The organism is Pigmentiphaga sp. H8, assembly GCF_003854895.1.
In the GTDB taxonomy this organism is placed as follows: domain Bacteria; phylum Pseudomonadota; class Gammaproteobacteria; order Burkholderiales; family Burkholderiaceae_B; genus Pigmentiphaga.
This window is the reverse complement of record NZ_CP033966.1, coordinates 503,425-559,905: the sequence shown is the minus strand read 5'-3', so window position 1 is coordinate 559,905 and position 56,481 is coordinate 503,425. Positions and strand designations below refer to the sequence as shown.

Sequence of the window (56,481 nt, the reverse complement as noted above, 5' to 3'; positions counted from 1 at the left end):
GCGGCGTCGCCGCGCGCCTTTTCCTGCCACGCGAGCTTGCGGACGAAGTAGTTCCAGGAATGCTCGACGTGGACGGGCGTCATGATCTGTTCGCGCCGGCGCTGGCGCACGGGCGGCACCGGGAAGCTCGCTTCGGTGCGCATCTGCGAGCCCAGCACGTGGATGCGCGCGGCGCGTTCCAGGAAAACGCCCACGCAGACGGCATGGGCGATGGACGTGCCGCAGAAGGTCACGCCGTGGTTGGCCATCAGCACGGCGAAGTGCGGCCCCAGGGTTCGCGCCAGCGCAGCGCCCTCTTCCTCGGTCTTGAGCAAGGCGGCTTCGTCCCGGTGGCACGGCAGTTCGTCGAAATAATCGGCGTCCAGCGTGAAGGGCGCCAGCGCGGTGCCGAACGACGACAGGATGCTGGCGTGGAAGGGGTGGGTATGAGCGACGACGTTGACGTCGGGCCGCGCCTTCAGGATCTCGGAATGGATGGGCCATTCCGAGTGGCGGCCTCCTTCGCCTTCCAGCTTGGCACCGTCATGGCCGACCAGCACGAAATCGGCGGCGGACAGGATCTCGCCCAGGCCACGGGCGTTGCGTTTGAGCCAGAAGCCGCGTCCCTGCGGATCGCGCAGCGACAGGTGGCCCAGGGTCATGTCGCCATGGCCTTCCATTTCCAGGACGCGGCAGGCCGTCGCCAGTTGGTCCAGTTGTTCTTCGAGTGACATCGTGGGAGCCTCAATGGGAAGGACGGGAGTTCCGGGCGGCGCCATCGGGCTCCCAGAAGATGATCCTGCCGCGCAGCGCGACGAGCAGGCGGTCGAGGGTGAAGCCGATCAGCGCCACGGCGATCACGCCGGCATAGGACTCGGCATACATGAAAGAGGCCGACGCGTAGGCGATGTAGTAGCCCAGCCCGGTGCTGTCGCCGATCATCTCGGTAATGATCACGACCACCATGGACAGGGGCAGCGCGACCCGGATGCCCGACATGATGGCGGGCAGCGCCGCCGGCAGCAGCACGCGCAGGAAGATGCGCACGGGCCCCGCGCCCATGTTGCGGGCGCTCCAGACCAGGCGCGGCGCCACGGCGCGGATGCCGAAGTAGGTGTTGACGGCGATCGGAAAGGTGCATTCCAGGGCGATCAGCGCGATCTTCGACGGCGAGCCGAATCCCAGCAGCAGGATGAAGACGGGATACAGCGCGATCTTCGGGACCGGATAGCCGAACGAGAAGATGGGTTCGACCATCCATTCGAACCAGCGGCTGCGGGCCATGAACACGCCCAGCAGCACGCCGATGACGATGGCCAGGCCAAAGCCGCTCAGGGCGCGCGAGAACGAGATGGACGCGTGATAGACCAGGTCGCCGTTGGCCAGTCCCTCCACGAAGGCCCGCCCCACCTTCACGACGGAAGGCATCAGCCGCGGCGATACCCAACCCGACCGGGACAGCAGTTCCCAGACCACGGCCAGGACCGCCAGCGGGTACAGCGGCGCCATGGCTTGTCGGGCGAATGCGCGCAGGCGCTCAACCATGGCGGGCCTCCCCGGGATACTTGTCCGCCAGCAGGCGGCGCCGGATGGCCAGCAGGACGCGGTCGCTGACGAAGCCCATCAGGCCGATGGCCAGGATGGCGGTGTACATCCAGTCGTAGCGCATGGCTTCCTCGGCGCGCACGACCATGTCGCCCAGGCCGTCGTGCGATCCCACCATCTCGGCGGCGAACAGCACGATGAACGAGAGCGCCAGGCCCGAGCGCAGGCCGGTGAAGATCTGCGGCAGCGCGGCCGGGAAGATGACGCGCCGGAAGATGTAGGCAGGCCCCGCGCCCATGTTGCGCGCGGCCCAGATCAGGGACAGGGGCGTGGCGCGGGCGCCGTACAAGGTGTTGATGAAGGTGGGGAAGAACACGGCCAGCGTGATGAGGGCGATCTTCGAGACGTCGCCGAAGCCCAGCCAGGTAATGATGACGGGCAGCAATGCGACCTTGGGTACGGGGTACAGCGTGGAGACGAGCGGATCGAAGAAAGCGCGCGCCTGCCGCCACACCGCGCTCAGGAGACCGATGGCCACGCCCAGCGCGGCGCCCATGAAGAAGCCGCTGTAGGAGCGCACGCCGGATGCCATCGCGTCGCGGATGAGTTCGCCGCTGGCCAGCAGTTCCCAGGTCGTCGCGGCGATGTCGGTCGGCGCCACCACGTAGCGGGGCGCGCCCGGCTGGCCGGCCGCCAGCTGCATGGCGACCAGCAGCGCCACGGGCAAGGTCCAGCCCGCGATCCAGCGCAGCGGACGCTGCCAGGCGCCCGCCGCGGCGGCGCGAACGCCGCTCATGAGCCTTCCCGCGCGCGCAGGACCTCGTCGCGCAGCATGTCCCAGATCCGGGCGTGGTAGTCCATGAACTCGGGCGACTTGCGAACGGCCGCGCCGCGCGGACGGGGCAGGTCCACGCGCAGGTCGGCCTTGATGCGGCCCGGACGCGCCGTGAAGACGATGATCCGGTCGCTCAGGTAGATGGCCTCTTCGATGTCGTGCGTGACGAACAGCACCGTTCGGCGGTCCTGCTGCCAGATGTCGGTCAGCTCTTCCTGCATGAGTTCGCGCGTCTGCGCGTCCAGCGCGCCGAACGGCTCGTCCATCAGCAGCATCTTGGGCTCGTAGGCCAGCGTGCGCGCCAGCGCCACGCGCTGCCGCATGCCGCCCGACAGTTCGCCTGGGTAGGCGTTCTCGAACCTGGCCAGCCCGACCATGGTGATGTATTTGCGCGCGACCTCCAGGCGCCGCGCCTTGGGCAGCCCCTGCACTTCCAGCGACCAGGCCACGTTGCCCAGCACCGTGCGCCAGGGAAAGAGCGCGTAGTCCTGGAACAGCATGCCCCGGTCGGGACCCGGCTCCGAGACCGGGCGCCCGGCCAGGCTGATCGTGCCGCTGGTGCGCGGCTCGAACCCGCCCACCATGTGCAGGAAGGTGCTCTTGCCGCAGCCCGAGGGGCCGACGATGCTGACGAACTCGCCTTCGGCGATGGACAGATCGAAATCCTCCAGCGCGGTCACGGCCTGGCCGTTGCGCAGGAAGCGTTTGCCGACGCCCTGCGCCTTCAGGTAGTCGGGGGTGCTGGCGTTGGCGTTCATTTCGGCAGGTAGCTCATGTCCACGACCTTGGCGGGATCCAGGCTGTCCAGATAGCCGAAGTCCTTCAGTTCGGCCACCATCCTGCGCATGGAATCCATGTCGACCTTGCCGTCCATCGGATGCAGGTACTTGCGCATGCCCAACGACACATCCAGCGGGATGTTGACGAACTTCGCGTCGATCAACTGCTGGTGGCTTTCACGCGGATGGTTGACGTAGAAATCGGTGGCCTTGACCAGGTCGGCCAGGAAGGAGCGCAGCGCGGCGGGGTGCTTGGCGGCGAACTCTTCCTTGACCAGCAGCAGCATCAGGTCTTCCTGCTGCCCAATTCCTTCGGTCGACGTGAAGACCGTGCGCATGCCGCCACGCTTCTCCTCGAAGGCGGCGAAAGGCTGCGGGAAGGCGCCGATGTCCAGCTTGCCGGCGCGCACCGCCTCGCCCTGGCTGGGGAAGGGAACGGCCACCCATTTGACGTCGCGCTGCGGATTCAGCCCGTGCTTCTTGATCGCCAGCCGGGCCCAGATTTCCGCCGACGAGCGCGCCCCATTGATCCCCACAGTCTTGCCCTTCAGGTCGGCAATGCTTTTGATCGGCGAGCTGTCGAGCACCATGTACTGCGTGGCGAAGCCCTTGGGACCGCCTTCGCGCGACAGCGACGCGACGATCTTGAACTTGATGCCCTGGGCCGCGGCCATCATGACGCTGTGCGCGGAACCGGTGGCGATATCCAGTTCGCCGGCTTCAAATGCTTGAAAACGCTTATCGGTTCCCCGAAAAAGGGTGTACTCGAGCTTGTAGTCGCGATTCTGTCCCGGGGTGACGGCGGGCGACGCCTTCATCGTCCACAACGGTTCCTCGGCGGACGAGCCATGGCCCACCCGGATGGGAACGACCTGGGCTTGGCTGGCTGGAGAAGCCAGAAAAAACAAGGATAAGGCGGCACAGCAGAGCGTCTTCATCGCGGCTTTCATATTGCGGTCTCCCCTGGGGTTGTCACGACTGCGTCAAGCGCGATTGTAGGTTCTTGCCCCCGGGGAAACGACCAAGTTATTCTTGCTGAGCCAGCAATTTTTCTTATCGGACGTTTTTTAATGCAAGAACGTAACCACATGCGGCACCTGCGGGCGCTGATCGCCGTGGTGGAGGAAGGCAGCATCGCGCATGCGGCCGAACGCCTGCTGCGGACCCCTTCGGCGGTGGCCAGCTCCATCCGCCAGCTCGAAGCCAGCTTCGAGGCGCCGCTGTTCGAACGCCAGTCGTCGGGCATGACGCCCACGTCTTTCGGCGATGCGGCCTACCGCCGCGCGCTGCGCATCGATGCCGAGCTGCGCCAGGCCTGTGCCGAGCTGACGCCCTACCGGGTGTCGCCCGGCGCGCCGCTATTCGCCATGCTGGTGGGGGAACGCCAGTTGACGGCGCTGGTCCGCCTGCGCGAGATGGGACACATGCCCAGCGTGGCGGCGGTAATGGGCCTGACCCAGCCCGCCGTCAGCGCCCTGCTCAGGCAGGCGGAGGCGTCCCTGGAACTGCGCCTGTTCCGCCGCACCGCCAAGGGTATGGCCGTGACCGAGGCGGGCGAGCTGCTGCTGTTCCGCGTCAGGCGGGTGCTGGCCGAACTGCGCCACCTCGAGGCCGACATCGCGCAGCAGCGCGGCGAAATCACCGGCCGGGTCATGTTCGCGGCGCTGCCTTCCATGCGAACGCGGGTGTTGCCACAGGCCATCGCCACCCTGGTGGGCCAGCATCCCAACGTGCAGATTTCCATGGTGGATGGGCCGTTCGAGATCCTGTTCGCGGGCGTGCACTCGGGCGAGATCGACTTCATCCTGACCGGACTCAACGCCAACTACTCGCACCGCGACTTTCTGATACGCGTGATAGGCAGCGACCGCCTCGTGATCGTGGTCCGGGCCGGGCATCCGCTGTGCGCCCGGGAGCCGGTCGCGATCACGGATCTGGTCCGCTACCCCTGGATACTCAGGGATCGCGGCGCGCCCACACGCGAACTGCTCAATGGTCTGTTCCACGACATGGGCCTGGCTACGCCGCACGTCGCCGTGCAGGCGGGCGACCTGGGGCTGCTGCGCGGCCTGCTCAGCCACAGCGACATGATCTCGGCGGTGTCGCCGGAGTACCTGTCCTACGAGATCGCCTCGGGCGCCGTCAAGGTGCTCGAGGTCGAGTTGCCTCCCACCGGGCGGGACATCGGCTTCATCCTTAGGCGCGACGCCCAGCCTTCGCTGCTGTGCGAGACGCTGATGCAATACATCGAGACGGCCACGCGCGAAAAAAAAGCCTGAATCCGGCTACCCGGATCCAGGCTTTCGATACTTGCGGGCGAGGCCCCGAAGGCCCCCGCCGCGATACCGCTTACTCCTGGCTGCCGCCTTCGGCCGGCTCGTCGCCCGAAGGCTCCGAGGTCGTCACGCTTTCGGCCGGCGTATTGAAGATCTCGCTCTCGTCGAAGGTGTTGCCCACGTCGGCGAATACCACTTCGCGCTCGGCGGCCTCCTGGGCTTCCTTCTCCTTGCGGGCGCCATGGTAGGCCATGCCGGTACCCGCGGGGATCAGGCGACCCACGATGACGTTTTCCTTCAAGCCGCGCAGGTCGTCGCGCTTGCCCATGATGGCGGCTTCGGTCAGGACACGCGTGGTTTCCTGGAACGAAGCGGCCGAGATGAACGAGTCGGTCGACAGCGAAGCCTTCGTGATACCCAGCAGCACGTTCTCGTACGAGGCGGGGCGCTGGTTGTCGGCGTTGACGCGATCGTTCTCGTTCAGCATCTCGGCGCGTTCGACCTGCTCGCCCGGGATGAACGAGGTGTCGCCCGGATCGACGATGTTCACGCGGCGCAGCATCTGGCGCACGATCACTTCGATGTGCTTGTCGTTGATCTTCACGCCTTGCAGGCGGTAGACGTCCTGCACTTCGTCGACGATGTAGATCGCCAGCTTCTCGATGCCTTGCAGGCGCAGGATGTCGTGGGGATCGGCCGGGCCGTCCACGATCATTTCGCCCTTGTTCACCACCTGGCCGTCGTGCACCAGCACCTGCTTTTCCTTCGGAATCAGGAACTCGTGGCTGACGCCGTCCAGGTCGGTGATGACCAGGCGCTGCTTGCCCTTGGTGTCCTTGCCGAACGAGACCGTGCCGGTGACGTCGGCAAGCATGCCGGCATCCTTGGGCGAACGGGCTTCGAACAGCTCGGCCACGCGCGGCAGACCCCCGGTAATGTCGCGGGTCTTCTGCGATTCCTGCGGAATACGCGCCAGCACTTCGCCCACGCCGACCTGCTGGCCGTCGCGAACGGTGATCAGCGCGCCCACCGGGAAGGAGATGCTGACCGAGTGATCGGTACCGGCGATCTTGACTTCCTCGTTGGCGCTGTCGAGCAGCTTGACCTGCGGACGCACGGTCTGCTTGGCGCTGCCACGCGTCTTGGGCGTGATCGCGACCAGGGTCGACAGGCCGGTGACTTCGTCGAGCTGACGGGCCACCGTGACGCCTTCTTCCACGTTCTCGAACTTGATCGTGCCACCGTACTCGGTGATGATCGGACGGGTCAGCGGATCCCAGCTGGCCAGTTGCGCACCGGCCTTGACCGTCGCGCCGTCGCCATGCAGCAGGATCGCGCCGTACGGCACCTTGTGGCGCTCGCGCTCGCGGCCATTGTCGTCGACGATCAGGATTTCGCCCGACCGCGAGATGGCAACCTGCTCGCCCTTGCCGTTGGTCACGTAGCGCATGGCGCTGGTGAAGCGCACCGTGCCGTTGGACTTGGTTTCCACGCCCGAGGCCAGCGCCGCGCGCGAGGCCGCGCCACCGATGTGGAACGTACGCATCGTCAGCTGCGTGCCGGGTTCGCCGATGGACTGGGCGGCGATCACGCCGACCGCCTCGCCGACGTTGACCGGCGAGCCGCGGCCCAGGTCGCGGCCGTAGCACGCGGCGCACAGGCCATGGCGGGTTTCGCAGGTCAGGGCCGAGCGCACCTTCACTTCGTCGATGCCCAGGCGCTCGATGGTGTCGACCGCGTCTTCGTCCAGCAGCGTGCCGGCTTCGAACACGGTCTCCTGGGTGTCGGGGTTGACCACGTCGGCGACCACGGTGCGGCCGAGGATACGGTCGCGCAGCGGCTCGATGACTTCACCGCCTTCGACCAGCGCCTTCATGGCGAAGCCGAAGGTCGTGCCGCAATCGTCCTCGGTGATGACCAGGTCCTGCGTCACGTCCACCAGACGACGGGTCAGGTAACCCGAGTTCGCCGTCTTCAGCGCCGTATCGGCCAGGCCTTTACGCGCGCCGTGGGTCGAGATGAAGTACTGCAGTACGTTCAGGCCCTCGCGGAAGTTCGCGGTGATGGGCGTCTCGATGATGGAGCCGTCGGGCTTGGCCATCAGGCCCCGCATGCCGGCCAGCTGGCGGATCTGGGCCGCGGAACCGCGGGCGCCGGAGTCGGCCATCATGTAGATCGAGTTGAACGACTCCTGGCGGGTGGCGGTACCGTGGCGGTCGACGACGGGCTCGGTCGAGAGCTGTTCCATCATCGCCTTGCCCACGCGGTCGCCGGCCTTGCCCCAGATATCCACCACGTTGTTGTAGCGTTCCTGGGAGGTGACCAGACCCGACGAGTACTGCTTGTCGATTTCCTTGACCTCCTTGCTGGCCTCGGCAAGGATGCCTTCCTTGGCGGACGGGATCAGCATGTCGTCCATGCAGATCGAGATACCGCCGCGCGTGGCCAGGCGGAAGCCCGACTGCATCAGTTGGTCGGCGAAGATCACCGTGTCGCGCAGGCCGCAGCGGCGGAACGACTGATTGATCAGGCGCGAGATTTCCTTCTTCTTCAGGGGCTTGTTCAGCACAGAGAAGGGCAGCCCCTTGGGCAGGATCTCCGACAGGATGGCGCGGCCGACGGTGGTCTCGAAGCGGCGCAGCACCGGCTGGTACTCGCCGTTCTCGTCACGCTCGTACTCGTTCAGGCGCACGGTGATGCGCGACTGCAGCTCGACCGCCTTGTTCTCGTAGGCGCGCATGACTTCGGACACGTCCACGAAGTGCAGGCCTTCGCCGGCACCATTCACGCGCTCGCGGGTGGCGTAGTACAGGCCCAGCACGATGTCCTGCGAAGGAACGATCGAGGGTTCGCCGTTGGCCGGGAACAGCACGTTGTTGGAGGCCAGCATCAGCGTGCGGGCTTCCAGCTGGGCTTCCAGCGACAGCGGAACGTGGACGGCCATCTGGTCGCCGTCGAAGTCGGCGTTGAACGCCGCGCAGACCAGCGGGTGCAGCTGGATGGCCTTGCCTTCGATCAGGACCGGCTCGAACGCCTGGATGCCCAGGCGGTGCAGCGTCGGCGCGCGGTTCAGCATGATCGGGTGTTCGCGGATCACCTCTTCGAGGATGTCCCACACCACCGGTTCCTGCGTTTCCACCAGCTTCTTGGCCGCCTTGATGGTCGTGGCCAGCCCCATCATTTCCAGGCGGTTGAAGATGAAGGGCTTGAACAGTTCCAGCGCCATCAGCTTGGGCAGGCCGCACTGGTGCAGCTTGAGCTGCGGGCCCACCACGATGACCGAACGGCCCGAGTAGTCGACGCGCTTGCCCAGCAGGTTCTGGCGGAAGCGGCCGCTCTTGCCCTTGATCATGTCGGCCAGCGACTTGAGCGGACGCTTGTTGGCGCCGGTCATGGCCTTGCCGCGGCGGCCGTTGTCCAGCAGCGAGTCGACGGCTTCCTGCAGCATGCGCTTTTCGTTGCGCACGATGATTTCAGGAGCCTTCAGTTCGAGCAGGCGCTTCAGGCGGTTGTTGCGGTTGATGACCCGGCGATACAGGTCGTTCAGGTCGGACGTGGCGAAGCGGCCACCGTCCAGCGGCACCAGCGGACGCAGCTCGGGCGGCAGCACGGGCAGCACTTCCAGGATCATCCAGTCGGGCTTGATGCCGGACTTCTGGAAGCCTTCCAGCACCTTCAGGCGCTTGGAGATCTTCTTGATCTTGGCATCCGAGCTGGTGGCCTGGAGGTCGGCGCGCAGCGTCTCTATCTCGCGGTTGATGTCGATCGTGCGCAGCAGTTCGCGCACGGCCTCGGCACCCATCACCGCACGGAAATCGTCACCGTACTCTTCGGTCTTGGCCAGGAAGTCGTCTTCCGACATGATCTGGGCGCGCTTGAGCGGCGTCATGCCCGGATCGATGACGCAGTAGGCTTCGAAGTACAGCACGCGTTCGATGTCGCGCAGCGTCATGTCCAGGACCATGCCCAGACGCGACGGCAGCGACTTCAGGAACCAGATGTGAGCGACCGGGCTGGCCAGCTCGATATGGCCCATGCGCTCGCGGCGAACCTTGGCCAGCGTGACTTCCACGCCGCACTTCTCGCAGATCACGCCGCGGTGCTTCAGGCGCTTGTACTTGCCGCACAGGCACTCGTAGTCCTTGATCGGCCCGAAGATCTTGGCGCAGAACAGCCCGTCGCGTTCGGGCTTGAACGTGCGATAGTTGATCGTCTCCGGCTTCTTGACTTCGCCGAACGACCACGACCGGATCTTCTCCGGCGACGCGATGCCAATGCGAATGGCGTCGAACTGTTCTTCCTGCGTAACCTGCTTGAACAGATCCAATAGCGCTTTCATGGCGACTCCTATCAGTTACGCTCAAGATCCATGTCGATCCCGAGCGACCGGATTTCCTTGACCAGCACGTTGAACGACTCGGGCATGCCGGCGTCGATCACGTGGTCGCCCTTGACGATGTTCTCGTACACCTTGGTACGGCCGTTCACGTCGTCGGACTTCACGGTCAGCATTTCTTGCAGCACATACGAAGCGCCGTAGGCTTCCAGCGCCCACACTTCCATTTCCCCGAAGCGCTGGCCGCCGAACTGCGCCTTGCCGCCCAGCGGCTGCTGGGTCACCAGCGAGTACGGGCCGGTCGAGCGGGCGTGCATCTTGTCGTCGACCAGGTGGTGCAGCTTCAGCATGTGCATGTAGCCGACCGTGACCGGACGCTCGAACATCTCGCCGGTGCGGCCGTCGTACAGGTAGGCCTGGGTCTTGGAGTTGGTCAGCTTGAGGCTCTCGGCCAGTTCGTCCGGATAGGCCAGGTCGAGCATCGCGCGGATGTCGTTCTCCGAAGCGCCGTCGAACACCGGCGTCGCGAACGGCACGCCGTTGCGCAGGTTCTGCGCCAGCTCGATCACCGCGTCGTCGTCCAGTTCTTCCAGGCGGGCTGCCGTGCCGGTGGTGTTGTAGACCTTGCCGACGAACTCGCGCACCTTGGCCACTTCGACCTTGCGCGCTTCGGCCAGCATTTCGTTGAAGCGCTGGCCCAGGCCCTTGGCGGCCCAGCCCAGGTGCACTTCCAGAACCTGGCCCACGTTCATCCGCGAAGGCACGCCCAGCGGGTTCAGCACGATGTCGACGGGAGTGCCGTCGGCCATGTGCGGCATGTCTTCCACCGGGGTGATCTTCGAGACCACGCCCTTGTTGCCGTGGCGGCCGGCCATCTTGTCGCCGGGTTGCAGGCGGCGCTTGACGGCCAGGTAGACCTTGACCATCTTGAGCACGCCCGGGGGCAGCTCGTCGCCCTGGGTCAGCTTCTTGCGCTTCTCTTCGAAGGCGAGATCGAACTGGTGGCGCTTCTGCTCGATCGATTCCTTGGCCTGCTCGAGCGCGGTTGCCGCGCCTTCGTCGGCCAGGCGGATGTCGAACCACTGCCAGCGGTCCAGCTCGGCCAGGTAGGACTTGGCGATCGCCGCGCCCTTGGCCAGCTTGCGCGGGCCGCCGTTGACGACCTTGCCGACCAGCGACTTCTCGATACGGTCGAAGGTATCGTTTTCCACGATACGCAGCTGGTCGTTCAGGTCCTGGCGATAGCGCTTGAGTTCATCATCGATGATGGACTGGGCGCGCTTGTCGCGCACGATGCCTTCGCGCGTGAACACCTGCACGTCGATGACGGTGCCGACCATGCCCGAAGGCACACGCAGCGAGGTGTCCTTCACGTCGGAGGCTTTTTCGCCGAAGATCGCGCGCAGCAGCTTCTCTTCCGGGGTCAGCTGGGTCTCGCCCTTGGGCGTGACCTTGCCGACCAGCACGTCGCCGGCCTCGACTTCGGCGCCGATGTAGACGATGCCGGATTCGTCCAGGCGGTTCAGCTGGCCTTCGGACAGGTTGCTGATGTCGCGCGTGATTTCTTCCGAGCCCAGCTTGGTGTCGCGGGCGACGACCGTCAGTTCCTCGATGTGGATGGAGGTGTAGCGGTCATTGGCCACCACGCGCTCCGACATCAGGATCGAGTCCTCGAAGTTGTAGCCGTTCCAGGGCATGAACGCGACCAGCATGTTCTGGCCCAGGGCGAGTTCGCCCAGGTCGCTGGAGGCGCCATCGGCCAGCACGTCGCCCCGGGCGATCATGTCGCCGCGGCGCACGATCGGGCGCTGGTTGATGTTGGTGTTCTGGTTGGAACGGGTGTACTTGATCAGGTTGTAGATGTCGACGCCGACTTCACCGGCGGCGTTTTCATCGTCGTTGACCCGGATCACGACGCGTTCGGCGTCGACGTAGTCGACCAGGCCGCCGCGCAGCGCCTGCACGGTGGTGCCGGAGTCGACCGCCACCGTGCGTTCGATGCCGGTGCCGACCACGGGCTTCTCGGGACGCAGGCAGGGCACGGCCTGGCGCTGCATGTTCGAGCCCATCAGCGCGCGGTTCGCGTCGTCATGCTCCAGGAACGGGATCAGCGAAGCGGCCACGGACACGATCTGCGACGGCGCCACGTCCATGTAGTGGACGTTCTCGGCGGCGGTCAGCATCGTTTCACCGGCCTGGCGGCAGGCCACCAGGTCGTCCACGAAATGGCCTTCGGCGTCGAGCGTGGCGTTCGCCTGCGCGATCACGTAGCGGCTTTCCTCGATGGCCGACAGGTACTCGATCTGGTCGCTGACCTTGCTGTCCACGACCTTGCGGTACGGCGTCTCCAGGAAGCCGTACTCGTTCAGGCGGGCATACAGGGCCATCGAGTTGATCAGGCCGATGTTCGGACCTTCGGGCGTCTCGATCGGGCAGACGCGGCCGTAGTGGGTCGGGTGCACGTCGCGCACCTCGAAGCCGGCGCGCTCGCGGGTCAGGCCGCCAGGGCCCAGGGCCGAGACGCGGCGCTTGTGCGTGATCTCGGACAGCGGGTTGGTCTGGTCCATGAACTGCGACAGCTGGCTCGAACCGAAGAACTCCTTGATGGCGGCCGAGATCGGCTTGGAGTTGATCAGGTCGTGCGGCATCAGGTTCTCGGACTCGGCCTGGCCCAGGCGCTCCTTGACGGCGCGCTCGACGCGCACCAGTCCGGCGCGGAACTGGTTCTCCGCCAGTTCGCCCACGCAGCGCACGCGGCGATTGCCCAGGTGATCGATGTCGTCGATCTCGCCGCGGCCATTGCGCAGCTCGACCAGCACCTTGATCGTATCGAGGATGTCCTCGTTATTGAGGGTCATCGCGCCGGTGATGTCATTGCCGCGGCCCAGCCGGCTGTTGACCTTCATGCGGCCCACGCGCGACAGATCGTAGGTATCCTCGCTGAAGAACAGGCGCTGGAACAGCGCTTCGACGGCTTCCTCGGTGGGCGGCTCGCCGGGGCGCATCATGCGGTAGATCGCCACGCGCGCGGCGGTCTGGTCGGTGGTCTCGTCCACGCGCAGCGTTTGCGAGATGTACGGGCCCTGGTCCAGGTCGTTCGTGTAGAGCGTCTGGATCTCGCGCACGTTGTTCTCGCGCAGCTTGTTCAACAGCGACTCGGTCAGCTCTTCGTTGGCGTGCGCCACGATCTCGCCGGTTTCCGGATCGACCACGTTGCGGGCCAGCGCGCGGCCCAGCAGGAAGTCTTCGGGCACCGAGATACGCTTGGTCTCCGCGGCCACCAGGTCGCGGATGTGCTTGGCGTTGATGCGCTTGTCCTTGGCGACGATGACGTTGCCGGACTTGTCGTTGATGTCGAAGCGCGCGACCTCGCCCTTCCAGCGCTCGGGCACGAATTCCATCAGGCCACCCTCGCTCGCCAGCTCGAAGCTGTCGAACGCGAAGAAGTGCGCCAGGATGCTCTCGGGCGTCATGCCGATGGCCTTGAGCAGGATGGTCACGGGCATCTTGCGGCGGCGGTCGACACGGAAGAACAGGATGTCCTTGGGGTCGAACTCGAAGTCCAGCCACGAGCCGCGGTAGGGAATCACGCGAGCCGAGAACAGCAGCTTGCCGGAGCTGTGGGTCTTGCCGCGGTCGTGCTCGAAGAACACGCCGGGCGAACGGTGCAGCTGCGAGACGATGACCCGCTCGGTACCGTTGATGACGAACGATCCGGTGGAAGTCATGAGCGGAATCTCGCCCATGTAGACTTCCTGTTCCTTCACTTCCTTGACGGTGGGTTTGCTCGCCTCGCGATCGAGCAGGACCAGGCGCACCTTGGCGCGCAGGGGCGACGCGAAGGTCAGCCCACGCTGCTGGCATTCGCGCACGTCGAAGGCGGGTTCGCCCAGCACGTAGCTGACGAATTCCAGCCTGGCCATCTGGTTATGGCTGACGATGGGAAAAATCGAGGAGAATGCGGCTTGCAGCCCTTCTTCCTTGCGCTGCAGGGGTGCGGTATCCGACTGCAGGAAGGTACGATAGGACTCGAGCTGGGTTGCCAGCAGGAAAGGAACGGTTTGCACGTCCTCGCGCTTGGCGAAGCTCTTGCGGATGCGCTTCTTTTCGGTGAACGAGTAGGGCATGAGCACTCCGACTCAGGTTGCACGAACCACGGGTAATGGTCCTAAAATACGACTTCGAAATCTCAATGGGGCTACCCGCCGGCTGGGCCGGTGCCCCTCTTCCGGGCTCGCCCGGCACGGGTTTCGGGTCCGAAGGCGGCATCATCCCCACCTGCGCACCGGAAATCCGTCGGCCGATCCGTGCGCGCAAAGCCACGCGAACCAGCGGTACTGCCACGGAAAACAGGCTTTAAAAGCCCTTTTCCAAAAACGCAAAAACCCGGAGGCCGTTTTTTAGCGGCCACCGGGTACCGGCAAGGATCGAATTACTTGACTTCGACCTTGGCACCGGCTTCTTCAAGCTTCTTCTTGGCGGCTTCGGCATCAGCCTTGGCAACGCCTTCCTTCACGGGCTTCGGAGCGCCGTCGACCAGGTCCTTGGCTTCCTTCAGGCCCAGGCCGGTCAGCTCGCGCACGGCCTTGATGACGTTGACCTTGTTGGCGCCGACTTCGGCCAGGATCACGTTGAACTCGGTCTGCTCTTCAGCAGCGGCGGCAGCGCCACCAGCAGCGGCGGGAGCGGCGACAGCCACAGCGGCGGCAGCAGCCGACACGCCGAACTTGTCTTCCAGGTCCTTGATCAGTTCCGACAGTTCCAGGACGGTCAGGCCGGCGATGGCGTCGATGATTTCAGCTTTGCTAAGTGCCATTTTGTTTAAAACTCCAATGAATTTGATACCAGGTATTGGGTGTCGCTTCGTGTCACGAGATTCCGAGGGGAAACATCCCCCGGCCGCTTAGGCGGCCTGCTTGTCCCGCACGGCCGCGAGGCCACGCACGAACTTGGTCGGAACTTCGTTGAGCGTACGCACAAACTGTGCAACGGGTGCCTGCATGGTGCCCAGCAACTTCGCCAGCAACTCTTCGCGCGAGGGCAGCGAGGCCAGAGCCTTGACGCCTTCGACGGACATGACACCGTTCGGCAGGGCACCGCCCTTCAGAACGAGCTTGTCGTTGGTTTTGGCAAAATTGGACAGGACCTTGGCTGCCGCGACCGGATCAGCGCTGATGGCGTACATCAGCGGACCGGTCAGTTGCGACGACAGACCCTCGAAGGGGGTGCCGTTCACAGCGCGGCGGGCCAGCGTGTTCTTCAGAACACGCAGGTAAACGCCCGATTCACGTGCTTGCTTGCGCAGTACGGTGACGGAAGCGACGTCCAGACCACGATATTCGGCGATAACGATCGATTGAGCCTTGGCGACTTGAGCCGAGATCTCTTCGACGACCACCGTTTTCTCTTGACGATTGAGACTCACGGTTTGAACACTCCATCATAAGACGCTCGGGATACCACCCCTTGCGTCAACCGAATGCGGCGAACCTGGTCGACTTCTTTGGATAAAGAATTCTTCCTGGGAGCGCCGTCTGCGCTGGATCCGTGCTTGGGCGGACAGCATTCCATGCCTGCCCGCGAGTCGCGGTTTTAAGATCCTCCGGGCACCTGGCGGGCCAGGGACTCCGGTTTCACTCCAGCGGTCTTTGACAGCAGCACCGCGCGTCCGGCTTTCGCCCGCGCCCGGTACAGCCCAAAGTCTGTTGCCCTGCGATTACTGCTGGCTGGCCGTCAGAGAGGCCTGGTCCACGCGGACACCGCCACCCATGGTGGACGACACCGCCAGCTTGCGCAGGTAAATACCCTTGGCCGTCGTCGGACGGGCCTTGTTCAGCGCGTCGACCAGGGCCAGCAGGTTGCTCTGCAGCTGTTCGACGTTGAACGAGGCACGGCCGATGGTGGCGTGAATGATCCCGGCCTTGTCGGTACGGTACTGGACCTGACCAGCCTTGGCGTTCTTGACGGCGGTGGCGACGTCGGGCGTCACGGTGCCGACCTTGGGGTTCGGCATCAGGCCACGCGGACCCAGGATCTGGCCCAGCGCGCCGACGACACGCATCGTGTCGGGCGAGGCGATCACCACGTCGAAGTCGATCTGGCCAGCCTTGATGCGCTCGGCCAGGTCTTCCATGCCGACGATGTCGGCGCCGGCGGCCTTGGCGGCCTCGGCCTTCTCGCCCTGGGCGAACACGGCTACGCGCACCGACTTGCCGGTACCGGCGGGCAGCACCACCGAGCCACGGACCAGTTGGTCGGACTTCTTGGCGTCGATGCCCAGCTGCACGGCCAGGTCGATGGATTCATCGAACTTGGCGGTCGCGGTTTCCTTCACCAGCGCCAGCGCTTCGGCGACGGGATACAGCTTGCTGCGGTCGATCTTGGCGCGCAGCGCGGCTACACGTTTGGTCATGCGTGCCATGATTACAGGCCCTCCACCGTGATGCCCATGCTACGGGCGCTGCCAGCGATCGTGCGGACCGCGGCGTCCATGTCGGCAGCCGTCAGATCGGCTTGCTTGGTCTTGACGATTTCTTCGACCTGGGCGCGAGTCAGCGTGCCAACCTTGTCGGTATGGGGCTTGGGCGAACCCTTCTGGATGCCGGCAGCCTTCTTGATGAGGATGGTCGCCGGGGGCGACTTCATCACGAAGGTGAAGCTCTTGTCGGCAAAGGCGGTGATCACCACGGGAATCGGCAGACCGGGCTCCAGGCCCTGGGTCTTGGCGTTGAACGCCTTGCAGAATTCCATGATGTTCAGGCCGCGCTGACCCAGCGCCGGACCGATCGGGGGAGAGGGATTGGCTTTACCAGCTGGCACTTGCAGCTTGATGAAGCCGACGATTTTCTTCGCCATGCTTGACTCCTTGCGGGTACGTACGCAGGCCGATCAGGCCTGCTCCCCGGGGTTGACGGTCGGGTTGGTTCGCGGCGCGGACGCCGCGAGCCGGATGGCGCTGACCGTAGCGCCCCATCCGGCCGTATGTTTGGTCAGGACTTCTCGACCTGACTGAAATCGAGTTCCACCGGGGTCGATCGGCCGAAAATCGTGACCGACACGCGCAGCTTGCTCTTTTCGTAGTTCACGTCTTCCACGTTGCCGTTGAAGTCGGTGAACGGGCCTTCCTTGATGCGGACCATTTCGCCCACTTCAAAGAGGATCTTGGGACGCGGCTTCTCCACGCCCTCTTCCATCTGCGACAGGATGTCGTCGACCTCGCGCTGGGGGATGGGCGTGGGGCGGTTGCCCGATCCACCCACGAACCCCGTCACCTTGTTGGTGTTCTTCACCAGGTGCCAGGTCTCGTCGGTCAGGTCCATCTCGACCAGCACGTAGCCGGGAAAGAAGCGGCGCTCGGTGATGGACTTCTGGCCACCCTTGACCTCGATGACCTCTTCCGTGGGCACCAGGATGCGACCGAAGGAGGTCTGCAGCGCGGCCCGCTCGATGCGTTCCGTCAGCGCCTTCTGGACGCTTTTTTCCATGCCGGAATAGACATGGACAACGTACCAACGTTTGCTCATCGTCTTGTTTCCGCCGTGTTATTTCCAACCAAGAATGAGGTCGTACAACACCCATTCAATGGTTTTGTCTGTAACCCACAGGAACAGCGCCATGACCACCACGAAAGCGAACACCGCGACGGTGGTCTGGATGGTTTCCTTGCGGGAAGGCCACACGACCTTGCGCGTTTCCTGGGCCGAATCCTGGCCGAATGCGACCAGGCGCCTCCCGGGCTCGCTGAACCAGCCGATCACCAGGGCAAGGACCACACCGGCCACGATGACGCCCACCCGGGCGATCGTGGGGCTGTCCGCCAAGGCGTAGAACCCCACCAGCCCAGCGACGAACGCCGCGATGGCCAGGCCCAGCTTGATGCGGTCGGCAGTGCTAGTTACGGTTTCTACGTTTGGATTCGACATCTTTTCGTCCGGGCAGCGCCAGACATTGCTGGCGGCGACGGTGCTTGCAAAACACCCGGGGCAGAAGCCGCGCCGGGCTTTTTGTCGGAAGCCGCGGCTAGACCCCGCGGGCTCCGGGAGAGGTGGCAGGGGAAGAGGGAATCGAACCCACAACCTTCGGTTTTGGAGACCGACGCTCTGCCAATTGAGCTATTCCCCTATGGATGAAGCCCCCCCGGATTCTTTAGGGAGGGCCTTCAAACTTTTACTACCAACTACCACTACTTCGGCACCACGACTTATCCCGCGCAAGCGCGGGATAAGTGTCTTACTTGATGACTTTGGCGACCACGCCGGCGCCGACGGTACGACCGCCTTCACGGATGGCGAAGCGCAGGCCTTCTTCCATGGCGATGGGAGCCAGCAGCTTGACCGTGATCGACACGTTGTCGCCCGGCAGCACCATTTCCTTGTCCTTGGGCAGCTCGATCGTGCCCGTCACGTCCGTCGTGCGGAAGTAGAACTGGGGACGATAGCCGTTGAAGAACGGCGTGTGACGGCCGCCTTCTTCCTTCGACAGCACGTACACCTCGGCCGAGAACTCCGTGTGCGGCGTGATCGAACCGGGCTTGGCCAGAACCTGGCCCCGCTCGACGTCTTCACGCTTGGTGCCGCGCAGCAGAATACCGACGTTGTCGCCCGCCTGGCCCTGATCCAGCAGCTTGCGGAACATTTCCACGCCCGTGCACGTCGTCTTGACCGTGTCCTTGATACCGACGATTTCGATTTCCTCGCCGACCTTGACGATGCCCCGCTCGATACGACCCGTCACCACCGTGCCGCGGCCCGAGATCGAGAACACGTCTTCCACCGGCATCAGGAACGCACCGTCGACCGCCCGCTCGGGCGTCGGAATGTACGAGTCCAGCGCTGCCGCCAGTTGCAGAATGGCCGGCTCGCCCAGCTCGCCCTTGTCGCCTTCCAGCGCCAGACGGGCCGAACCCTTCACGATCGGCGTATCGTCGCCCGGGAAGTCGTACTTCGAGAGCAGCTCGCGAACTTCCATTTCCACCAGTTCCAGCAGCTCGGCGTCGTCAACCAGGTCCGCCTTGTTCAGGAACACGATGATGTACGGCACGCCAACCTGGCGCGACAGCAGGATGTGCTCGCGCGTCTGCGGCATCGGGCCGTCAGCGGCCGACACCACCAGGATCGCGCCGTCCATCTGCGCCGCACCCGTGATCATGTTCTTCACGTAGTCCGCGTGGCCCGGGCAATCAACGTGCGCGTAGTGCCGCGTCTGCGTCTCGTATTCCACGTGCGCCGTGTTGATCGTGATACCACGCGCCTTCTCTTCCGGCGCCGCGTCGATCTGGTCGTACGCCTTCGCCTCGCCGCCGAACTGCTTCGACAGCACCGTCGTGATCGCCGCCGTCAGCGTCGTCTTGCCGTGGTCAACGTGACCGATCGTGCCCACGTTCACGTGCGGCTTGGTACGCTCAAACTTGCCTTTTGCCATGGCTGACTCCCGCCTCTGGATGCCTGCTATAACGGATGGAACCGCAAAAATCTGGTGCCCATGACGCGGATCGAACGCGTGACCTCTCCCTTACCAAGGGAGTGCTCTACCACTGAGCCACATGGGCGAATTCTGTACTGCAACCACCGGGCCATCCGGCAACCCACCGGAAACCCGGGCGCCTGCGACGACCTCGTTGGAGCGGGTGAAGGGAATCGAACCCTCGTCGTAAGCTTGGAAGGCTTCTGCTCTACCATTGAGCTACACCCGCCTACCTGGTACTGCTACTAGCGCGGACCCCACCGCCGCCAAACCTTCCGGCCAAAATTTTGACCAGCCGCTTGAGTTACAGCACGCTTCAAGCCACTGGCCACGAACTTCCATCGGAAAGCAAAGCCGTTTGGTGGAGGGGATTGGATTCGAACCAATGTAGGCGCAAGGCCAACAGATTTACAGTCTGCCCCCTTTAACCACTCGGGCACCCCTCCGCCGGGGAACGAAAGATTATGAAGGAGCCAAAAAGGAAAGTCAACCGAGCGCGCCTCGCGCACTTCAGTCCGCCGATCGGATACGGGTTTTCACCAGGATCCTATCTGTTTTAAAAGCCTAAAAGTCCATATATAGTCTTTTAGAACTTTTAAAACGAGGAGACTACCGTGAGGATACGCCAGGGCTTGTTCGCGGGCATTGCCGCCATCTTCGCGTGTGCCGGCGCCACGGCACACGCTGCTGATTTCCCCCAGCGCCAGATCCGCATCGTGGTGCCCTTCCCGCCCGGCAGCGGCACAGACGGCTCGGCCCGCGTGCTGGCGCAGGAGATCACCAAGAGCACCGGGCAGACCGTGGTCGTGGAAAACAAGGCGGGCGCCAACGGCTTCATCGCCACCGAGGAAGTCATGCGCGCCCCGGCCGACGGCTACACCCTGCTGCTGACCAGTAATACCCACGTTGCCAACAAATTCCTGTTCAAGCGCACGCCCTACGACCCCATCCAGGACTTCAAGGGCATTACCTTGCTCAAGGAGGGCCCGCTGGTGCTGCTGGTACGGGCCGATTCCCCGATCCGCAATGCCGCCGACCTGGCCCGGACGGCGCGCGCGGCCAAGACGCCGCTGGCCTTCGGCAGCGGCAACTCCTCCTCGCGGGTGGCCGCCGAACTCTATAAGCAGCTCGAGCACGTCGACATGCTGTACGTGCCCTACAAGGGCAACCCGCTGGCCATCGGCGACCTGATCGGCGGACGGATCGACCTGATCTTCGCCGACTCGACCTCGGCCACCCCCCTGATCCGCGGCGGCAAGGTGCGGGCGATCGCCACCACCGGGCGGGCCCGCACGCCCAACCTGCAGGACGTGCCCACCTTGATAGAAAGCGGGATGGCCGATTTCAACCTGGGCTCGTGGCTGGTCGTGCTGGCGCCGCGCGACACCCCCGACGCCGTGGTCGACCGCCTGAACCAGCTCTTCCGCGATGCGCTGCAGACCGAGACCGTCAAGCGCAACTTCCTGGAATCGGACGCCGTGCCGATGGGCACCAGCCGCCAGGAACTGGCCGACTTCATGGCTTCGGAGAACCGCCGCTGGGGTTCCATCATCCAGAAAGCCGGCATTCAACCCGAGTAACCCCGGAGCATCCATGTCCATCGACACCCAGAAGACCGACCGCGGGGTCGGCATCATCACCATCAATCGCCCCGAGAAGCTCAACGCCATGGACGCGGAGCACTATCGCGGCCTGTCCGACGCCTGGGCGCAAATGCGCGACGACACCGCCGTGCGCGCCATCGTCATCACCGGCGCCGGAGAAAAATCCTTCAGCACGGGCGCGGACCTCAAGACCTTCATCGGCAATCCGCCGCAGTTGTCGGAGTTCTGGCTGACCCAGCAGGGCATGCTGCTCAATCGCGGGCTGGAGATGTGGAAGCCGGTGATCGCCGCGGTCAACGGCTATTGCCTGGGCGGCGGGATGACCTTGCTGCTGGCGACCGACATCCGCCTGGCCGTGCCGCATGCGACCTTCGGCCTGTCCGAGGTCAAGCGCGGCGTGATCGCCGCCAACGGCGGCACGCAGCGCGTGATCGAACAGCTGCCCCGCGCCATCGCGATGGAGTTCCTGCTGACCGGCGACGCCTTCGACGCCGCCACCGCCGAACGCTGGGGCCTGGTCAACCGCCAGGTCGAGCCCGCGCAATTGATGCCGGAAGCCATGAAGATCGCCGAGCGCATCGCCGCCAACGCGCCGCTGGCCGTGCAGGCCGCCAAGGAGCTGGCGCTGCGCGCCGGCAGCATGGACCTGAACGTGGGACTGCGCATGGAGCAGTTGTACAACCGCATGCTCTCGGCCACCGAGGACGCCGCCGAAGGCCGCCTGGCCTTCAAGGAAAAGCGTCCGGCCCGGTTCAACGCACGCTGACGCCACAGGAAGCCCCATGAGAGGAAAGTACGTCATCGCCGGGATCGGGCACACCCGTTACGGCAAGCTGCCCGGCCGCTCGACCGTCAGCCTGAACGTCGAGGCCTGCCGCAACGCGCTGGCCGACGCCAACGTCGGCAAGGATGTCATCGACGCCCTGTTCGTCAAGGTGCCGACCTCGGCGCGCGAGTTCATGTACGGCCAGAAACTGGCCGAGGCCATGGGCCTGCGCCCGAAGCTGGGCGGCGCCTGGGACCAGGGCGGCGCGGCCAACGTCGCACTGATCTCGCAGGCCGCCATGGCGATCGAGGCGGGCCAGTGCGAAGCCGCCCTGGTCTGCTACGCGGACAACCCGCGCACCGGCAATCGCGCCGTCTACGCCCGGCCGCGCGGCGACGACGCCGTCTATGGATGGTTCTCCACCGCCGCCGGCTACGCGATGATCCAGCGCCGGCACATGATCGAACACGGCACCCGCCCCGAGGACCTTGGCGCCATCGCCAAGGCCTGCCGGCGCCACGGCGCGGCCAATCCCGACGCGCAATTGCGCGCGGCCATTTCGCTGGACGACTACATGGCCTCGCCCATGCAGATCGATCCGCTGCGCCGCGACGATTGCTGCCTGGTTTCCGACGGCGGCGCGGCGGTGGTCGTGATGAGCGCGGCGCGCGCCCGCGCGCTGGGCGTGCCCAACGCCGTCCCCATCCTGGGCTTCGGCCAGGGCCAGACCTCGTGGGAAGTGGCGCAGCGGCCCACGCTGACCTCGACCGAAGCGGTCGTCTCCGGCCGCACCGCCTTCGCCATGGCGGGGCTCGCGCCCAAGGATATCGATGTCGCGCAGATCTACGACTGCTTCACCATCACCGCGCTGATGACGCTCGAGGACTACGGTTTCTGCAGGAAGGGCGAGGGCGGCCGGTTCGTGGCCGACGGCCGCATCGAGATCGGCGGCGATCTGCCGCTCAACACCAGCGGCGGCCTGCTGTCCGAGACAGGCATGCCCGGCATGCAGTTGGTCATCGAGGGCGTGCGGCAGATTCGCGGACAGGCCACGCTGCAGGTGCCCGGCGCCGACACCTGCCTCGTCAGCAACCAGGGCGGCACCATGCATACCCACAGCACGCTCATTCTAGGCAGCCAGCCATGACCGAATTCCCCCTGCCCGACATCACCGAGACCAATCGCCCGTTCTGGGATGGCCTGAAGGCCGGCACGCTGCTGTTCCAGCAATGCGGGCAAGGCCACCGCTGGCTGCCGGCGCGCGACCACTGCCCGCACTGCCTGGGCGACGACGTGCGCTTCGTGCCCGCGGCCGGCGGCGCCCGCCTCGTCAGCTGGGTGATCTATCGCAGCGCCCACCATCCCGCCTTCGAATCGCGCGTGCCCTACAACGTGGCGATCGTGGAGCTGGACGAAGGGCCGCGCATGATCTCCAACGTCCTCTGCGACGAATCGGCCCTGCGCGCCGACATGCCGCTGCGTTTGCGGATCGAGGCCCAGGACGACTACGCGGTGGCGCGCTTCGAACCCGCGGGGCGGGAGGACCGGCATGAACAATGACGGCGGCATGCCCCAGCCCCTGGCCGGCATCACGGTGCTGGACCTGACCCAGATCTACAACGGCCCCTACGCCACCTTCCTGATGGCGCGGGCCGGCGCGGACATCGTCAAGATCGAGCCGCCCGGCGGCGAGCACCTGCGCAAGCGCGAAACGCTGCCCGACGACGTGGTGACGGTGCCGTTCGCCATGTTCAACGCCAACAAGCGTTCGCTTTGCCTGGACCTGAAGACCGAGGCCGGCCGCGCGGTACTGCGGCGCCTGGCCGCCCGCGCCGACGTGCTGGTCGAGAACTTCACGCCCAGCGCCATGGAGCGGCTGGGCCTGGGCGCCGATTCGCTGATGGCGGCCAATCCCCGGCTCATCTACGCATCGAGTTCCGGCTACGGCAGCAGCGGCCCCTACCGCGACTACCCCGCGATGGACCTCGCGGTACAGGCCATGTCGGGCGTCCTGAGCAGCACCGGCCAGCCGGACGGCGACCCGGTCAAGGCCGGCCCGGCCGTCTGCGACTTCATGGCCGGCATTCACCTGTACGGCGCCATCGTCACGGCCTTGCTGCGGCGCGAACGCACCGGCGCGGGCGGGCGCGTGGAGGTATCGATGATGGAGGCGGTCTATCCGTCGCTGGCCTCCAACCTGGGCGGCCTGCGCCGCGGCAGCCGCAAGCCGCAGCGCACCGGCAACCGGCACGGCGGCATGGGCCTCGCGCCCTACAACGTCTATCCGTCGGCCGACGGCCACGTCGCCATCATCACCACCAACGAGAAGCACTGGCGCGCGCTGGTGGCCGCGCTGGACCTGGACGAACTGGCCGCCGATCCCCGCTACGCCACGCGCGATCTGCGTGCGCGCCACATGGACGAACTGGACGAGGCGCTGGGCGCCGTTACCCGGCGCCTGGACAATGCCGAGCTGCTGTCCCGGCTGCGCGCGCGGACCGTGCCCTGCGCGCCGGTACAGGAGCTGCTGGACGTGGTGGACGACCCGCACCTGCACGCGCGCGGCGCCCTGCGCCACATCGACCATCCCGTCTACGGCCGCATTCTCGTACCCGAGACGCCGCTGCGGTTCCTCGACCAGGCACCACCGCCCTACCAGCCCAGTCCCGCACTGGGCTCGCAGGCGCGCGAGATCCTGGCCGACCTGCTGCAATGCGGGGACGACGAACTTGATAGACTGCAAGCCGAGCTGTCCCTCTGATCCCCCCTACGAGAATCCCATCATGCAGCAAGACGCGATCATCATTTCGCGGGCCGGAGGGCCCGAGGTCCTGGTTCCCGCCCGGTGCGACATCCCCCAGCCGGCCGCCGACGAGGTGGTGGTCAAGGTTGCATGGGCCGGCGTCAACCGCCACGACTGCGGCCAACGCTCGCGCGGCCCCAACGACCACGAGTCCGACATTCCCGGCCTGGAGGTATCCGGCACGGTGCACGCCGTGGGATCGCTGGTGCGCGGGCTCGAGGTCGGCATGCAGGTGTGCGCGCTGGTCAACGGCGGCGGCTATGCCGAATACGTCGCCACCCACTGGCAGCAGGTGCTGCCGGTCCCCGCCGGCCTGACGCTGCAGCAGGCCGCCTGCCTGCCCGAAGCGGCCTTCACCACCTGGTACAACTTCTTTTCGCTGGCGGCGCTGCAAGTGGGCGAATCGGTGCTCATCCACGGCGCGACCAGCGGCGTGGGCGTGTTCGCCGTCCAGTTGCTGTCGGCGCTGGGCCATCCGGTCTACGCCACCAGCGGCAGCGCCGAAAAATGCGCCCTGGCGCTGAGCCTGGGCGCCCGCCGCGCCTTCAACTACAAGACCGAACCCTTCGCCCAACTGTTGCAGGAAGCCGGCACGCCGGTGGACGTGATCCTCGACATGTCGGGCGGACGGCACATGGAGCAGAACCTGGCCGCGCTGGCCTATGGCGGCCGCATCCTGCACCTGTCCTCGGGTACCGCGCCGGTGTCCTTGTCGCTGCGCGCGGTCATGCAGAAGGAAGCGCGCGTGACCGGCGCCATGATGCGTCCCCTGCCGGCCGCCAGGAAGGCGCTGGTGGCGCAGGCGTTGAAGAAGGTCGTCTGGCCGCTGGTGGGCGATCGCATCCAGACCCGGGTGCACCAGACCTACCCGTTGGCCCAGGCCAGCCAGGCCCACCGCGACATGGAACAGGGCGACCACAGCGGCAAGCTGCTGCTGCAGGTAGGCGCCGCCTGAACCGCGGCTAGCCGGGCGCCAGCACCGCGGCCGGCCGGTGGGCGACCAGCACGTCCTTGGGAATGACGATGTCCATCAGGAACACGTCGCCCGGGTAGTAGGAAATACCGGCCGTCAGCACCCGCGAATCCGTGGTCATCAGCTTGCGGACCAGCTTGGCCACCGGAGCGCCGTAGGGACAGTCGAGCTTCCTGGCCAGCACCATGTCGGCCGTCTCGATGCTGATGGTCTGGTAGGAATGATCGATGTCTTCCTCGGCGTGCTGCAGGGCAAGCTGCAGCAGCAGCTCGGAGGCCGCGGCCCCGCCGGGGAAGCGCTCGTACAAGTGGCGGGCCACGAACATGTTGTAGACACCGATGGGCTTGCCTTCCCGCACGTGCGTCTTGATCACTTCCACATAGGAATCGTAGAAGTTGCCGCTGGCGACCAGCTCCGGCGGCAGGACGGCATCGTGCACCACCTCGTGCACGACGATGGAAAAGCCGCCGGCGCGCGGCGACAGGCCCGCGATGGGCGTGCGCAAATGCCCGGGCGCGGCGCCCGGAACCTCGCACACGAACGTGCCGCGCCCGCGGTTCGAGACCAGCACGTTTTCCTGGACCAGCACATTCACCGCCTGGCGGACGGTGATCCGCGCGACCTGGTATTGCTCGGCCAGCACCTCGTAACGGGGAAGCTGGTAGCCGACCGGCCACTCGCCAGCGGTGATCTTGGTGCGCAGGGCATCCGCCAACTGCACATATAGCGAAATCCGGCTCTTGGGGTCGAGCTTGAACTGGTTGCCCTCGGTACTCATGCTTTCATCCTATCGTACTTTTCAGCGCGGATTCGCCGGACCGATGGCTTGCGGCACGTCCTTGATCTTCTTGAGCGCAAAGCTGGAGCGCATATCCACGACCGCGGGATGTTTCATCAGGGTATCCATGGAAAAACGCGAGAAATGCGCCAGATCGACGACCTGCACGCGCAGCAGGTAATCCATGTCACCCGTCATCGCGTAGCAGGCCACGACCTCGGGCCAGCCCAGGACGTCGCGGGCGAATTGCTCGATGGGCGCGTGGCCGCCGTCCATGTGCTTCTGAAGCCGCACGCTGATGTAAGCCAGCAGGCCCAGGCCCACTTTCTCGGCATCGACGATGGCGACGTACTGGCGGATCACGCCGCTGGCCTCCAGGCGCCGGACGCGCCTCAGGCAAGGGCTGGGCGACAGCGCCACGCGTTCGGCCAGCTCCTGGTTGGTCAGCCGGCCGTCACGCTGCAATTCCTCCAGGATTCGCCGATCCGTGCGGTCCAATTCGACTTCGGGCATGATTAACCAATCATAAAACGCTTTAAGCAATTTTATTTCAAAACCAACCGCTCCATGAGCAATCTTTGGAATCATTCGCCTCGCGATCGTTCCTACAATTCCGTCTGAGATTCCTTTCGATCAGAGGCGCGCGGCGCCACAGCGGAGACAGCCATGACCACCCCCTTCCAGCCCTGGGACAACCCCATGGGCACCGCCGGATTCGAATTCGTCGAATACGCCGCCCCCGACCCCGTGGCCCTGGGCAAGGTGTTCGAGGGCCTGGGCTTCAAGGCCATCGCCCGCCACCGCCACAAGAACGTGCTGCTCTACCGCCAGGGCGGCATCAATTTCATCGTCAACGCCGAGCCCGATTCGTTCGCGCAGCGATTCGCCCGCCAGCACGGCCCCTCGATCTGTGCGATCGCCTTCCGCGTGAACGACGCGGCGGCGGCCTACAAGCGCGCGCTGGAGCTGGGCGCCTGGGGCTTCGACGGGCACAGCGGTCCCATGGAGCTGAACATCCCAGCCATCAAGGGCATCGGCGATTCGCTGATCTATTTCGTGGACAGGTGGCGCGGCAAGAACGGCCGCGACGGCGGGATCGGCGACATCGACATCTATGACGTCGACTTCGAGCCGCTGGAGCCGGCCCGGGCCAGCCAGGACGCCAGCCACCGCGGCGCCGGCCTGACCCTGATCGACCACCTGACGCACAACGTGCACCGGGGCCGCATGAGCGAATGGGCCGACTTCTACGAACGGCTGTTCAGTTTCCGCGAGATCCGCTACTTCGACATCGAAGGCAAGGTCACCGGAGTCAAGTCCAAGGCCATGACCTCGCCCTGCGGACGCATCCGCATTCCCATCAACGAAGAAGGCAACGACGAGAAGGGCCAGATCCAGGAATACCTGGACCTCTATCACGGCGAGGGCATCCAGCACATCGCGCTGGGCACGGACGACATCTACGCCACCGTCGAGGCGCTGCGCGCCTCGGGCGTGGCCTTCCTGGACACCCCCGATACGTACTACGAGCTGTTGGACAAGCGCCTGCCGGGCCACGGCGAGGACGTCGCGCGGCTGGCGAAGAACCGCATCCTGCTGGACGGCGCCCCCGGCGGCGGCCTGCTGCTGCAGATCTTCACGCAGACCGTGATCGGCCCGATCTTCTTCGAGATCATCCAGCGCAAGGGCGACGAAGGCTTCGGCGAAGGCAACTTCAAGGCCCTGTTCGAATCGATCGAGCTGGATCAGATGCGGCGCGGTGTGTTGTAACCCCCCCTACGCGCTGACGCGCGCCCCCCAGGGGGCGATGCGGGTGGACCGGCGGAGCCGGATCCACCGCATCCTGGGTCTAGTGCCGCTGTCTTGGGGCGTAGCATCGTTGCTCGCTGGCTGCCAACTGTGCGGCATGCCGAGAGGCGGGGCGGAAACTTGCGTTTTGCCCTCGGGCCGTCTCACGGCCGGGCGGAGCCTACCGTCCGGATGCCGTCCACGGGGGGGAGCTTGGTGGCCTGGACTTCGACGCGCTGGCCGCCCTGGTCCAGCACCACGCCACCGCCCAGGACCTCGGCCAGGGTCACGCCTTCGGCCAGTTGGGTGCCGACCGCATAGGCGCGGGCGGGGCGGCCGTCTATGGCCAGGACCGCGGAGCCGCGAGGCCCGGCGGCGATAAGGCCCGCCACCACCACCTGGATCTTCGCCCCGGCCCCCGTGCCGAACCAGCCGGCCACCGGACCGGTGTCGGTCTGCAGGGCGCCATCGATCACCGCGGTGGGTGGAGCGGGCGGGGGGGACGGCGCGAGCAGGATGGCTCCCCACACGCCTATGCCCGCCGCGAGCGCGAGCAGCGCGACGAAGGTGCTCAATCGGGGGAGGCTGGGGATTACCCGCATCACTGACTCCGGCAGGGGCCGCCTTGGCGCGGCCGGTCAAAACGGTCCATTTTGCGGGATGAATGTGACAGGGATACCCGCATCATGAATTGTCATCTAAAGCAGCGATAATAGGTGCCGCAAATTACGACACGGAGTTTACGCTGTGACACGGTCACGCTCTATCCGCGCCCGGCGCCAGGCCGGCTTTACCCTGATCGAGATCATGGTCGTCGTGGTCATCCTGGGCATTCTGGCGGCACTGGTCGTGCCCCGGGTGCTTGATCGGCCCGACCAGGCCCGGGCCGTTGCCGCCCGGCAGGACATTTCCGGCATCATGCAGGCGCTGAAGCTATACCGCCTGGACAATGGCCGCTACCCCACGACCGAGCAAGGCCTGCGCGCCCTGGTCGAGCGGCCCGCGACCGGACAGGTGCCTCCCAACTGGAAGCAGTACCTGGACCGCCTCCCCGCCGACCCCTGGGGCAATCCGTACCAATACCTGAACCCGGGCGTACACGGCGCCGACGTCGACGTGTTTTCGCTGGGTGCCGACGGCCAGCCCGGCGGCGAAAGCGCCAATGCCGACGTCGGTTCCTGGGACCTCTGATCCCCGGCGCGCCCGGGGGTTCACGCTGATCGAACTGATGGTCGTGGTCGTGATCGTCGGCATCGCCGCAGCGGCCGTGACCATCCGGGCCTTCCCCGACCGCCGCAAGCTGCTCAGGGACGATGCCGTGCGCCTGGCCCAGCTGTTCTCGGTGGCCCAGGGCGAAGTCCGGGCCGACGGCCGCCGCATCACCTGGCAGGCGGACGAACAGGGCTATCGCTTCGTCCGCCGCGCGCGCGCGCTGACCCCAGGCGCGGTCATGGCCGCCGGTACCTCCTCCACCACGCTGGACACCTTCGGCCGCGACGAACTGCTGCGCCCGCGGCGCTGGGCCGACGGCCCGGTCACCGTGCAGGTGGAGCCGCCCGGTCCGCCCGTGTTCACGTCGGAATGGATCCCCGGTCCGCTCATCGTCCGGCTGCGCAACGCCGATGCGATCGTGACCATCCTGCGCGACGAGGCGGGACGCTATGCGGTCCAATGACGCCGGCTTCACCCTGGTCGAAGTGCTGGTCGCCCTTGCCATCGTGGGTGTGGCGCTGGCGGCTTCGGTGCGGGCGGTCGGCCTGATCGCGCAGAACAATGCCGCGCTGCGCGCCAAGTCGCTGGCGCTGGTCGAGGCCGAGAACCAGTTGGCCGAACTGCGCCTGGCCCGGCTCATGCCAAGCCCCGGCCGCCAGTTGGTCGCCTGCCCCCAGGGCGGCCAGGCCATGCAGTGCGAACAGGTCTTCACCAATTCCGACAACACCAACATCCGTCAGGTGATGATCCGCGTCCATCCCGAGGGCGATCCCGGCCACGTGCTGGCGCAGGTCAACGGTTTCCTGAGCGCCCTGCCATGACCCGACGCGCGCAGGCCGGCTTCACGCTTATCGAGGTGCTGGTCGCCATCTCCCTCATGGCGGTGGTGGCCATCATCTCGTGGCGCGGACTGGAAAACGTCAGCGCCCTGCAGCGCCGGCTGGCGGGCGACGCCGACGAGGTCGAGAACGTCACGCGCATGCTGGGCCAGATGGAACGCGACCTGGCCATGCGCGCCCCGGACGCGCTGCTGGACACCGGCACCGCCACGGCCACCGGCGCGCGCCTGCCGCAAAGCCTGCGCATCACGATCAAGGAAACGCCCGACGCCTCCGCCACGCTGGAGATCATCCGCGCCGACGCCGCCGATCCGGCCGGCTGGCAGCGCGTCGTCTGGTTCCTGGACGGCACGGTGCTGCGCCGCGCGGCCGGCGCCTCGGCCCGCCTTTATCCCCTGCCCGCGGCGGGCGGCGGCGCGGCCATCCTGGGGGGCGTGACGCGCTTCGCCATACGCGCCTGGGTGCCCGGCCAGGGTTGGATCAGCACCCCGTTCCCCGCCACCGGCACCCCGTTCACCGGCCTGGAGCTGTCGGCCGAACGCCGGACCGGCGAACGCGTGGAACGCTATCGCCGCGTAGTGGTGCTCGAATGAAGCGGTGCCCGTATCCTCGCGCCCCGCGCCGGCAGCGCGGCATGGCGGTGATCAGCGCCCTGCTGATCGTGGCCGCCGTGGCCGTGCTCGTGACCGGCCTGTTCCAGCGCCAGGCGGCGTCGGTGCGGGCGGTCGAGAACGAACAGGCCCGCATCCAGGCCCGCTGGCTGCTGCAGGGCGGCCTGGACTGGGCGCGGCTGGTCCTGCGCGAGGACGCCCGCCGCAACAGCACGACGCGCCTGGGCGAGCTGTGGGCCACGCCCGTGGCCGATACCCGCATCACCCGGCCCGGGGACGACAGGGTGGCCCTGTTCTCCGGCCGCATCGAGGACGAGCAGGGCAAGTACAACCTGCGCAACCTGGCCAAGGCCGGCGTGCCGCAGCCCCTCGAGATCGCGGCCATGGACCGGCTGTGCGCGATGCTGGGCCTGCCTGGCGGCCTGGCACCGAGAATCGCCATCCGGATCGCCAGCGCCCAGGCCGTGCCCGGCGGCTCGGGGGAAACCGGTACGGGAACGAGCGCCGGCACCGGAACCGGAGCCGGGACCGGCACGGGAACCGGCCAGAACGGCGAGGCCACGCAAAGCCGCGGGCCCTCGGCCCCGATGATACGGACGGTGGACGACCTGGAAGGCATCACCGACGTGGACGAGAAGACCATCGAGGCCCTGCGCCCCTACGTCACGGTATTGCCCGAAACCACCGCGGTCAACGCCAACACGGCGCCCGCCGAGGTACTGTCGGCGGTGGTGCCGGGACTGTCCCTGGCGCAGGCGCGCGCGCTGACCGAACAGCGCAACGCCGGCACCTGGTTCAACGACCGCGCCGATTTCGGCAACCGCCTGGCCAATCCTGACATTACTATCAGCGACTCGCAGATCGTCACCGCCAGCAAGTGGTTCATGGTTTCCGGTACCGTGACGCTGGAGCGCGCTGCCGTCACAATGCAGGCGCTCGTCTCGCGGGCCAATGCCAATTCACCCACCGTGGTCTGGAAGAGGGAGACCAATTGAAGACAACGTTGCGGCTAGAGCTGCCCGCCCTATCCATGCTGCATGCCGACTCGCGGGTGGCGTTCGCGCTGCTGGACCGGCAGCATGCCGTCCAGCGGACGGGCGAACTGCCGCTGGCCGAGCTGGCCGCGGCCGTGCCGCCCAGCCGCGTCGAGGCCATCCTGCACCCGTCCGACAGCGTCCTGACCACCGTCACCGTGCCGCCGCTGCCCACGCACCGGCTGCAGGCGGCCGTCGCAGGGGCGGTCGAGCCCATGTTGCTGGGCGACATCGAAAGCCTGGCCGTCGCCCACGGCGCCCGTGCCGGCGACGGCTCCGTCTCCGTGGCATGGGCGGCCCGCGAACCGGTGGCGCGCGCCCTGCGGCTGCTGGCCGACAGCGGCCTGCCCGCCGACGCCCTGGTGCCGGCCCCGCTGGCGCTGCCGCTGACCGACGCGGGATGGACCGTGCTGGTGCGCGACGACCACGTGGTGGTGCGCACCGGCCCCCAGACCGGCCAGGTCTGGGCCATCGACCCCTTCGCCACGACCGATGCCGATCCGGCGGTGGCGGCGCTGCTGCCCGCGCTCGAACAGGATGCGCCCGGCGCCGTCGGCTGGATCGACCCGCAGCCGGCGGGCTGGCCCGAGCTGTCGGGTACCGAGCGGCGCGTACTGCCCGCCGCGGCGCGCTGGCAGGGCATGCATCCGGGCTGGTCGCTGGCCCTGGGCGACCTGCAACCCCATCGGTCCGGCCGTTCGCCGTGGCGCCAGCCGGCCGCCTGGGCGGCGGGCGCGGCCGCCGTCTGGCTGGTGGGCCTGAACGTCCACGCCTGGCAACTGGGCCGCGAGGAAGTCGCGCTGCGCCAGCGCATGACCACCCAGGTCAAGACGGCATTCCCGGACATTCCCGTCGTGCTGGATCCGCTGCGCCAGGCCGAACAGCGGCGCGACGCGCTGCGGGCGGCGGGCGGCGAATTCGGTTCGTCCGACTTCCTGCCGCTGGCGCTGGCGACCACGCAGTTGCTGCCGGCCGCCACGAACAACGTCGTCGCGCTGCGCTACACCCTGGGCGAACTGAAGCTGGAACTGGTGGATGACGGCATAGGCATGGTCGCCAAGGCCGGCGCCGCGCCGGCACCGGCGCCGCAGCAACAGGCGACGCACGGCCTGCGGCGCTTCACTTCGCGCCGGGAACAGGCTCCCGCGCCCGCCCCCGCGCCGGCGGTCAACCGGATGGAAATCGATCCGGCCATCATGCAGCGCGCCGAGGGCCTGAGCCTGCACGTCACCCACGACGACGGGGTCTGGACCATCCGCTCCGCCGCCAGCGCGGGTCAGGACGGGGGCTCGCGCCCGGCGTCCCAAGGCGGCGTGCGCATTCAACAGGACAACCCGCGACGATGAATCTCCCCGCTTTCAAGCTTTCCATGCCGCCGGCGCTCACCCGGCTGGGCGACGACGCCGGGCGGCGCTGGGCCCGGCTCGCGCCACGCGAGCGCCGCCTGCTGGGCATCGCCGGCGCGGTGGCCGGCATTGCCCTGGTATTCCTGCTGTTCGTCGAACCCGCCTGGACCCGCGCCAGCCGCCTGGAAACGCAATTGCCGCTGCTGCGCACGCAGGCGGCCCGCGTCGACGCGCTGACGGCCGAGGCGCGCAGCCTGCAACGCGTGACCAGCGGCCGGATGACGGCCGACGAAACCCGCCAGGCCCTGGCGCAAAGCCTGGAGCGCGCCGGCATCGCCGCCGAGGTCGCCCCCGCCGACGCCCCCGCGGGCACCACCGGCGAGGCCTGGCAGGTCAGCGTCGATCAGGTGCAGGCCGCCGGCCTGATGCAGTGGCTGGCCTCGGTGCCCGGCCGCACGCGCCTGCAACTGGCGCAAGCCGATCTCGAACGCCCCACGGACGACAACGGCCGCCTGCTGACGGGCAAGGCCTCGGGCGTCCTGGTCTTCACGCCGGCCGCGACCGGACAGGGCCGCTGATGCGTATCTGGCTCAAGATCCTCCTGTGCGCCCTGGTGGCCCTGGCCGCCGCCCTGGCGGTACTGCCGGCCCGTTGGCTGATCGCGATTCTGCCGGGCCAGTGGCCGGTGGCCGTGGTCGATGCCTCCGGCACCCTCTGGCGGGGCAACGCGCTGCTCGCCCTTGGCTTCCCCGAAGCGCGCAGCACCCTGCCCACGCCCATCGAATGGCAAACCAAATGGGACGGCGGCCCGCTGGTCGAAATTCGCCATCCCTGGCTGGACGGCCCGCTGGGCCTGCGCCTGCAGACCAACGGCTTCCTGCTGTCGGGCCGGACCCTGAAGCTGCCCGCCTCGACGCTGGCGCAACTGGGCGCGCCCTTCAACACCCTGCGCCCCGCCGGCGACCTGCGGCTCAAGTGGCCGTCCCTGCGGCTCAACGGCGGCATTCCGCCCGGCGAGCTCCTGGACGCCGAATGGAGCGACGCCAGCACCGCGCTGTCGCTGCTGCGGCCCATCGGCCACTACCGCGCGCGCCTGACCGGCGAAGCCGGCGGCGCCGTCGCGCTCGCGCTGTCCACGCTGTCCGGCCCCCTGACCATGGAAGGGACCGGCCGCTGGACCGCGCGCACCGGCTTCAGTTTCAAAGGGGTCGCCCGCCCCGCCCCCAATGCCTCGCCCGAGACCCGCGCCGCGCTGCAAAGCACGCTATCGGCGCTGGGTCGCCGCTCGGGCGACGACTCCATCCTGCAAATCGGCCGCTAACATCATGCCCATGCTCAACCAAGCTCCTTTCCGCAACCGACCGGCCCCGGCGCCCTTCGCCCGGACGCTGGCCGTGGCGGTCTCCTCGGCCCTGCTGGCGCTGGCCGTACCGCCGGCCGCGGCAGCCGCCGCCGCTGGCGCCGCCAATGCTTCGGCGGCCGACGGCGTGGTGCTCAACTTCGTCAATACCGAACTCGAAGCGGTGGTGCGCGCGCTGGGGCAGTTCACCGGCAAGACCTTCCTGGTCGACCCCCGTGTGAAGGGCCAGTTGACGCTGGTTTCCGAGAACCCCGTCAACCGCGACACGGCCTATCGCATGCTGCTGGGCGCGCTGCGCATGCAGGGCTTCGCGGTGGTGGAAGTGGACGGCGTCAGCAAGGTGGTGCCCGAGGCCGACGCCAAGCTGCAGGGCAGCCCGGTCACCAGCGGCGCCGGCGCCAACAGCGGCCAGCTCGTCACCCAGGTGTTCAAGCTCAACTACGAAAGCGCGACCAACCTGGTGCCCGTGCTACGGCCCATGATCGCGCCGAACAACCCGATCAACGCCTATCCGGGCAACAACACGCTGGTCATCACCGACTACGCCGACAACCTCAAGCGCATCGCCAACGTCATCGCCAGCGTCGATACGCCCTCGGCCATCGCCACCGACCTGATCGAGATCAAGAACGGCATCGCCACCGACGTGGCCGCGCTGGTCACCAAGCTGCTCGACCCGGGGACCGGCGGCGATGCCACGCAGCGGATCACCGCGGTGGCCGATCCCCGCACCAACAGCGTCCTGTTGCGCGCCAGCAGCCCGGCGCGCAACAAGCTCGCCCGCGACCTGATCGCCAGGCTCGACAACCCCGCGGCCCGCGCCACCAACATGCACGTGGTCTACCTGCGCAACGCCGAGGCGGTCAAGCTGGCCGAGGTGCTGCGCGGCGTGCTGACCGGACAGTCCGGCACCGGCACGATGGGCGGCACCGGCAGCCTGGGCGGCGGGATGAGCGGCGGACTCGGCTCCAGCATGAGCGGCTCGACGGGCCTGTCGGGCAACAGCACCTCGTCGCTGAGCAACAACTCCAACACCTCCAGCACCTCCGGCGCCCTGGGCGGCGCGACGGGGCTGGGCGGTTCCGGCGGGCTGGGCACCGGCACCACGCAGGCCGGCTCGACCGTGTTCACCGGCGGCGGCGCGACGGTACAGGCCGACGCCACCACCAACACGCTGATCATCACCGCGCCCGAGCCGCTCTACCGCAGCCTGCGCGAGATCGTCGACCAGCTCGACGTGCGCCGCGCGCAGATCTTCGTCGAAAGCCTGATCGTCGAGGTCTCGGCCGAGACCGCCGCCGAGTTCGGCATCCAGTGGCTGACCGGGCTGGGCAACCTGAACGCGGGCAACGGCACCGCCGTCGTGGGCGGCACCAGCTTCGGCGGCACGGGCTCGAACATCATCGGCGCGGCGCAGAACATCGGCTCCATCGGCAAGGGCCTGAGCATCGGTATCGCCAAGGGCTCGGTCAACATCCCGGGCATCGGCCAGGTCACCAACCTGGGATTCCTGGCCCGCGCCCTGGAAACCCAGGCCGGTGGCAACATCCTGTCCACGCCCAACCTGCTGACCCTGGACAACGAACAGGCCAGCATCATCATCGGCCAGAACGTGCCCTTCATCACCGGCCAGTACGCGCAGACCGGCAGCACCTCCACCGTCAGTCCGTTCCAGACCATCGAGCGCAAGGACGTGGGCCTGACGCTCAAGGTCAAGCCCCAGGTATCCGAGGGCGGCACGGTCAAGATGACCATCTACCAGGAAGTCAGCAGCGTCGACGAAAGCAAGTCCAACAGCGCGGGCATCATCACCAACAAACGCGCCATCGAATCCAACGTGCTGGTGGACGACGGCCAGATCATCGTCATCGGCGGGCTGATCCAGGACCAGGTCACCGGCAGCGTGGAAAAAGTGCCGGGCCTGGGCGACATTCCCGTGCTGGGCAACCTCTTCCGCTACGACAACCGCAAGCGCACCAAGACCAATCTCATGGTGTTCCTGCGCCCCTACGTGGTGCGCGAGGGCGGCTCGCAAAGCAGCCTGATGATCGACCGCTACGAATACATGCGCGCCCAGCAGGCCCAGGCGCAGCCCGGCTCGCACTGGCTGCTGCCCGACATGCAGGCGCCGCAGCTGCCGCCGCGCGTGCCCGGCGTGGGCGACCCCGTGCAGAGCGGCCGCGCCGGCGCCGGCAACGTCCCTCCCACGACCATCCCGCGCGACGTCTCCGCGCTGCAATCGACCGACCCGATCATCGTGCTCCAGGTGTTCGGCGCGCCGTCCGAGAGCGAGGCCCAGCTTGCGGCACGCCGGATCGCCGACTCCGGCATGAGCGCCTACGTGGTCCACGACGATGCGCAGCGCTGGGACGTGCGCATGCGCGTGGCGCGCGACCGCGTCACGGTGGACACCACCCTGGCGGCCCTGCGTGACCTGGGCTACGCCGCCGAGATCGTGACGCGGCCATGAACCCGCTGCCTTATTCGTGGGCCCGCGCCCAGCGGGCACTGCTCAGCATGCGGCCCGACGGCAACCTGCTGACGGTCAGCCCCCGCACGCCGGCCTGGGCCATCGCCGAGGTCCAGCGCCGCCACGGTGCGGTGCGCATCGCGCGGATCTCCGACGCCGAACTCGAGACCCGCCTGACCGCGGCCTACGCCGACACCGGCGATGCCGCCGCGGTGGTAGGCGCGGCCGAGAACGAGATCGACCTGGCGCGCCTGATGCAGGACATTCCCGAAGTGGAAGACCTGCTCGAAACCCAGGACGACGCGCCCGTCATCCGGATGATCAACGCGCTGTTCACCCAGGCCGCGCGCGACGGAGCGAGCGACATCCACATCGAGCCCTTCGAGACCCACTCGGTGGTGCGCTACCGCGTGGACGGGACGCTGCGCGACGTGGTCAGCCCGCGCAAGGCGCTGCACGCGGCGCTGATCTCGCGCATCAAGATCATGGCCAACCTCGATATCTCGGAAAAGCGCCTGCCGCAGGACGGCCGCATCGCGCTGCGCGTGGGCGGCCGCCCCATCGATGTGCGGGTGTCCACGCTGCCCACCGGCCATGGCGAACGGGCCGTGCTGCGCCTGCTGGACAAGGAGGCGGGCCGGCTCGAACTGTCCCGCCTGGGCATGGACGCCGGGCTGCTCAAGCAACTGGACCGGCTCATCCACCAGCCCCACGGCATCGTCCTGGTCACCGGCCCCACCGGCAGCGGCAAGACCACCACGCTGTACGCCGCGCTGGGCCGGCTCGATGCCACCACCACCAACATCCTCACGGTTGAAGACCCGATCGAATACGACCTGCCCGGCATCAGCCAGACCCAGGTCAACGCCAAGATCAGCATGAGTTTCGCGCTGGCGCTGCGCGCCATCCTGCGCCAGGATCCGGACGTGATCATGATCGGCGAGATCCGCGACCTGGAAACCGCGCAGATCGCGGTGCAGGCCTCGCTGACCGGCCACCTGGTGCTGGCCACGCTGCACACCAACGACTCCGTGTCCGCGGTGACCCGCCTGACCGACATGGGCGTGGAACCCTTCCTGCTGTCGTCCTCGCTACTGGGGGTGCTGGCGCAGCGTCTCGTCCGGCGCCTGTGCCCCGACTGCAAGGAAGCGCACACCGAGCCGGACGGCCGCACCGTGTACCGGCCGGTGGGCTGCGCCACGTGCAGCCACACCGGCTATCTCGGCCGCACCGGCATCCACGAGTTGTACACCGTGGACGACGCGCAGCGGCAGCTGATCCATGAAGGCGCGGGCGAGCAGGAATTGCGCAACGCCGCGCAGGCGGCGGGCATGCGCACCATGCGGCAGGACGGCGACCGCTGGATCGATTCGGGCACGACCTCGCCAGAAGAAGTGGTGCGGGTAACACGGGATGTGTAGGAGGAAAGGCTGACATGCCTTCGTATCGCTTCGAAGCCGCCGACGCACTGGGCAAGCTCGATCGCGGACTGATCGACGCGGACAGCCCGCGCGCGGCGCGCGCCCAGCTTAGGGCGCGGGGGCTGACGCCGCTCGCGGTCGAGGAAGCCGGCACCCAGCGCAGCGGCGGTGGATCGCGCGCCTGGTTCGGCGCGCGCATGTCCGACTCGGAACTGGCCTGGGCCACGCGCCAGCTGGCCAGCCTGCTGCAGGCCCGCCTGCCGCTGGACGCGGCGCTGACGGCAACGGCCGAGCAGTCCGAGAAGAAGCACGTCGCCGAGGTCCTGTCCGCCGTGCGCGCCGACGTACGGGCCGGCCACCGGCTGGCCGACGCGCTGGCGACGCGGCCGCGCGACTTTCCCGAGATCTATCGCGCGCTGGTGGCCGCGGGCGAGGAATCCGGCGACCTGGCGCACGTCATGGAAAAGCTGGCCGACTACATCGAGGAACGCAACGCCCTGCGGATCAAGGTCCTGACGGCCTTCATCTATCCCGCGGTGGTCGCCCTGGTATCGATCGGCATCGTCATCTTCCTGCTGGGCTACGTCGTGCCGCAGGTGGTCAGCGCCTTCTCGCAGGCCCGCCAGGAACTGCCCATGCTGACCCGCGTCATGCTGAGCCTGAGCGACTTCGTCCGCAGCTGGGGATGGCTGGCCGCCCTGGCCTTCGCCGCCGCGATCACCGGCTGGCGCATGATGCTGCGCACGCCGGCAACGCGGCTGGCCTGGCATGCCCGATTGCTGAAAATGCCGCTGGCCGGCCGCTTCATCCTGGGCCTGGACGCCGCCCGCTTCGCCTCCACCCTGGCCATCCTGACCGGCAGCGGCGTGCCGCTGCTGCGAGCGCTGGACGCCTCGCGCCAGACCCTGGGCAACGACCGCCTGCGGGTCAGCGTGGACGACGCCACCTCGCGCGTCCGCGAAGGCGTCTCGCTGGCCTCGGCCTTGCAGGTACAAAAGACCTTTCCACCCCTGCTTGTGCACCTGACCGCCAGCGGCGAGAAGACCGGCACCCTGCCCGAACTGCTCGAACGCGCGGCCCAGACGCTGTCGCGCGAGGTCGAACGGCGCGCCATGGCGTTGACGGCACTGCTTGAACCGCTGATGATCCTGCTGATGGGCGGCTTCGTGCTGCTGATCGTGCTGGCGGTGCTGATGCCCATCATCGAAATCAACCAGCTCGTGCGCTAGGGCACGGAAACGGCGCGCCGCCCCGCCCGGGCGCGCGCCCGCCACTCAGCCAGGGACACGCCATGACGACCATCCACGATTTTTCCGCCACGGACATCGAAGGCCGCGACGTACCGCTCGACCGCTTCCGTGGCAAGGTGCTGCTGGTGGTGAACGTGGCCTCCCAATGCGGGTTCACGCCCCAGTACGCGGGCCTGGAAGCCCTGTATCGCACCTACCGCGAGCGCGGCCTGGAAATCCTGGGCTTCCCCTGCGACCAGTTCGGCCACCAGGAGCCCGGCAGCAACGAAAGCATCCGGGACTTCTGCAAGCTCAACTACGACGTGACCTTCCCGATGTTCGCCAAGATCGACGTCAACGGCGACGGGGCCCATCCGCTGTACCGCTGGCTGAAAAGCGCCAAGCCCGGCCTGCTGGGCACCGGCGCCATCAAGTGGAACTTCACCAAATTCCTGATCGACCGCGCAGGCGCACCCATCGCCCGATACGCGCCTACGGACAAGCCTGAATCGATCGGGCCGGATATCGAGGCCGCGTTGGGCTCAGGACCTGCCTGAAATCTCCACCCCGGGAATCCCGGCCAGGATGTCCGACAGGATGTCGAGGAACCCGTGCACCGGCGCCGACAGCGCCTTGTGGCGCGGCCAGGCCACGACCACCTTGCGCCGGATGGCCGGCTCGACCAGGGCCACGCTGCGCAGGGCGCCGCCGAACAACTCCGACGACAAGGCCATGGGGGGAATGATGGACAGCCACCCCGGCCTGAGCGTGACGTGCAGCAGGCTCTGCAAGGAGTCGATTTCCAGTTGCGGCCGCAAGACCAGCCCTTGCAGTCCGAACTGGGCATCGATCAGGTTGCGCATGGATTTGTAGCGCGACGGCAGCACGAGCTGGAACCCGGCCAGTTCATTCCCACGCATCAGGTCCCGGTCCGCCAGGGTATCCCGGTGGCCGACCACCACCAGGGCTTCGGTGGAGAGGTCCCGGGTCTGCATGTTGAGCAGGTCCTGCGTCGTGCTCAGCAGCGCGCACTCCAGGTCGCCCGAGATCAGCCAACTGACCAGGTCGCTGCGGTATCCGTCCCGGGACAGGAACTCCACCTCGGGATGGCGCTCGCGGAACGCCTCCAGCGCCCGCGCCATCACGAACTGGTGGAACGACGCCTGCGCACCGATCCGTATCTTGCCGCTGAACCGGTCCGCGCCGCTCGCCAGTACCGCCCCGGCGCGTTCGAGCTCGGTCAGCACGCGGATGCAATGCCGGTAGAACTCGTGTGCCAGGGGGGTGGGCGTCACGCCATGCGGATCGCGGCTGAACAGCTGCACGTCGTGATGTGCTTCCAGCCGCTTGATCTGCTGGCTGATCGCGGGCTGGACGACATGCAGCCGGCGGGCCGCGCGCGTGATGCTGCCTTCTTCATAAAGCGCGACGAAGCAGCGTATCTGGCGTATGTCCATGCTGGGCACCGGGATGGGAAATGATGCGCGCCTGGGGCCAGGGCGTCCCGTTCAGCGGATGGGAACGACACCCGGCGGCAAGCCCGTGACATGCTCGGCGATCGCTCCAGGTGTCGTCAGCCAGACCCGGTGGCGCTGCGAGGCGATATGGGACAGGATCCGTCGCAACTGCCTGATGCGATGGGGCTGTCCGGTCAGGAACGTATGCAGCGACAGGCAATATACCATCGGGTATTGCGACGATTCCTCGAGCTGTTCGTCGAACGCATCGATGGCCATGCGCGTGAATTCCTCGTCGCTGGCGCCACGGTTCACATAGGCGGGCAGATCGTTGAGTTCCATCGACGGATAGGGCACGGCAAGGATAGGTCCATGCTTGGTGCGGAACCACATCGGCTGGTCGTCGAACCACCAGTCCAGCATGTATTTCCACCCCAGTTCCTTGAGCAGTTCCGGCGTGTTCGGGCTCTGCGAGATGAACGGTCCCAGCCACCCGGCCGGCGCCTTGCCCTCATGCCGCTCGAACAGCGACTTGACCTCGCCCAGCATGGTCCGCTCGGCGTCCGGCGGCATGTCGGCCTGGCGCTCGGAGTTCGTGCGTCCGTGCCCGACCATCTCGTCGCCGCGCTGGCGGCACGCCTCCAGGACCTCCGGGCAGACGTCGTAGACCGAGCCATTGGCCAGCACGGCCAACGGAAATCCGAACGACTCGAATTCCCGCAGGATGCGCCACACGCCCACGCGATTGCCGTAGTCGCGATAGGCATAGCCCCGATGGTAGGGGGCCGAAGGCATGGAGGTGAAATCGTTGCCGGGGTTGCGCCCGAACTCGAAACCCTCGATGTTGAGGGCGAAATAGACCGCCAGCCGCCGGCCTTCGGGCCAGTCGTAAACAGGCCGGTTGACGATGGCGCTGTAGTCGTAGCGATCATTGCCGTGCTCGAACGTCTTCACTTCGCTTCCTCCTGTGCTGCCGCCGGCGACAAGGCCTCGAGCGCCGCCAGCAACGTCCTGGTATCCATCACGTCCGCGTACTTCTCCGCCATGTCGTACAGATTGACGGCATGCGAAGCCTGGTTCCGGTCATAGACCGCGTCCGAAGGCACGGCCACCCGGTAGTTGTAGGAAAACGCGTCCACCACGCTGCTGCGCACGCAGCCCGACGTCGCGCATCCCGTCACCACCAGCGTATCGGCGCCGGTATTGACCAGATAGCTGGCCAGCGGGGTGCCGAAGAATGCGCTGGGATGCTTCTTGGGCAACAGCACGTCGCCCGGGCGCGGCGCGATGGACTCCACGAATTCGTAGCCCTTGGCCGGCACCTGCATCATGGTCGGCACCTTCTCCGTCAACCGCCCCTGGTCGAAGGCGAACTTGGGCGCGACGTGGGGATACAGCACCGGCCAGTTCTTCGCGCGGAACAGCGCCAGCAGGCCGGCGATATGCTCGATGGCCCGCCAGGCGGTATCGCCGCAGGACGTGGCGAACTCCTGCACGGCCTGCTCGAACGGCATGGGCCTCGTCCCGGCCGTGCGGTATTGCACGTCGATGATCAACAGCGCCGGGCGGCGGCCCAGCCCCGACGGCCGGCCAAAGCCGGCCAGGCGGGAAGCGGCCCGGTCTCGCTCGGGAATGAACGGATCCCATATTTCCGACATGTCGTCTTCCTCTTCAATGCGCGCCGCGCGCGATATCGACGATCCGGGCCGCGTCGCGGGCCTCGGCACCCCGCCACGCCACGTGGCCATCGGGACGCACCAGCACCAGCGGCGCGCCATACGCCTCGGCCGCCTGCCCGGCATCGATCCGGTGCACCGCCAGCGGCATCCCTCTGCGATCCGCCGCCCGCACGAACCGGTCCGCCTCGGCCATGGCCTCGGCGCCGAATGCCAGCAGCGCGAATCCCTGGCCGAACAGATCGAGCGTCGACCGCCCCGGCTCGAGCCAGGCGTGCGGCGCGCGCGCCCCCGGGCGCGCGGTCTGCACGTAGCGCGAATACTCGTCGGGAACCAGCGGCGTGCCGTCCGCCACGCACAGCGGCGACTCGTCGTAGCGATATCCCATCTGCAACCCCCACGACTGCCATTCGTACTGCGTGGCGCGCTTCATCTGCGCGCCGATCTCGCGGCGCGCCGCTTCCGCCCGCGCCGTGTCCTCCAGCAGGTACTCGCAGCGCGGCGGCGACACCCAGGTCTTGTAGTTGTGGGTCGAATAAGCGGCATTCCTTACCGCCACCGGCTTGCGCTCCCGCGTGTAGGCCGGCAGCAGGGCCGGTCCGCCCCATCCCTCGATCATCGCCTGCAGCTTCCACCCCAGGTCGACCACGTCGCCCAGGCCGGTGTTCATGCCCATGCCTCCCGTGGGCGACATCGTGTGCACGGCATCGCCGGCCAGCAATACCCGCCCGCGCCCGTAGCTCTCGGCCACCAGTTCCGCCCGCTTCCACGGCAGGATGGACACCACCTCGAACGCGATCCGGTCCGTGCCCAGCGCGCGCAGCACCCAGGCCCTGGCGTCGAAGGCATCCATGTCGAACTTCGACGCCGTGCCATACACGGTCAGCCGCCACACGTCGCGCCCGTCTATCACCGTGACGTTGCCCCACGTTCCCTCCGGCCCGATCAGCAGGAACCGCTCGGCGGCCTGCTTGCCGCACTGCTCCAGCAGCCCAGGGCAGGAGAACAGCACGCTCATCGAATAGTTCAGATGGCCCCTGCCCTCCATGTCGATGCCCAGACCGGTCCGGACCGTGCTGCCCGCGCCATCGCATCCGACCAGGTAGTCGGCCCGGATCGTCAGCGGCGCATCCCGGCGCAGGTCCGTGGCGCGGACCAGGACGCCTTCCTCGTCCTGTTCGAAGCCATCGACCCGCGTCTCGACCCGGATCGTGCCGCGGCCGCTGTCCCGCAGCGCCGTCTTCAGGACCGGATCGAGCCAGTGCTGCGGGCAGCGCTGCTTCTTCTCCGGCGACCACTCGGGCAGCGGCATGGCCGCCAGCGCGGGATACTCGTCCCTGGCCAGCGTATGGCCGGCCAGGCTGGTGCAGAACTCGATGGAAAGCGCGAAATCGTCGGGAAACCCGCTTTGCCGGACCGCTTGCGCGATCCCCCAGCGCCGGAAGAACTCCATGGTCCGCACGGAAACGAACCCGGCCCGCGGATGGGTCACATGCCCGTCTTCCTTTTCCAGCACCACCGCGTCGATACCCCGCCACGCGAGATCCAGCGCCAGGGACAAGCCCACCGGACCGGCGCCCACGATCGCGACCGGGGTGGACAACACTTCTTCAGTCATACCTTCACTCCACCAAAACCTTGGCATCCGTCACTACCTGCTTCCACTTCCTGCCTTCGGCCACCACCGCCGCCGAAAACTGCTCCGGCGTCTCGTCCACGGGCATGTAGCCGAGCTTGGCGATTTCCGCCCGCACCGACGGATGCTGGCTGGCGTGGCGGAATGCGCTGTTCAGCCTGGCCAGCACGTCGGCGGGAATGCCCTTGGGAGCCACCAGCCCGAACCATTCGAGCGACTCGAACCCGGCATAGCCGCTTTCGGCCAGGGTCGGCAGATCGGGGACCAGCGGATTGCGCTCCAGGCTGGAAATGGCGATCGGGCGCAAGCCGCCGTCGTGCATGTGAGGCAGCATGTGGCCCAGGGCGATGAACGCCATGTCCAGGTGATCGCCGGTCAGATCCGTCAGCACCTGCGCGTTGCCCTTGTAGGGGACATGGATCAGGTCGATGCCGGCACGCGCCTTGAACAGCTCGCCGGTCAGGTGGATGATCGATCCCACGCCCGCGGAGCCGAAGCTCAGCCTGCCGGGCCTGGCCTTGGCCAAGGCCACGAGGTCCGCGACCGTGCGCACGGGCAGCTTGCTGTTGACCGCCAGCACCAGCGGTCCGCGCACGGCCCGGCTGACCGGCTGGAACGACGCCAGCGGGTCGTAGGGCAGCGAGGCATACAGCGCTGGCGCGACCGCCAGCGTGCTGGTGCCGCCCCACAGCAGCGTGTAGCCGTCGGCCGCCGCACGCGCCGCCTGCCCGCCCCCCAGGGTGCCGCCGGCGCCGGGCCGGTTGTCCACCACGACGGTCTGGCCCAGCTCCGGGGCGATGGCCCGCGCGAAGATGCGGGCGGTGACATCGGTGGGCCCCCCCGCCGCGAACGGCACGATCAGCGTGACCGGACGGCTGGGATAGTCCGCCGCCCAGGCCGCGGACAACGCGGCCACGGACAGGGTCCAGGCCAGCAGGATTCGGGCGTGACGATGCCACGCTTGTCTGGAAGCGTTCATGCGATTCTCCTGAAGTTGCGCGGTCGCCGCCGCGCCGGGAAAACTAGACGGGAATGCGGGCGGCCCACCCGCCGTAGAGCGGCTCGCCCACGCGCTCGGGGGGCAGGTAGGCCGCGCCGCCGGCCTCCCTTACCATGGCCCAGGCCAGGCACAGATTGGAAGACAGGACAGGCTTGCCGGTCATGGACGAGACTTCGACCAGGGCCCTGAGCGTGGGCATGCCGGTTCCGGTGAACATGATGGCGTCGGCGTCCTGCCAGCGCAGCCGGCTGAACGAAGACATCACCAGGGGAGTCGTGATGCCGTAGATGTCGCGCGTGTCGCTGGTATCCAGCGACACCGAGGCGCAGTCGGCGATGTCGAGGCCCACGGCTTCCCAATAGCGCTTGCTGGCCTCGACCAGGAACGGCGGATAAGGCGCGAAAAGAGCGACCCGCCTCGCGCCCAGGTGGTCCAGGGCCCGGCGCAGCGCCTGCGCCGAGGAAATGATGGGGTAGCCGAAGCGCGCCGACGCGGCGTCCAGCGCGCGCCGCTCTTCATCCGCGCCCACCAGGTACGAGCTGCCGGTGCAGGCATAGCCCAGCACGTCCAGTTTGGCGCTGTCGTAGGTATCGAGGCTGGCCGGCAGATTGGCCAGGTAATCGATCAGCCGCTGGCGCGAATCCGTGCGGCTGCCCTGCAGGCGGGTAACGAGCATCGAGAATCCGGCAGGCAGCAACGCCGCCAGCTCGGGCTCGACCACGGGGTTCGCCTGCGGAACCGCCACGCCCATCACTGCACCGTTGCCATACTCGCGTACCACGTCGCTCATGACCTTCCTTCGTTCCAGAGTCGAAGAAATTATCTGCAGGCGGCGCCACCGCGACAATTAACTTTGGTTGATGGGGGGTATCACGCGGCGGGTTTGTCGGAAAAGGTCTCGAAAATGACCGTCCGCAACCACTTGTTGGCCGAATCGCGATGAAGTTTCGCGTGCCAGAACACGTTGATATCGATTTCCGGCAGATCCAGGGGATGGTCCACGTAGGCCATGCCGAACGGTTCGACGCACTGGCGGGCATAGCTCTCGGGCACCGTTGCGATCAGGTCGTGTCCCTGCGAAAGAATATGCCCCACCGGCACGTAGTGCGGCACAACCAGCCGTACGGTGCGCCGATAGCCTCGCCGCTCGATCGACTCGTTGACCTGCGCATGTCCGGATGAAGGCGGCATGATGAGCAAGTGTTCGGCCGCGCAGAACTCATCCAGCGAGATCGCTCCCTTGTCCAGGACATGCCCGCGGCGGAACATGCAGACGTAGCGTTGCTTGAACAGGCGGCGCTGAAAATACCCGGCCTTCAATTGCGGCAGCAGCCCCATCGCCACGTCGACCTCGCCGCTCTCCATGGCCTCCTGCAGACTTCCGACGGGACTGCGCAGCGTGCTGATCGAGACGCCCGGGGCCAGCCGCCGGAAAACATGCATCAGTTGGGGCAGAAAATTGATCTCGCCGATGTCGTTGAGCCAGATCGTGAACCGGCGGCTGCTGCGCGCGGGGTCGAACTTTTCCTGCTCGCTCAACGTCTGCTGGATGGTGCTGAGCGAATAGGCGATGGGCTCCGCGATATGCAATGCGAAGGCGGTCGGCTCCATCCCTTTCGCGGTACGCACGAACAACTCGTCGTTCAGCAGCTTGCGCAACCGGTTCAGGGAACCACTGACCGTGGGTTGCGTGAGCCCCAGCTTCCTGGCCACCGCGGACACCCGCTTCTCGACCAACAGGTGATTGAACACCACCAGCAGATTGAGATCGATTTCCTCGAGATTCATAGAAGCAATATAGGTTTCGTCGATATCGGGAATCAACGGGATGCTATATCCAGTCCACATCCCCCATTTCTATACTTTGCCCGCAGCATCGCAGTCGGGCAAGCTTTTCAGGAGCTGCACGGCCATCCTGCCGGCCCGGCTTTCCATGAAGGCCATACCGCTTTGGCCGCACCGTCTCCAAGGAGCTTCTCCGTGTCCATAGAAACCCGCCTGCAAGAACTTGGCCTCACGCTGCCGCCCATCGGCAAGACCATCGGCACCTTCGTCCACGCCAAGCGACACGGCAACCTGATGTTCATGTCCGGCAAGGGCCCGCTCTACGACGGCGTACGGCCCCGAGGCAAGCTGGGCGCCGACATGACCCAGGAAGAAGGCTACCAGCACGCCCGCCACGTCGGCCTGCTGCTGATCGCCGCCATGAAAGATACGCTGGGCGACCTAGACCGCGTCGACGACATCATCAAAGTCTTCGGCTTGGTCAATGCGACGGCGGACTATGTCGATCACTTCAAGGTCGTCGACGGCTGCTCCGACCTGTTCATCGAAGTGTTCGGCGAACGCGGCACCCACGCGCGCACGGCCGCGGGCGCCAACTCGCTGCCCAACGGCATCCCCTGCGAGATCGAGGCGGTGGTTGCCGTCCGCTAGCCCCCCAGCGGCCCCGCAAAGCGGGGGCCGCTGGGGCCGGCCCTCAACCAGGCCCCTGGCGGCTTTCCTGGATCATCCTCCAGATCCGTACGGGCGTCAGCGGCAGTGAATCAGGCCGCACACCGAGTCCTCGCAACGCACTGGCCACCGCGTTGGCCACCACGGCGCCCACCGGAACGATGCCCCCTTCGCCGCAGCCCTTGGCACCCAGCGGATTGTGCGGCGTCGGTGAGTTCTCCAGTTCGATGGCGCGGATCACCGGAAAATCGGTGGCTGTCGGCGTCATGTAGTCAGCGAACGTTCCAGCCTGGAACTGGCAGGTCTCGTCATAGGCCAGATGTTCCAGGAACACGCCTCCCAGCCCCTGGGCGATACCGCCTATCGCCTGCCCCTTGGCGGTCAGCGGATTGATGATGCGGCCGATGTCCTCGACACCGAAGTAATCCAGCAGCGTCACCTTGCCCGTGTCCGGATCGACGGTCACGTAGGCCCCTGCCGCGCCGTACGCATAGGTGTGATCATGGCTGGCGAACTCGGAGTCCACCTTGATCTCCATCTTTCCGAGTTCCTCGGGGCCAATCTTGGCACCGGCCGCGACCACCTCGAGCCCGGGGCCGATCCGGATCTGGTCGGATGGACATCCGAACCGGTCCGCACACCGGTCGATGATCGCCTGGCGCAGCTTGCGCGCACCCAGCAGCACCGCCGAGCCACCCAGTGCCGTCGACCGGGAGTGGAACGACCCGAAGCCCTGGGGCAGGTAGATCGTCGATCCATGCAGGACGCGAATGCGATGCATGGGCATCTCGAGTTCGTCGGCCGCGATCTGTGTCAGGATCGTCAGGAGGCCTTGCCCCAGGTTGGTCGAACCGACGTAGATCGTCACCGACGCGTCGGCCTCGAGTTCGAGCCTGGCGCATTCGCGTATGCCGCCTCCGCCTCCTTCGATGAAGCACGTCACGGCGGCGCCGTGGTACACGCCGTCGATCAGGCACCCCTGTTTGCTCCGCTTTTCCTCCCAGCCGAAGTCCTTGAGGCAACGTTCCAGCGCGATGGCATAGTCGCCGCTGTCCAGGTTCTCCGGCTTGCACGGTTTATCCAGCGTCGCCAGGGGATAGGGCATCTGGTTGGATCGCACCAGGTTCATACGGCGGAACTCGACCTGGTCGATCCCCATCTCCTCGGCGGCGATGTCCATGAGCCGCTCGCGAAAGTAGTCCGCCTCGAACCGGCCCGGCCCCCGGTAGGTGCCAACCGGCCCCTTGTTGGTCAGGCAGGCCGAGGACTCTATATGGACATGCGGAATGTCATAGGGGCCCGACAGGAACTGCGCGACGTTGCGTGGCGGCACCGCGCCGCTCGATCGCATATAGGCGCCGGAGTCGGTCAGGATCGTGCCCCGCAGTGCGAGTATGCGCCCATCGCGCTCGCAGACGATCTCGAGCTCGCACTCCATCTGGCGCGAATGGTTGGAGCCGAGGAGGTTTTCCAGGCGGTCCTCTATCCATTTGATCGGCCTGCCCAGCCGCATGGAGGCGAACGGAACCAGGAAATCCTCGGGATAAAACTCCCCGCGCACGCCGAATCCCCCACCCACATCGACCTCTATCATGTCCACCGATTCGGCCGGCAGCCCCAGCGTCGAGGCCAGCGTGCGCCGCGTCGCGAACGGCACCTTGGCCGCGCCGTAGACGGTCATGTGGCGCCGCTCGCCGTCCCAGGAGGCGACCAGCCCGCGCGCCTCCATGGTCACGGCGCTGTGGCGCTGGGTGGAGAACCGCGCACGCCGCGCATAAGCGCCCGTCACCAACCGGGCATCGCCTTTCTGCGCGGTGTAGGTCACCGGCACGTTCGATCCCTCGGACTCGAACAGCAAGACATCCCCGCGTATCGATGCCGCGCAGTCGGGTACCACGGGTAGTTCTTCTATGTCGGCCACGATCCGTTCCGCGGCGTCCTCGGCCAGCGCGGCGCTGTCGGCCACGACGATGGCCAGGGGCTCGCCCACGTAGCGAATCTTGTCCCAGGCAACCACCCTCTGTTCGAACGGTTCGTGCTCGGGTATCGGCGACAGCCGCAGCGGCATCTTCGGTACGCCCCCGCCTTCCAGCGCCGCCTGGACGTCCACATGCGTATAGACCGCGTGCACCCCCGGCATGGCCGACGCTTCGGCGGTATCGACGGATTTCAGCCGGCCATGCGCAACGGGGCTTCGCAGGATCGCGGCATGGAGCATGCCCGGCAGATGCACGTCGTCGACGAAACAGCCGGTCCCCGACAACAGCCTGTAGTCCTCGACGCGGGGAATGTAGGACCCCACCAGCTTTCCCGATTCCATGCTCGTCATGTCCCAGTCCTCCCTCATCGGTTTTCCTGATACGCGCGGCGCGCGTCGTAGACCGCCTCGACGATGTTCACGTAGCCCGTGCAGCGGCAAAGGTTGCCCGACAGCACTTCGCGGATCCGGTCGCGGCTGGCCTCGGGCTCCGCGCTCAGCAGCGCATGGGCCGTCGTCAGGAACCCCGGCGTACAGAACCCGCACTGCAGGGCATGGTGGCGGTGAAACGACTCCTGCAAGGCGGACAGGCCGGTTACCGGCGTCATGCCCTCGACCGTGGTGACCTGGCAGCCGTCCGCCTGGACGGCCAGCATCAGGCACGACCGCACGGCGTCGCCGTCGACGATCACGGTGCAGGCACCGCAGACGCCGTGCTCGCACGCGACGTGCGTGCCGGTCTTGCGCAGATCGTGGCGCAGGCAGTCCGACAACGAAGTCCGTGCCGGCACCTCGACCGCCGTGAGCTGGCCATTCAGCGTGAATTCGATGTTCATGTGGTGATGCTCCTCGTTCAGACGACGGTCACGCGGGCACAGCACGCCGTGCCGCGTCGTGCAGTGCCCGTAACGTCAGCGTGCCCAGCAGCGCCCGCCGGTAGCCGGCATCGGCGTGCAGGTCATCCGGAGGCTCTACTTCCAACGCCGCCAGGCGCGCCGCCTCCTGGAAGACTCGGGCACCCGGCTCTCGCCCATCCAGACAGGCTTCCACGCCTGGCAATCGCATGGGCTGCGCGCAGGCCCCGATGACTCCGATCCTGGGTGCATGCATCACCCCCTCTTCCATCCGGTAGCACAGCATCACGCCGGCAAGCGCGAAATCCCCGTCGCGCAGGGAGAACTCCCTGAAGGCCCATCGTGCGTCCGGCTGCCACGGCGGAAAGCGGATGGCAAGTATCAGTTCGTCATCGGCCAGCACCGTGCTGAGCGGCCCGACATGGAACGCCCCGGCAGGAATCTCCCTGCTGCCGGCCTCGCCCCTCACCTCGATCGTCGCCCCGCAGCAAACCGCCACGCCGGGAAACTCCGACGCCGGGTCGCCATGCGCAAGACTGCCGCCCACCGTGCCCCGGTTGCGGATCTGGTAATGGGCCACATGGCGAACGGCCTCCTGCAGCAGCGGATGCGCCGCCGCCAGGCGACCATCGGCCTCGATGTCGCGCCACCGCGTCAACGCGCCCAGGCGCACGCCCTCGGGGCCGACCGTTATCCCGCGCAACGAGTCCAGATGCCTGAGATCCACCAGCATCGAGGGACGGGCCAATCGATAGGCCATGGTAGGCAGCAGGCTCTGGCCGCCGGCGATGAGCTTGGCCTCGCCCGGATTCGCGGCCAGCAAGCCGATGGCCTCTTCCACGCTGCCAGGCGACACGTATTCGAAATCGCAGAATTTCATGAGATCAGGCCCCCCTATCGTTTGAGGTCAGCTGTTGCTCGAAGCGCGCAAAGAACTCGGCCGCCATCTTTGCCGCGACCCCCTCCACCAACCTCGCGCCCACCTGCGCGATCCGGCCTCCGACCTGGGCATGGGCGCGATATCCCAGCACCGTGCAATCGGCCGCGGGTTCTTCCAGCCTGACGTCGACGCTCCCCTTGCCGAACCCCATCACGCCGCCCGACCCCTCGAACAACAAGGTATAGGACTCCGGCGCCTGGACGTTCAGCAGCGACAACGTTCCCGAGAAACGGGCCTTGACCGGCCCGACCGCCACCTTCATCGCCAGGCGGTAGGCGCCGTCTTCGCCCAGTTCGATCTGTTCGCACCCCGGGATCGCGGCTCTCAGCACGTCCGGATCGTTCAGCGCCCCCCAGACCTCCTCACGCGAGCGGGCAAGGGTATGTCGTTCTTCCAGTTTCATGTTCATCCATGGGAAAAATTCCCCCGGCCCGCGCGTCCCTTGCCAGGACGACGCAGGCCGCGGGGAAGGTTGGCTACCGGGAAATCAATCCATGCTCACGTTGGCCGCCTTGACGGCCTGTGCCCATCGCTTGATCTCGGAATCGACGTAGCGGCGCAGCTCGTCCGGGGTGCTGCCGACCGGCGTTGCGTCGAGCGAGGCGAAGCGGGTCTGCACGTCCTTGGCATGCACGGCCTTGGCCAGCGCCTGGCTGAGTTTGTCGACGATGGGACGCGGCGTTCCCTTGGGCGCGAAGATCGCGTACCAGGCCGTCACCTCGAATCCGGGCAGGCCGACTTCCGCGAAGGTCGGAACATCGATCGTGGGCAGGCGCTTGGCGGCGGCAACGGCGATGGGCCGCATCTTGCCGGCCTTGATGTACTGCGACGCGGCGGTGACCTCGACCGACATGAAGGCCGTTTCTCCCGACATCACCGCCGTCATGGCGGGAGCCGATCCCTTGTAGGGAATATGCTGGAGATTGAGATGCAATTGGGATTTCAGCATCTCGCCGGCGAGATGATGGGGAGAACCGATACCCGCGGAACCGAAGGGTAGCGTTTTCTCCTTGGCCAGCTTGACGAAATCGCCGAACGTATGCACGGGCAGGCCGGGATTGACCACGAGCAGGTGCGGAATGGTCGCGACCAGCGAAACCGGTTCGAAATCGGCCACCGCGTCATATTGCAACGACTTGTAGAGACTGGGGTTGATGCCGTGCGTCGTCGTCGCGCCAAGCAGGATGGTGTAGCCGTCCGGCGCCGATCGGGCCACCTGGGTCGTGCCGATGATCCCGGCAGCCCCCGAGCGGTTGTCGACCACCACGGTCTGGCCCCATTGCTCCTGCAGCTTCTGGGCCAATGCCCGCGCAATCAGGTCGAGCGCGCCGCCGGGCGGGAATGGCGCGACCAAGGTGATGGGCCGGCTGGGATAGTCGTCGGCACAGGCCGCTCCACCGGCTGCGAACAGAGCAAGAAAGGCTGCTGCGAACTTCAGAATGAAACGTCGAATCATCTTCGTACTCCCTGAGAAAGAGGAACGGCAGCGGTGCGACGGCAACCACGGCCGGACGAAATGGGCGAACCGACGCATCGGCGATGCGCTGCGGCTGCCGGAACTGCTTTCTGGGTGTCTCACTCCTGCTGGGGGATGACGGCTGTCGCCTATCCCGTCTTGACGTAAACCGTCCCTGCGTCCACCTTGGTTTCGTAGACGCTCAGGCCGGCGCACTCCGGGCCTGAGACCCGTGCACCGGTGTCGATCCGAAAGCGGGCCTGGTGCAGCGGGCACTCGATGCATCCGTCCTCGACCAGTCCGTCGGAAAGCATGGCGAACTCATGGGTACAGACGTCGTCGACGGCGCATATCCGGCCGTCGATGGCGATCAGCGCGATCGCCCGGCCGCCGGCCTCGACCGGCAAGGCCTCGTCGGGACCGATGTCGGCCGCCCTGGCAACGGGATGCCATGTCATGGCTAGCCCCTTTCAGAAGGGAATGACGATCAGCGCGTCGATCCGGCCGGAGTCGGTGACCACCCGTTTCTCCCGAAACCGCAACGTTCCTTCGTCTTCCACGATCCAATCCTCGTAAGCGCCCGTACTGAACAGATCCATCCCGCCGTCATGCATGACTCGCGCCAGCATGTAGCTGGTGCGGGCTCGCCAGCCGCCCGCCTCCGCCGGCCTTACCGAGGTCCGTCCGAGCACGTGGCGATACGTGTGCGGTTCATAGATGTTCGCGTTCTTCATGGAGGCGATTCGGTCGCGCAGCATGCGCCGGTTCTCGCACCAGAGAAAACCGAAGGGCAGCCCGCGCCGCGCGTTGTCGCGCGAGATGATGGTGTACAGGCACTCTTCCAGGAAGAAGCCCGGCCAGTCGGCATAGCGCTCGTCGTCGATACAGTCCACATAGTCGGCCTGCAGCCGCTCCACGCGGTTCACCAGTTCCGGATTGACCAATGCTTGGTTCATCGCCTCGTTCCTCAAATATCCATGCGGGCCCGATAGGCCTGCCAGAATCCGCGAACCCCCGCCTCGCTCACACGCGACTGCTGGTCCTCGACCTCCTTGCCTCCCATCTCCAATATCGCGCTCCGGCCCTGTTCGCGATGCACGCTGCGCTGGATGAAGTTGCCGATGATCCCGTCCTCCATGGACACCAGCCCCGCCGGCCCGATCAGGTTGCTTTGCCGCAAACGCATGTCGTACTGCTCCGGCGTATCGTCCGCATAGCCGAAGACGATCCAGAACAACTCCGACTCGTCGACCGAACGCGGCACCAGCAGCCGGACCGCCAACGAGTTCTGTATCTGTTGCAGCACGAAGCAGGGGAAGATGGACTGGATCGAATGTGTGATTCCGTCGTCGTACTCCAGCCACGACTTGATCAGGGTCGGATCGGCAAGCGTGAAATCATCGAGCTGGGCGCGCAGCTCGCCCGCCTTTTCGTACTCGGTCCCCGCCGCCGTATCGGTTCCCCGGCGCGACCAGCTCAGGTGATGCGCGCCGCCGCCGTCGACCAGGACACCACCCTGCATCGACAACCGGTTCAGCTTGAACGTCGAGAAAAAAGTGTGCAGCAGGCTGGCATGGTAGGAATCCTTCACGTTCTCCATGTACAGCTTCCAGTTGCTGTGCAAGGTTTGCGAATAGGTTCCCAGAATGCGGATCGGCCGGTTCAGGACACGCGCGATATGCGAGGCCATGCGCTCGCCCAGGTACTCGCGCAGCGGGGGGGTCTCGTCCGAGAAGGTCGCGAAGACGAGACCATGGAAGACCTCGACCCGGGCCCGTCTCAGGTTGTGGCGGGCCAGGTCGAAATCGGGCGGCATGCCGCCCACCTGGCGCACGCCATGCTGGAACGCGACGCTCTGGAGATTGCCGGCAAGATCGTAGCGCCAGTTGTGATAGACACAGGTCAGGTCCTGGGTATTGCCGCTACCGTCGAACTTGAGTGCCGAGCCGCGATGCGCACAGCGGTTGACCATGCAATGGACCGTGCCATCCTGGTCGCGGGTCACGAGTACCGGCGTATCGCCGACGAACGAGGTCTTGTAGTCGCCCGGATCCGGGATTTCGATATCAAGGGCGACAAAATTCCAGGTCGGCCCGCGAAACAGCACCTGCTGCTCGCGTGCGTAGAGCTCGGGGTCGGTAAAGACCTCGAACGGAACGCGGGTCGCGTCGGCGGTGGGCCACTCGATGGCGGCCGGGATGAGGGAATGGTCCTGCATGGCTGCTTTTCCTTATTGAAGACTCAACAAAGACCCGGGTCGGCGCGTGAGCGCCTGCCGCCTCAGGTGCCGGCGGTATAGAAAGCGTCCGCGTGTATGTGTTCGGGGTCGGCCCCCAGCCGGCGGGCCAGGAAGGTCCCCGCTTCCACCATGGGCGGCGCCCCGCACAGATAGACGCGCCAACCGCCGAGCCCGCTCCAGTCGGCAGCCACGGCATGGGTCACCAGCCCGCTGCGATGTCCGGCGTCCGCCGATCCCGCGGCCACGACCAGGTGGACGCGCAACCCGTCGTGGCGGTCCGCCAGTTCGTCCAGCCAGGCAAGTCCATAGGCATCGGCACGCGTGCGCACGCCGAAATACAGGTGGATGGGATTGCGCATGCCGGCCTGCAAGGCGCCACGGACGACAGACAGGACAGGCGCCAGTCCGGTCCCTCCCGCCACGCACAACATGGGTCCTTCGTGGCGGGTGCGCAGGTACGCGGTGCCCATGGGTCCCGAGACGCGGACTTCGTCGCCGGCCTTCAGGCTGCCGCCGACGTGTTCGCTGGCCCGGCCTCCCGGAACGAGGCGAATATGGAACTCGATCAACTCGTCGCCACACAGCCCGGCCATCGAGTAGGGCCGGATGAGGTCAGGCGCGAATTGCAGCATGGCGTACTGGCCGGGGCTATGGCTCCAGGCCCTGTTGGCCTTGAGCCTCAGCCGCACGACATCCTGGGTGAGACGTTCGACGTTCGCGACCCTGGCCTTGAACACCCGTGCCGGATGCACCACGACCTCGTCCGGCTCGGGAATCTCGATGGTGCAATCGCCGATCATCGTGCTGCGGCACGCCAGCACGTAGGCGCTTTCCAGCGGATTGGTCAGCTTGATCTCTCGGCCCGCTTCGTGGACCTCGCCGTCGAGGACACGGCATCGGCAGGTTCCGCAGCGTCCCGCCATGCAGCTGTACGATACGGGTACCTCATGCTCGCGCAGCACATTCAGAAGATTGGCTCCGGCGGACACCTGCAGCATTCGGCCGTGTGGCTGGACAAGCAATTCCATCGCTGGGCCCTGAAGTCATTGGACTGAGCGCAGTATAGGAATGCGGTTCGGCACTGAATATAGAAACTGGTCAATTACCGATATCGTCCAGAACTATATTGCGAGACCAAGGCCGGACTCGATTGTGCCGCGGCGATCTTCATGGGAGCATCTGCGCTTTCCGTCAGACAGCGAGCAACAGCATGAAAGAAGTCATCGACGTCGGCCTGCCCGATGTGGGCCAGCCTTTTTCCTGGGCGGTGCGCAGCGGCGGGATCCTGTTCACCTCGCAAGGGCCGGTGCGCAAGGACGGCAGCATCGACACCGGTCCGATCGAG

At 66.6% G+C, this 56,481-nt stretch carries 55 protein-coding genes and 4 tRNA genes (2 of these 59 cut by a window edge); 22 read left to right on the top strand and 37 right to left on the bottom strand.

What is annotated here, in order from left to right; genetic code table 11:
- The 5 genes in view from EGT29_RS02705 to EGT29_RS02685 are tightly spaced (at most 10 nt apart) and all read right to left on the bottom strand, a layout consistent with a single transcriptional unit that may run on beyond the window.
- Positions 1–713: the 5' portion of a class II aldolase/adducin family protein gene (locus tag EGT29_RS02705; RefSeq protein WP_161567674.1), read on the bottom strand. 13 nt of this gene lie to the left of the window's left edge; only the first 713 of its 726 coding nucleotides appear in the window; it begins with the start codon at positions 711–713; its stop codon lies beyond the left edge, outside the window.
- Positions 714–723: 10 nt separating this feature from the next.
- Positions 724–1,524, bottom strand: coding sequence for an ABC transporter permease (locus tag EGT29_RS02700; RefSeq protein WP_124687581.1), 801 nt, complete (start codon positions 1,522–1,524; stop codon positions 724–726).
- Positions 1,517–2,320, bottom strand: a complete 804-nt coding sequence (locus EGT29_RS02695) for an ABC transporter permease (RefSeq protein WP_124687580.1) — start codon at positions 2,318–2,320, stop codon at positions 1,517–1,519. Before EGT29_RS02695 ends, EGT29_RS02700 begins: the two co-directional genes overlap by 8 nt.
- A complete protein-coding gene (locus EGT29_RS02690; protein ID WP_124687579.1) occupies positions 2,317–3,117 on the bottom strand; it encodes an ABC transporter ATP-binding protein in 801 nt (266 codons plus the stop codon). The genes EGT29_RS02695 and EGT29_RS02690 overlap by 4 nt, the downstream gene beginning before the upstream one ends.
- Complete coding sequence (locus tag EGT29_RS02685; protein WP_161567673.1) at positions 3,114–3,956, bottom strand: ABC transporter substrate-binding protein; 843 nt, start codon at positions 3,954–3,956, stop codon at positions 3,114–3,116. The genes EGT29_RS02690 and EGT29_RS02685 overlap by 4 nt, the downstream gene beginning before the upstream one ends.
- 252 nt (positions 3,957–4,208) lie before the next feature.
- Between EGT29_RS02685 and EGT29_RS02680 the strand changes: the two genes are divergently transcribed.
- Positions 4,209–5,417: a LysR family transcriptional regulator gene (locus EGT29_RS02680; protein WP_124687577.1), complete on the top strand. Its 1,209-nt coding sequence runs from the start codon at positions 4,209–4,211 to the stop codon at positions 5,415–5,417.
- Between the two features lie 70 nt (positions 5,418–5,487).
- Here the strand turns inward: EGT29_RS02680 and rpoC are convergent, their stop codons facing one another.
- From rpoC to EGT29_RS02615, 13 genes are all read right to left on the bottom strand, one after another.
- Complete coding sequence (gene rpoC, locus EGT29_RS02675) at positions 5,488–9,753, bottom strand: DNA-directed RNA polymerase subunit beta' (protein ID WP_238160271.1); 4,266 nt, start codon at positions 9,751–9,753, stop codon at positions 5,488–5,490.
- Between the two features lie 11 nt (positions 9,754–9,764).
- On the bottom strand, positions 9,765–13,877 hold the full coding sequence (gene rpoB, locus EGT29_RS02670; protein ID WP_124687576.1) for a DNA-directed RNA polymerase subunit beta: 4,113 nt from the start codon (positions 13,875–13,877) through the stop codon (positions 9,765–9,767).
- 305 nt (positions 13,878–14,182) lie between these two features.
- On the bottom strand, positions 14,183–14,566 hold the full coding sequence (gene rplL / locus EGT29_RS02665; RefSeq protein ID WP_124687575.1) for a 50S ribosomal protein L7/L12: 384 nt from the start codon (positions 14,564–14,566) through the stop codon (positions 14,183–14,185).
- An 87-nt stretch (positions 14,567–14,653) separates the two neighbouring features.
- Positions 14,654–15,175: a 50S ribosomal protein L10 gene (gene rplJ, locus EGT29_RS02660; protein WP_124687574.1), complete on the bottom strand. Its 522-nt coding sequence runs from the start codon at positions 15,173–15,175 to the stop codon at positions 14,654–14,656.
- A gap of 291 nt (positions 15,176–15,466) precedes the next feature.
- Positions 15,467–16,171, bottom strand: coding sequence for a 50S ribosomal protein L1 (rplA, locus tag EGT29_RS02655; protein WP_124687573.1), 705 nt, complete (start codon positions 16,169–16,171; stop codon positions 15,467–15,469).
- Between the two features lie 2 nt (positions 16,172–16,173).
- The gene (gene rplK / locus EGT29_RS02650) at positions 16,174–16,605 is read right to left on the bottom strand and encodes a 50S ribosomal protein L11 (RefSeq protein WP_124687572.1); all 432 of its coding nucleotides are present in this window, start codon (positions 16,603–16,605) and stop codon (positions 16,174–16,176) included.
- 134 nt (positions 16,606–16,739) lie between these two features.
- A complete protein-coding gene (gene nusG, locus EGT29_RS02645; RefSeq protein ID WP_124687571.1) occupies positions 16,740–17,273 on the bottom strand; it encodes a transcription termination/antitermination protein NusG in 534 nt (177 codons plus the stop codon).
- An 18-nt stretch (positions 17,274–17,291) separates the two neighbouring features.
- The gene (secE, locus tag EGT29_RS02640; RefSeq protein WP_124687570.1) at positions 17,292–17,672 is read right to left on the bottom strand and encodes a preprotein translocase subunit SecE; all 381 of its coding nucleotides are present in this window, start codon (positions 17,670–17,672) and stop codon (positions 17,292–17,294) included.
- Between the two features lie 123 nt (positions 17,673–17,795).
- Positions 17,796–17,871: transfer RNA gene (locus EGT29_RS02635), tRNA-Trp, on the bottom strand.
- A gap of 108 nt (positions 17,872–17,979) precedes the next feature.
- The gene (tuf, locus tag EGT29_RS02630) at positions 17,980–19,170 is read right to left on the bottom strand and encodes an elongation factor Tu (protein ID WP_124687569.1); all 1,191 of its coding nucleotides are present in this window, start codon (positions 19,168–19,170) and stop codon (positions 17,980–17,982) included.
- A 52-nt stretch (positions 19,171–19,222) separates the two neighbouring features.
- A tRNA-Thr gene (locus tag EGT29_RS02625) sits at positions 19,223–19,297 on the bottom strand.
- A 70-nt stretch (positions 19,298–19,367) separates the two neighbouring features.
- A tRNA-Gly gene (locus tag EGT29_RS02620) sits at positions 19,368–19,441 on the bottom strand.
- Positions 19,442–19,571: 130 nt separating this feature from the next.
- A tRNA-Tyr gene (locus EGT29_RS02615) sits at positions 19,572–19,658 on the bottom strand.
- Between the two features lie 168 nt (positions 19,659–19,826).
- On the opposite strand from EGT29_RS02615, the gene EGT29_RS02610 reads away from it, so the two are divergent.
- The 6 genes from EGT29_RS02610 to EGT29_RS02585 are packed head-to-tail and all read left to right on the top strand — an operon-like array spanning position 19,827 to position 25,340.
- The gene (locus tag EGT29_RS02610; RefSeq protein ID WP_124687568.1) at positions 19,827–20,792 is read left to right on the top strand and encodes a tripartite tricarboxylate transporter substrate binding protein; all 966 of its coding nucleotides are present in this window, start codon (positions 19,827–19,829) and stop codon (positions 20,790–20,792) included.
- 13 nt (positions 20,793–20,805) lie between these two features.
- The gene (locus EGT29_RS02605; RefSeq protein WP_124687567.1) at positions 20,806–21,582 is read left to right on the top strand and encodes an enoyl-CoA hydratase/isomerase family protein; all 777 of its coding nucleotides are present in this window, start codon (positions 20,806–20,808) and stop codon (positions 21,580–21,582) included.
- A 16-nt stretch (positions 21,583–21,598) separates the two neighbouring features.
- Positions 21,599–22,729 (top strand): thiolase family protein, encoded by a 1,131-nt coding sequence (locus EGT29_RS02600; RefSeq protein WP_124687566.1) that lies wholly within the window; start codon positions 21,599–21,601, stop codon positions 22,727–22,729.
- Positions 22,726–23,142 carry a Zn-ribbon domain-containing OB-fold protein gene (locus EGT29_RS02595; protein WP_124687565.1) on the top strand — a complete coding sequence of 139 codons (417 nt, stop codon included), beginning with the start codon at positions 22,726–22,728 and terminating at the stop codon, positions 23,140–23,142. The genes EGT29_RS02600 and EGT29_RS02595 overlap by 4 nt, the downstream gene beginning before the upstream one ends.
- Positions 23,132–24,343, top strand: coding sequence for a CaiB/BaiF CoA-transferase family protein (locus tag EGT29_RS02590; RefSeq protein ID WP_238160270.1), 1,212 nt, complete (start codon positions 23,132–23,134; stop codon positions 24,341–24,343). The genes EGT29_RS02595 and EGT29_RS02590 overlap by 11 nt, the downstream gene beginning before the upstream one ends.
- 22 nt (positions 24,344–24,365) lie before the next feature.
- Positions 24,366–25,340, top strand: coding sequence for an NAD(P)H-quinone oxidoreductase (locus EGT29_RS02585; RefSeq protein WP_124687564.1), 975 nt, complete (start codon positions 24,366–24,368; stop codon positions 25,338–25,340).
- 7 nt (positions 25,341–25,347) lie between these two features.
- On the opposite strand, the gene EGT29_RS02580 is transcribed toward EGT29_RS02585, so the two are convergent.
- Both EGT29_RS02580 and EGT29_RS02575 read right to left on the bottom strand, forming a co-directional pair.
- A complete protein-coding gene (locus EGT29_RS02580) occupies positions 25,348–26,136 on the bottom strand; it encodes a GntR family transcriptional regulator (RefSeq protein ID WP_124687563.1) in 789 nt (262 codons plus the stop codon).
- Positions 26,137–26,157: 21 nt separating this feature from the next.
- Positions 26,158–26,649: an Lrp/AsnC family transcriptional regulator gene (locus tag EGT29_RS02575; protein ID WP_124687562.1), complete on the bottom strand. Its 492-nt coding sequence runs from the start codon at positions 26,647–26,649 to the stop codon at positions 26,158–26,160.
- A 153-nt stretch (positions 26,650–26,802) separates the two neighbouring features.
- Here EGT29_RS02575 and hppD point away from each other — a divergent pair, with 153 nt between their 5' ends.
- Positions 26,803–27,906 carry a 4-hydroxyphenylpyruvate dioxygenase gene (gene hppD, locus EGT29_RS02570; protein WP_124687561.1) on the top strand — a complete coding sequence of 368 codons (1,104 nt, stop codon included), beginning with the start codon at positions 26,803–26,805 and terminating at the stop codon, positions 27,904–27,906.
- A gap of 182 nt (positions 27,907–28,088) precedes the next feature.
- Here the strand turns inward: hppD and EGT29_RS02565 are convergent, their stop codons facing one another.
- On the bottom strand, positions 28,089–28,526 hold the full coding sequence (locus EGT29_RS02565) for a hypothetical protein (RefSeq protein ID WP_192901790.1): 438 nt from the start codon (positions 28,524–28,526) through the stop codon (positions 28,089–28,091).
- Between the two features lie 145 nt (positions 28,527–28,671).
- Between EGT29_RS02565 and gspG the strand changes: the two genes are divergently transcribed.
- The 12 genes from gspG (at position 28,672) to EGT29_RS02505 (ending at position 40,003) form a co-directional block, all read left to right on the top strand.
- Positions 28,672–29,115 (top strand): type II secretion system major pseudopilin GspG, encoded by a 444-nt coding sequence (gene gspG, locus EGT29_RS02560; protein ID WP_161567672.1) that lies wholly within the window; start codon positions 28,672–28,674, stop codon positions 29,113–29,115.
- Entirely contained in the window at positions 29,087–29,599 is a 513-nt protein-coding gene (locus tag EGT29_RS02555) for a prepilin-type N-terminal cleavage/methylation domain-containing protein (protein WP_124687560.1), read from the top strand. Before gspG ends, EGT29_RS02555 begins: the two co-directional genes overlap by 29 nt.
- Positions 29,586–29,957: a type II secretion system minor pseudopilin GspI gene (gspI, locus tag EGT29_RS02550; protein WP_124687559.1), complete on the top strand. Its 372-nt coding sequence runs from the start codon at positions 29,586–29,588 to the stop codon at positions 29,955–29,957. Before EGT29_RS02555 ends, gspI begins: the two co-directional genes overlap by 14 nt.
- Positions 29,954–30,568, top strand: a complete 615-nt coding sequence (locus EGT29_RS02545) for a type II secretion system protein J (protein WP_124687558.1) — start codon at positions 29,954–29,956, stop codon at positions 30,566–30,568. Before gspI ends, EGT29_RS02545 begins: the two co-directional genes overlap by 4 nt.
- Before the next feature lie 41 nt (positions 30,569–30,609).
- Positions 30,610–31,581, top strand: coding sequence for a type II secretion system minor pseudopilin GspK (gene gspK, locus EGT29_RS02540; RefSeq protein WP_238160269.1), 972 nt, complete (start codon positions 30,610–30,612; stop codon positions 31,579–31,581).
- Positions 31,578–32,966: a type II secretion system protein GspL gene (gene gspL, locus EGT29_RS02535; protein WP_124687556.1), complete on the top strand. Its 1,389-nt coding sequence runs from the start codon at positions 31,578–31,580 to the stop codon at positions 32,964–32,966. Before gspK ends, gspL begins: the two co-directional genes overlap by 4 nt.
- On the top strand, positions 32,963–33,544 hold the full coding sequence (gspM, locus tag EGT29_RS02530; protein ID WP_124687555.1) for a type II secretion system protein GspM: 582 nt from the start codon (positions 32,963–32,965) through the stop codon (positions 33,542–33,544). Before gspL ends, gspM begins: the two co-directional genes overlap by 4 nt.
- A complete protein-coding gene (gene gspN / locus EGT29_RS02525; RefSeq protein ID WP_124687554.1) occupies positions 33,544–34,287 on the top strand; it encodes a type II secretion system protein N in 744 nt (247 codons plus the stop codon). The genes gspM and gspN overlap by 1 nt, the downstream gene beginning before the upstream one ends.
- Positions 34,288–34,297: 10 nt before the next feature.
- Positions 34,298–36,796, top strand: a complete 2,499-nt coding sequence (gene gspD / locus EGT29_RS02520; RefSeq protein ID WP_124687553.1) for a type II secretion system secretin GspD — start codon at positions 34,298–34,300, stop codon at positions 36,794–36,796.
- Positions 36,793–38,217, top strand: coding sequence for a type II secretion system ATPase GspE (gspE, locus tag EGT29_RS02515; RefSeq protein WP_124687552.1), 1,425 nt, complete (start codon positions 36,793–36,795; stop codon positions 38,215–38,217). The genes gspD and gspE overlap by 4 nt, the downstream gene beginning before the upstream one ends.
- 14 nt (positions 38,218–38,231) lie before the next feature.
- Positions 38,232–39,446 (top strand): type II secretion system inner membrane protein GspF, encoded by a 1,215-nt coding sequence (gene gspF, locus EGT29_RS02510; protein WP_124687551.1) that lies wholly within the window; start codon positions 38,232–38,234, stop codon positions 39,444–39,446.
- A 62-nt stretch (positions 39,447–39,508) separates the two neighbouring features.
- Complete coding sequence (locus EGT29_RS02505; protein ID WP_124687550.1) at positions 39,509–40,003, top strand: glutathione peroxidase; 495 nt, start codon at positions 39,509–39,511, stop codon at positions 40,001–40,003.
- Here EGT29_RS02505 and EGT29_RS02500 read toward each other — a convergent pair.
- The 7 genes from EGT29_RS02500 to EGT29_RS02470 all read right to left on the bottom strand — a co-directional run bounded on the left by EGT29_RS02500 (position 39,989) and on the right by EGT29_RS02470 (position 47,039).
- The gene (locus EGT29_RS02500) at positions 39,989–40,903 is read right to left on the bottom strand and encodes a LysR family transcriptional regulator (protein ID WP_124687549.1); all 915 of its coding nucleotides are present in this window, start codon (positions 40,901–40,903) and stop codon (positions 39,989–39,991) included. The genes EGT29_RS02505 and EGT29_RS02500 overlap by 15 nt on opposite strands.
- Positions 40,904–40,954: 51 nt before the next feature.
- Complete coding sequence (locus EGT29_RS02495) at positions 40,955–41,857, bottom strand: polysaccharide deacetylase family protein (RefSeq protein WP_124687548.1); 903 nt, start codon at positions 41,855–41,857, stop codon at positions 40,955–40,957.
- Positions 41,854–42,561, bottom strand: coding sequence for an isochorismatase family protein (locus EGT29_RS02490; RefSeq protein ID WP_124687547.1), 708 nt, complete (start codon positions 42,559–42,561; stop codon positions 41,854–41,856). The genes EGT29_RS02495 and EGT29_RS02490 overlap by 4 nt, the downstream gene beginning before the upstream one ends.
- A 13-nt stretch (positions 42,562–42,574) precedes the next feature.
- On the bottom strand, positions 42,575–44,197 hold the full coding sequence (locus EGT29_RS02485; RefSeq protein ID WP_124687546.1) for an FAD-dependent monooxygenase: 1,623 nt from the start codon (positions 44,195–44,197) through the stop codon (positions 42,575–42,577).
- A gap of 4 nt (positions 44,198–44,201) precedes the next feature.
- Positions 44,202–45,194: a tripartite tricarboxylate transporter substrate binding protein gene (locus EGT29_RS02480; RefSeq protein WP_124687545.1), complete on the bottom strand. Its 993-nt coding sequence runs from the start codon at positions 45,192–45,194 to the stop codon at positions 44,202–44,204.
- A gap of 43 nt (positions 45,195–45,237) precedes the next feature.
- The gene (locus EGT29_RS02475) at positions 45,238–46,005 is read right to left on the bottom strand and encodes a hypothetical protein (protein ID WP_124687544.1); all 768 of its coding nucleotides are present in this window, start codon (positions 46,003–46,005) and stop codon (positions 45,238–45,240) included.
- A gap of 80 nt (positions 46,006–46,085) precedes the next feature.
- Positions 46,086–47,039 carry a LysR family transcriptional regulator gene (locus tag EGT29_RS02470; RefSeq protein ID WP_341432534.1) on the bottom strand — a complete coding sequence of 318 codons (954 nt, stop codon included), beginning with the start codon at positions 47,037–47,039 and terminating at the stop codon, positions 46,086–46,088.
- A gap of 156 nt (positions 47,040–47,195) precedes the next feature.
- Between EGT29_RS02470 and EGT29_RS02465 the strand changes: the two genes are divergently transcribed.
- On the top strand, positions 47,196–47,651 hold the full coding sequence (locus EGT29_RS02465; protein ID WP_124687543.1) for a RidA family protein: 456 nt from the start codon (positions 47,196–47,198) through the stop codon (positions 47,649–47,651).
- A 43-nt stretch (positions 47,652–47,694) separates the two neighbouring features.
- Here the strand turns inward: EGT29_RS02465 and EGT29_RS02460 are convergent, their stop codons facing one another.
- The 9 genes from EGT29_RS02460 to EGT29_RS02420 form a co-directional block, all read right to left on the bottom strand.
- Entirely contained in the window at positions 47,695–49,998 is a 2,304-nt protein-coding gene (locus tag EGT29_RS02460) for a xanthine dehydrogenase family protein molybdopterin-binding subunit (RefSeq protein WP_202865581.1), read from the bottom strand.
- Between the two features lie 14 nt (positions 49,999–50,012).
- Positions 50,013–50,483, bottom strand: coding sequence for a (2Fe-2S)-binding protein (locus EGT29_RS02455; RefSeq protein WP_124687542.1), 471 nt, complete (start codon positions 50,481–50,483; stop codon positions 50,013–50,015).
- A 28-nt stretch (positions 50,484–50,511) separates the two neighbouring features.
- Positions 50,512–51,381, bottom strand: coding sequence for a xanthine dehydrogenase family protein subunit M (locus EGT29_RS02450; protein WP_124687541.1), 870 nt, complete (start codon positions 51,379–51,381; stop codon positions 50,512–50,514).
- Positions 51,382–51,385: 4 nt separating this feature from the next.
- The gene (locus EGT29_RS02445; protein WP_161567671.1) at positions 51,386–51,844 is read right to left on the bottom strand and encodes a CoxG family protein; all 459 of its coding nucleotides are present in this window, start codon (positions 51,842–51,844) and stop codon (positions 51,386–51,388) included.
- Between the two features lie 84 nt (positions 51,845–51,928).
- On the bottom strand, positions 51,929–52,897 hold the full coding sequence (locus EGT29_RS02440) for a tripartite tricarboxylate transporter substrate binding protein (RefSeq protein WP_161567670.1): 969 nt from the start codon (positions 52,895–52,897) through the stop codon (positions 51,929–51,931).
- Between the two features lie 149 nt (positions 52,898–53,046).
- Positions 53,047–53,355: a non-heme iron oxygenase ferredoxin subunit gene (locus tag EGT29_RS02435; RefSeq protein WP_124687538.1), complete on the bottom strand. Its 309-nt coding sequence runs from the start codon at positions 53,353–53,355 to the stop codon at positions 53,047–53,049.
- A 12-nt stretch (positions 53,356–53,367) separates the two neighbouring features.
- A complete protein-coding gene (locus tag EGT29_RS02430; RefSeq protein ID WP_124687537.1) occupies positions 53,368–53,853 on the bottom strand; it encodes an aromatic-ring-hydroxylating dioxygenase subunit beta in 486 nt (161 codons plus the stop codon).
- Positions 53,854–53,864: 11 nt separating this feature from the next.
- Positions 53,865–55,115, bottom strand: coding sequence for a Rieske 2Fe-2S domain-containing protein (locus EGT29_RS02425; protein ID WP_124687536.1), 1,251 nt, complete (start codon positions 55,113–55,115; stop codon positions 53,865–53,867).
- Between the two features lie 62 nt (positions 55,116–55,177).
- The gene (locus EGT29_RS02420; protein ID WP_124687535.1) at positions 55,178–56,164 is read right to left on the bottom strand and encodes a 2Fe-2S iron-sulfur cluster-binding protein; all 987 of its coding nucleotides are present in this window, start codon (positions 56,162–56,164) and stop codon (positions 55,178–55,180) included.
- A gap of 182 nt (positions 56,165–56,346) precedes the next feature.
- Between EGT29_RS02420 and EGT29_RS02415 the strand changes: the two genes are divergently transcribed.
- A protein-coding gene (locus EGT29_RS02415) for a RidA family protein (RefSeq protein ID WP_087779920.1) crosses the window boundary here: on the top strand, positions 56,347–56,481 show its 5' end (the start). It continues 243 nt past the right edge of the window; only the first 135 of its 378 coding nucleotides appear in the window; the start codon lies at positions 56,347–56,349; its stop codon lies off the right edge, out of view.

Coding starts and splice junctions, on each gene's coding strand:
- EGT29_RS02455 (WP_124687542.1), bottom strand. CDS start 50,483: ATGAACATCGAATTCACGCTGAATGGCCAGCTCACGGCGGTCGAGGTG.
- EGT29_RS02680 (WP_124687577.1), top strand. CDS start 4,209: ATGCAAGAACGTAACCACATGCGGCACCTGCGGGCGCTGATCGCCGTG.
- gspF (WP_124687551.1), top strand. CDS start 38,232: ATGCCTTCGTATCGCTTCGAAGCCGCCGACGCACTGGGCAAGCTCGAT.
- EGT29_RS02690 (WP_124687579.1), bottom strand. CDS start 3,117: ATGAACGCCAACGCCAGCACCCCCGACTACCTGAAGGCGCAGGGCGTC.
- EGT29_RS02700 (WP_124687581.1), bottom strand. CDS start 1,524: ATGGTTGAGCGCCTGCGCGCATTCGCCCGACAAGCCATGGCGCCGCTG.
- secE (WP_124687570.1), bottom strand. CDS start 17,672: ATGTCGAATCCAAACGTAGAAACCGTAACTAGCACTGCCGACCGCATC.
- EGT29_RS02485 (WP_124687546.1), bottom strand. CDS start 44,197: ATGACTGAAGAAGTGTTGTCCACCCCGGTCGCGATCGTGGGCGCCGGT.
- EGT29_RS02685 (WP_161567673.1), bottom strand. CDS start 3,956: ATGAAGGCGTCGCCCGCCGTCACCCCGGGACAGAATCGCGACTACAAG.
- tuf (WP_124687569.1), bottom strand. CDS start 19,170: ATGGCAAAAGGCAAGTTTGAGCGTACCAAGCCGCACGTGAACGTGGGC.
- rpoB (WP_124687576.1), bottom strand. CDS start 13,877: ATGCCCTACTCGTTCACCGAAAAGAAGCGCATCCGCAAGAGCTTCGCC.
- rplK (WP_124687572.1), bottom strand. CDS start 16,605: ATGGCGAAGAAAATCGTCGGCTTCATCAAGCTGCAAGTGCCAGCTGGT.
- EGT29_RS02435 (WP_124687538.1), bottom strand. CDS start 53,355: ATGACATGGCATCCCGTTGCCAGGGCGGCCGACATCGGTCCCGACGAG.
- EGT29_RS02575 (WP_124687562.1), bottom strand. CDS start 26,649: ATGCCCGAAGTCGAATTGGACCGCACGGATCGGCGAATCCTGGAGGAA.
- EGT29_RS02585 (WP_124687564.1), top strand. CDS start 24,366: ATGCAGCAAGACGCGATCATCATTTCGCGGGCCGGAGGGCCCGAGGTC.
- EGT29_RS02600 (WP_124687566.1), top strand. CDS start 21,599: ATGAGAGGAAAGTACGTCATCGCCGGGATCGGGCACACCCGTTACGGC.
- EGT29_RS02420 (WP_124687535.1), bottom strand. CDS start 56,164: ATGGAATTGCTTGTCCAGCCACACGGCCGAATGCTGCAGGTGTCCGCC.
- EGT29_RS02480 (WP_124687545.1), bottom strand. CDS start 45,194: ATGAACGCTTCCAGACAAGCGTGGCATCGTCACGCCCGAATCCTGCTG.
- gspN (WP_124687554.1), top strand. CDS start 33,544: ATGCGTATCTGGCTCAAGATCCTCCTGTGCGCCCTGGTGGCCCTGGCC.
- nusG (WP_124687571.1), bottom strand. CDS start 17,273: ATGAGCAAACGTTGGTACGTTGTCCATGTCTATTCCGGCATGGAAAAA.
- EGT29_RS02445 (WP_161567671.1), bottom strand. CDS start 51,844: ATGAAACTGGAAGAACGACATACCCTTGCCCGCTCGCGTGAGGAGGTC.
- EGT29_RS02500 (WP_124687549.1), bottom strand. CDS start 40,903: ATGGACATACGCCAGATACGCTGCTTCGTCGCGCTTTATGAAGAAGGC.
- EGT29_RS02425 (WP_124687536.1), bottom strand. CDS start 55,115: ATGCAGGACCATTCCCTCATCCCGGCCGCCATCGAGTGGCCCACCGCC.
- EGT29_RS02545 (WP_124687558.1), top strand. CDS start 29,954: ATGACCCGACGCGCGCAGGCCGGCTTCACGCTTATCGAGGTGCTGGTC.
- EGT29_RS02505 (WP_124687550.1), top strand. CDS start 39,509: ATGACGACCATCCACGATTTTTCCGCCACGGACATCGAAGGCCGCGAC.
- hppD (WP_124687561.1), top strand. CDS start 26,803: ATGACCACCCCCTTCCAGCCCTGGGACAACCCCATGGGCACCGCCGGA.
- EGT29_RS02475 (WP_124687544.1), bottom strand. CDS start 46,005: ATGAGCGACGTGGTACGCGAGTATGGCAACGGTGCAGTGATGGGCGTG.
- gspE (WP_124687552.1), top strand. CDS start 36,793: ATGAACCCGCTGCCTTATTCGTGGGCCCGCGCCCAGCGGGCACTGCTC.
- rplL (WP_124687575.1), bottom strand. CDS start 14,566: ATGGCACTTAGCAAAGCTGAAATCATCGACGCCATCGCCGGCCTGACC.
- EGT29_RS02440 (WP_161567670.1), bottom strand. CDS start 52,897: ATGATTCGACGTTTCATTCTGAAGTTCGCAGCAGCCTTTCTTGCTCTG.
- gspD (WP_124687553.1), top strand. CDS start 34,298: ATGCTCAACCAAGCTCCTTTCCGCAACCGACCGGCCCCGGCGCCCTTC.
- EGT29_RS02490 (WP_124687547.1), bottom strand. CDS start 42,561: ATGTCGGAAATATGGGATCCGTTCATTCCCGAGCGAGACCGGGCCGCT.
- gspI (WP_124687559.1), top strand. CDS start 29,586: ATGCGGTCCAATGACGCCGGCTTCACCCTGGTCGAAGTGCTGGTCGCC.
- EGT29_RS02450 (WP_124687541.1), bottom strand. CDS start 51,381: ATGAAATTCTGCGATTTCGAATACGTGTCGCCTGGCAGCGTGGAAGAG.
- EGT29_RS02695 (WP_124687580.1), bottom strand. CDS start 2,320: ATGAGCGGCGTTCGCGCCGCCGCGGCGGGCGCCTGGCAGCGTCCGCTG.
- EGT29_RS02590 (WP_238160270.1), top strand. CDS start 23,132: ATGAACAATGACGGCGGCATGCCCCAGCCCCTGGCCGGCATCACGGTG.
- EGT29_RS02460 (WP_202865581.1), bottom strand. CDS start 49,998: ATGACGAGCATGGAATCGGGAAAGCTGGTGGGGTCCTACATTCCCCGC.
- EGT29_RS02580 (WP_124687563.1), bottom strand. CDS start 26,136: ATGAGTACCGAGGGCAACCAGTTCAAGCTCGACCCCAAGAGCCGGATT.
- gspK (WP_238160269.1), top strand. CDS start 30,610: ATGGCGGTGATCAGCGCCCTGCTGATCGTGGCCGCCGTGGCCGTGCTC.
- EGT29_RS02595 (WP_124687565.1), top strand. CDS start 22,726: ATGACCGAATTCCCCCTGCCCGACATCACCGAGACCAATCGCCCGTTC.
- EGT29_RS02565 (WP_192901790.1), bottom strand. CDS start 28,526: ATGCGGGTAATCCCCAGCCTCCCCCGATTGAGCACCTTCGTCGCGCTG.
- EGT29_RS02430 (WP_124687537.1), bottom strand. CDS start 53,853: ATGAACCAAGCATTGGTCAATCCGGAACTGGTGAACCGCGTGGAGCGG.
- rpoC (WP_238160271.1), bottom strand. CDS start 9,753: ATGAAAGCGCTATTGGATCTGTTCAAGCAGGTTACGCAGGAAGAACAG.
- EGT29_RS02605 (WP_124687567.1), top strand. CDS start 20,806: ATGTCCATCGACACCCAGAAGACCGACCGCGGGGTCGGCATCATCACC.
- rplA (WP_124687573.1), bottom strand. CDS start 16,171: ATGGCACGCATGACCAAACGTGTAGCCGCGCTGCGCGCCAAGATCGAC.
- EGT29_RS02555 (WP_124687560.1), top strand. CDS start 29,087: ATGCCGACGTCGGTTCCTGGGACCTCTGATCCCCGGCGCGCCCGGGGG.
- gspM (WP_124687555.1), top strand. CDS start 32,963: ATGAATCTCCCCGCTTTCAAGCTTTCCATGCCGCCGGCGCTCACCCGG.